The sequence below is a fragment of the Enterobacter sp. RIT418 genome (assembly GCF_003057745.1).
Taxonomy (GTDB): domain Bacteria; phylum Pseudomonadota; class Gammaproteobacteria; order Enterobacterales; family Enterobacteriaceae; genus Enterobacter.
The window spans coordinates 171,929-216,062 of the sequence record NZ_QBJD02000009.1; the positions used below are offsets into that span (position 1 = coordinate 171,929).

Consider the following 44,134-nt stretch of genomic DNA (forward strand, 5'->3'; position numbering starts at 1 on the left):
CATTAACCTGCAGTCCGGTAACGACGCCTGCGTGGCGATGGCGGACTTTGCGGCCGGCAGTCAGGATGCTTTCGTGGGCCTGATGAACAGCTATGTTTCTGCGCTGGGGCTGAAAAACAGCCACTTCCAGACCGTTCACGGCCTGGACGCCGAAGGGCAGTACAGCTCTGCGCGCGATATGGCGCTGATCGGCCAGGCGCTGATCCGCGACGTGCCAAACGAGTACTCCATCTATAAAGAAAAAGAGTTCACCTTCAACGGCATCCGCCAGACCAACCGTAACGGCCTGCTCTGGGACAACAGCCTGAACGTTGACGGCATTAAAACCGGTCATACCGATAAAGCAGGCTATAACCTGGTGGCTTCGGCAACCGAAGGTCAAATGCGTCTGATCTCTGCGGTGATGGGCGGTCGTACCTTCAAGGGCCGTGAGACGGAAAGCAAAAAACTCCTGACCTGGGGCTTCCGCTTCTTCGAAACCGTGAACCCGCTGAAAGCAGGTAAAGAATTTGCGTCTGAACCCGTGTGGTTCGGCGACAACGATCGCGCGTCGCTCGGCGTAGATAAAGACCTTTATCTGACTATCCCGCGCGGCCGTATGAAAGACCTGAAGGCCAGCTATGTGCTGAACACCACCGAACTGCATGCACCGCTGCAGAAAAATCAGGTTGTCGGCACCATCAACTTCCAGCTGGACGGCAAAACCATCGATCAGCGTCCGCTCGTCGTGCTGGATGAAATTCCAGAGGGCAATTTCTTCGGTAAAATCATTGATTACATTAAATTGATGTTCCATCACTGGTTTGGCTAAAAATTGAACACTTGAAAGTGTGATTTTGATCCCCATATACTAAGTATCCTGATAACTCCCACCCGACGTGGGAGTTATTATTTTTTGACGTTACGCCGGAGCTGACATGAAAACCAAACTTAACGAACTGCTTGAATTCCCTACCTCATTTACCTACAAAGTAATGGGTCTGGCGAAACCTGAGCTGGTTGATCAGGTGGTTGAAGTGGTTCAGCGCCATGCGCCGGGCGACTACTCTCCGTCGGTGAAACCAAGCAGCAAAGGCAATTATCACTCTGTCTCTATCACCATTAATGCAACGCACATTGAGCAGGTTGAAACGCTGTACGAAGAGCTCGGCAATATCGAAATTGTTCGTATGGTGCTGTAGTCCCTTTTGGGTTGCCCGGTTAGCCGGGTAACCCACTTCCCCGCTGTGATATACTCCCCACTCCCATTTGTCCCTCGTCTTCGGAGACGTTGTTTTGTATCAGGATAAAATTCTTGTCCGCCACCTCGGGCTACAGCCCTATGAGCCTGTCTCACAGGCTATGCACGACTTCACCGATTCACGCGACGACGCCACGCCAGATGAAATTTGGCTGGTAGAGCATCTGCCGGTCTTTACCCAGGGCCAGGCCGGAAAAGCGGAACATTTGCTGATGACGGGCGACATTCCCGTGATTCAAAGCGATCGCGGTGGACAAGTGACCTACCACGGCCCGGGCCAGCAGGTCGTGTATGTCCTGCTGAACCTGAAGCGCAGGAAGCTTGGCGTGCGTGAACTGGTGACCTTACTGGAAAACACCGTCGTTAATACGCTGGCAGAATACGGCATTGACGCCCATCCACGCGCCGATGCGCCGGGGGTCTACGTGGGTGAGAAGAAGATCTGTTCGCTTGGGCTGCGCATCCGCAAAGGCTGTTCGTTCCACGGGCTGGCGCTCAATATTAATATGGATCTGACGCCCTTCCAGCGAATTAATCCCTGTGGCTATGCGGGCATGGAAATGACGCAAATGCGCCAGTGGGTAGAAGACGCCACCCCCGATAATATTCGACCAGCGCTATTAAACAATCTTTTAGCGCTACTTAACAATCCTCCCCACGAATATATCACCGCTTAATACACCATACATCATGGTCCGATTATTCTCCGGACCGTGACTTATTTACTGCTTTTATACTTTACAAAAATCAGTAGATTCTATATTTTCGATGCTCCCGCATATTAGCATCACATATTCTCTTGCCCCGCCCGTGCAGGCTGCGGGGCATATGCAACATGCGTGATAATCACCCAACTGTTCGTTTTTGATAAGCCAGTGAAATACGTCAATTATTTTACGAATCTCTACAAGCATAATAAATAAATTCAACTATCATTCATACTGTGAATGAATACGGAGTGAAAGCGTGGAGTATAAGAATTTACCAACAAAGCGTATCAACGAAACCGTTGGAGATGATAAACCACAAATTTTTCGGACTTTACGTAATATTGATCTCAATTTATTGACTATTTTTGAGGCGGTATATGTCCACAAGGGTATCGTTAACGCGGCTAAAATTCTTAACCTCACGCCTTCCGCAATTAGCCAGTCTATTCAAAAGCTGCGCGCCATATTTCCCGATCCGTTATTTATTCGCAAAGGCCAGGGCGTCACGCCAACTGCTTACGCAACCCATTTGCATGAGTACATTAGCCAGGGGCTTGAATCGATTCTCGGCGCGCTTGATTTAACCGGCAGCTACGATAAGCAGAGAACCATTACCATCGGCACATCCCCTTCCCTTGGCGTTCTGGTTATGCCCGCCATCTACCAGGCCGTCAAGCAGCATGCACCGCAGCTACTCCTGCGCAACGTGCCGGTTCACGAACCCGAAACCCAACTGGCACAGTTCCAGACCGATCTGGTTATTGACGTCAGCAGTTCTAGCGCACGGGCGTTAGGGCAGCACGTACTTTACGCCGACAGCCTGGTTCTCGTTTGCCGCCAGCATCACCCGGCATTGGGCCAGCCGCCAACGCTCGACAATCTTCGCCATTATGAGCATTCATCGTTTATGGCTGAAGGCCATGCGCAAAACCCGCAGCGTCAGCGCATTAACGATCTCTTCCCGGAACGGCAGGTCAGCGTCAGCAGTTACAATATGTTTACTATTGCCTCCCTGATTGCCAGCAGCGATATGCTGTGCGTGATGCCGCTGCGCCTCTTTCACCTGCTCAAGAAATGCTGGCCGCTTGAGCGCATCCCGCTGAGCCACCTCAGTACGGAATCTGTCGAAATTTCACTTCATTACAACAAGCTCAGCCTGCGCGATCCGGTACTCGACAACGTGATCAACATTATCCGTCAGACCTTCTGATTGAGAAGCGCATCAAGCGTCCGCGCCATGGGCGGGACAAAAGGCACTAAACAACAACTATTTTACAAATTGGCGACACGGCAGGCTGCTTTATCGCCCCTTTAAATGATATACTGCCTGTCGTTCGTTCAAAAATAGTTGATAAATACAACATTCCCTTGAACTAAAACGCTTTCCTTCGATATTCGCAACTGGAACACGCACGCTATGAGTAAACCCATTGTGATGGAACGCGGTGTAAAATACCGCGATGCCGATAAAATGGCCCTTATCCCGGTTAAAAACGTGGCTACAGAGCGCGAAGCGCTGTTAAGAAAACCGGAATGGATGAAAATCAAACTTCCGGCAGACTCTTCGCGTATCCAGGGGATCAAAGCGGCGATGCGCAAAAATGGCCTTCACTCCGTTTGTGAAGAAGCTTCTTGCCCTAACCTTGCTGAATGTTTTAACCACGGTACGGCGACCTTCATGATTCTGGGTGCCATCTGTACCCGCCGCTGTCCGTTTTGCGACGTTGCGCACGGTCGTCCCGTCGCGCCTGACGCTAACGAACCGCAAAAGCTGGCGCAGACCATCGCCGACATGGGGCTGCGTTATGTGGTGATCACCTCCGTTGACCGCGACGATCTGCGCGACGGTGGTGCCCAGCACTTTGCGGACTGCATTACGGCGATTCGCGAAAAAAATCCAACCATTAAAATCGAGACGCTGGTTCCCGATTTCCGCGGCCGTATGGATCGCGCGCTGGATATTCTCACCGCGACGCCGCCGGACGTGTTTAACCACAACCTTGAGAACGTGCCGCGCATCTATCGTCAGGTACGTCCAGGGGCCGACTATAACTGGTCCCTGAAGCTGCTGGAGCGTTTCAAAGAAGCACACCCGCACATTCCAACCAAGTCTGGCCTGATGGTTGGCCTTGGCGAAACCAATGCCGAAATCATTGAAGTGATGCGCGATCTGCGTCGCCACGGCGTGACCATGCTGACGCTGGGCCAGTACCTGCAGCCGAGCCGTCATCACCTGCCGGTACAGCGCTACGTGAGCCCGGACGAGTTTGACGAAATGAAAGCCGAAGCGATGGCTATGGGCTTCACCCACGCTGCCTGCGGGCCTTTCGTTCGCTCTTCCTACCACGCCGACATGCAGGCGAAAGGCGAAGAGGTGAAGTAAGACGGTAATATTTATTTACCGTTAAGCGAAAAAAAACCGGCCTAAGCGCCGGTTTTTTCTTTTGCATGCGCGAAAGCCATGCGGTTACTCTTTGTGAGAAAGCTTCTCTGCAGGGACGTCATCCTCGGCACTTTTCTTCGCAGCCGCGTCATCATCATTCATCGCTTTCTTAAAGCCTTTAATGGCGGTACCCAGGTCTCCACCCAGCGTACGTAACTTCTTGGTACCAAACAGCAGGACGACCAGTGCGGCAACCACCAGCAGTTTGGTAATACTAATCTCACCCATAGATACCTTCTTTACATAAAACAGGCTGCATTCAGCGCCAATAAAACCCGATCGTATTAACGGTCATTTGGCGCGCGCACACAATAGCAATCTGTAACAAGGTGAATCAAGCATTGTTGAAAAAAACATCACAATAATTGCGGTGGCGCAAAACGACGGTTGCGAAGAACGGGTAATTGCTCGCGTGCAAGCGTTATTCGCGCTGAAATTATCTCGGTAAACAGCATCGCGGGCGCTTCCGCTGCCGCCGCAATCGTCACTCCCAGCGGATCGACCACTCTGCTCTGCCCAATGTTTTTGTTACCACACTCGCCCGCGGCGACGACATAACATGTGGTATCCAGCGCGCGGGCAGCCAGCAGCGTCGCCCAGTGGTGTTCTTTTGCTGGGCCTTTCACCCACGCTGCGGGTAACACCAGCACTTCGGCCCCCTGCTGCGCGAGGCTTAACGCCAGCTCGGGAAAGCGAAGGTCGTAACAGGTCATTAAGCCGATTTTCATCCCGTCAACCTCTACCAGAGGAGGCACGCAATCTCCCGGATCGACCAGCCGTGACTCCTGAACGCTGAACGCGTCATAAAGGTGAAGCTTTGCATAACGCGCAATGATGGCCCCCCCGCGGATCGCCACCAGCGTATTGATAGCCCGTCCGGGCGTTGAAGGCACATGGATCGTGAATAGGGTCGTCATTTGATTGCCGACGCTCTCGCCCAGCAGCCGTTGTAAAAAAGGGCCATCCAGCGGCTGCGCCGATTTCACCGACAGATCGGGATCGCCGTCGGCACGCGCCAGCAGTGCCTCTGGAAGCACGAGCAGCGCCGCGCCCTTTTCTCGAGCCTGCGCCATAAGAGAAACACACTTCTGCGCATTCTCTTTCCAGTCCGGCGTGACTGCAAACTGCCCAACCGCAACATGCATATTTGTCCCCTCGTCCACATCAGCGTTACACTTAACGCTCTTACACATCAAATAGCAGGTATGTACGGTGTTTCAACTACTTTTAGCCGTTTTTATTGGTGGGGGTACCGGTAGCGTCGCGCGATGGCTGGTGAGTATGCGATTTAATCCACTGCATCAGGCCATTCCCATGGGCACGCTGGCAGCGAACCTGATTGGCGCATTCATCATTGGCATGGGGCTAGCCTGGTTTAACCGCATGACGAATATCGACCCGATGTGGAAAGTTCTGGTGACCACGGGCTTCTGCGGCGGCTTAACCACGTTCTCAACGTTTTCGGCCGAGGTGGTTTTCCTGTTTCAGGAAGGTCGCGTTGGATGGGCTCTGACCAATATTGCCGTCAACATGCTTGGATCGTTTGCGATGACCGCGCTCGCATTTTGGCTATTTTCGTCTGCCAGCGCACACTAATCATGCTCACATTAATGTTGGCTTAATTTTTCTCTGTCACTCTTGCCTAAACATTGAACGAGGGCGGCAGAATGAAAGAGAACGTGATAAGTGCGGGAATGGTGTTGCTGAGCGTAGCGATCGTCGCCATTTTCCTGAAAATGTATTTTTTAGGCTAACGCATAACGAAAAAAACCCGCTCAATGAGCGGGTTTTGAAATTCTTGCTGACGCGTCTGAATTACAGAGCGATTACGTTAGCAGCAGAAGGACCTTTGGCACCGTTAGTGATTTCGAACTCAACGCGCTGGCCTTCAGCCAGGGTTTTGAAACCATTAGACTGGATTGCAGAGAAGTGTACGAACACATCTTTGCTGCCATCTTCAGGAGTAATGAAACCGAATCCTTTGGACTCATTAAACCACTTAACGTTACCTTTAATCTTAGACATCAAAATTACCTTTACATTAAAAAACGACACAAATGCTGTGTCGAGTATCAGTACAACAATTGTTAGACGTTTTGTCCAGCGCTTCTTTGTTAAAAAGTGACAAAAGTCGCGTTAATTTTTGCCGTTGAATTTTTATGCTATACAATTCAACGGCAGCACATTTTTTCACCAGAATGTAAAGGTTTGACGGTTAAAACTCAAAGCGCATCCAGGCAAAGTAAACGTTACCGTTGTTGTACGTTCCTGGTATGTAGGTCATCTGGAACGTGGCCGGACCATAGCCGATGGAGGCCAGCGGAAGGATGACCGGAATCGGTATGTATTTCCAGTTATCGCGCGCGGTCACCCCAGCGGTATAGCCCAGACCGAGGTGAAAATTATCGTCCGCCAGCGGACGCCAGGTTTTCTCCCAGCCGTATCCCCCAATCGGCTCCCACTTGTTAAAAGAGTCTTTGAAGGCCATCAGGTAGATGCCGTGCCAGTTCCCCTTTTCATCCCAGCGAGACTGGCCAAAGCCCGCCCCCCACGGACGCTCGTTGTACTTGTCCGTTTTCTCTTTGTCATAGGCGAAACGCGCATGCCACGTGATAGCCGGAATATAGAGATCGTAGTGCTCCGGCGCTGTCCAGGTTTGAGCGACATTATCCGTAAAAGTGGAAAACCAGCCTTTGCCCGTCGCGTTATCTTCTGCCCGTGCAGCGGATGAAAACGTTAACTGACCAAAAATAAAGAATAAAATCAGTAAAAAATTATTACGTACGCTCACAATACCATTACCATTCTTGCTATTAAGGGCAAATTCTAACACAGAATAGTTGAATAAAACCTTAACGGAACCGCCGCAGTTCCTAATTACGGATGATGATATTGAGAATATTCTTATCAGAAGACGCCTGCACGCTAAAATATTCGCATGCAGGCGCCAGGCCTAGCGCTGATGGATAAGCTTATAGAGCGCGGGAATAACCAGCATTGACAATAGCGGTGCCGTGACCATGCCGCCAATCATCGGCGCGGCGATACGCTGCATCACCTCTGAACCGCTTCCTCCGCCCCACATTACGGGCAGCAGGCCCGCCATGATGGTGGCCACCGTCATCACCTTCGGGCGAACGCGCAGCACCGCGCCTTCGTGGATCGCGCGCATCAATAGGCTATTTCCGCCTTCAGATCCGCTCCGCCAATATTTATCCAATGCCTGGTTTAAATAAAGCACCATAATGACGCCAAATTCCGCGGCCACGCCTGACAGCGCGATAAACCCAACGGCCCCGGCCACGGAGAGATTATACCCAAGCAGCCAAAGCAGCCACACGCCCCCAATAAGCGCGAACGGCAATGTCCCCATTATTATCAGGACATCTGAAACGCGTTTAAACGTCAGCCAAAGCAGAATAAATATAATCATTAGCGTTACCGGCAGGACTAATTTGAGCTTTGCCGTCGCCCGCTCAAGATATTCAAACTGCCCGGACCAGGAGAGCGAAACGCCCTGCGGCAATGCCACCCGTTCAGCCACGCGCTGCCGCATGTCATCCACGGCTGATTTCAGGTCGCGCCCGCGCAAATCAACGTAAATCCAGTTGGATAAACGGGCGTTCTCGCTTTTCAGCATCGGCGGGCCTTCGCTCACCGAAACTGTCGCCAGCTCGCCAAGCGCCACCTGGCTACCGTTTGCGGTGACGACCGGCAGCGCGCGAAGCTTGTCAACATTGTCGCGAAGACCGCGCGGATAGCGCAGATTAACAGGATAACGCTCGCGCCCCTGTATGACTTCGCCGATATTGTCGCCGCCGACCAGGGTGGAAACCATGCCCTGCAGCTCGTCAACCGAGACGCCGTAGCGCGCGGCCTTGAGCCGGTCAATCTGAATATCCACATAGCGTCCGCCGGCCAGCCGTTCAGCCAGCGCGGAGGTAACGCCGGGCACCTGCTTCACCACGCGCTCAATCTGCTGCGCCACGCGCTCGATATCCGCAATATTATTGCCGTTCACCTTAATGCCGACCGGGCTTTTTATCCCCGTAGCCAGCATGTCCAGCCGGTTGCGGATAGGCGGAACCCAGACGTTTGCGATCCCCGGCAGCGATACCGTTTTGTCGAGCTCTTCGACCAGCTTTTGCGGCGTCATCCCGGGCCGCCACAGCTCGCGCGGCTTAAAGCGGATGGTCGTTTCGAGCATGGTTAACGGCGCGGGATCGGTGGCCGACTCCGCCCGCCCGGCTTTACCGAATACGCTTTCAACCTCCGGCACGCTTTTAATTAGCCTGTCAGTTTGCTGCAGCAATTTTGCGGCTTCCTGCGCGGATATTCCCGGCAGCGTTGAAGGCATATAGAGCAGGTCTCCCTCATCCAGCGGAGGCATAAACTCGCTGCCCAGGCGGCTTAGCGGCCATAGCGTGGCGAGCAATAGCGCAAACGCCAGCACCAGCGTCGTTTTGGGAAAGGTGAGAACTTTATCCAGAAGTGGCTCGTATAACCGAATCAACGCGCGGTTGATCGGGTTCGCCTTTTCATCCGGGATCTTACCGCGAATAAAATACCCCATCAGCACGGGCACCAGCGTGATCCCAAGCCCGGCCGCTACGGCCATTGACCACGTCTTGGTGAACGCCAGCGGCGAGAACATTTTCCCCTCCTGCGCTTCCAGCGAGAAGACGGGAATAAACGACAGGGTAATGATCAGCAGGCTGCAAAACAGCGCGGGCCCTACCTCAATAGCCGCGCGCTCCGCCAGCTGCCAATACTCTGCGGATGAAGGCTGCCGGCCCGGGTTATCATGCCGCCACCGCTCGAGCACCTTATGCATATTCTCGATCATCACGATCGCCGCATCCACCATTGCGCCGATGGCAATGGCAATCCCGCCGAGGGACATAATATTGGCGTTAATGCCCTGATAATGCATAACGACGAACGCGCCCAAAATCCCCAGCGGCAGGGAGACGATCGCCACCAGCGCCGAGCGGAAATGAAACAGGAACAGCGCGCACACCAGCACAACCACCGCAAACTCTTCCAGCAGCTTGTGGGTTAAGGTTTTGACCGAGTCCTCAATCAGCGTCGAGCGGTCGTACACCGGCACAATTGCAACGCCCTGCGGCAGCGTTTTCTGCAGTTCAGCCAGCTTCGCCTTCACCGCGCGAATGGTCTCCAGCGCGTTCTGCCCGTAGCGCATCACCACCACGCCACCGGCAACCTCTCCCTCTCCATTCAGCTCGGCCACGCCGCGGCGGATCTCCGGACCAAAGCCGATCGTCGCCACGTCCTTGAGCATAACCGGCACGCCGTCGCGGCTGGTTATTACCACGTTGCGAAAATCCTCCAGCGTACGCAGGTAGCCCGTGGTGCGCACCATATACTCCGCCTCGCCCATTTCCAGCAGCGCGCCGCCGCTCTCCTGATTGGCGGCCTGCACGGCGCTGGAAAGCTGGCCGTGGGTAATATTGAGCGCGCGCATTTTTGCCGGATCGGCGACGATTTGATACTGGCGCACCATCCCGCCGATGCTCGCCACCTCCGATACGTTCGGCACGGACTTAAGCTCAAACTTCAGCGTCCAGTCCTGGATGGCGCGCAAATCCGCCAGGCTATGCTTTCCGCTGCGGTCAATCAGCGCATATTCATAGATCCAGCCGACGCCCGTTGCGTCCGGCCCCAGAGAGACTTTCACTCCCGCCGGAAGCTGCGCCTGCGCCTGGCTTAAATACTCCAGCACTCTGGAGCGCGCCCAGTAGAGATCGGTCCCCTCTTCAAACAGAACGTAGACGTAAGCATCGCCAAACATTGAAAACCCACGGACCGTTTTCGCCCCCGGAACGGACAGCATGGAGGTGGTCAACGGCCATGTGACCTGATCCTCAATCACCTGCGGCGCTTTGCCGGGATAGCTTGCCTTAACGATAACCTGCACGTCAGAAAGATCGGGCAGCGCGTCCAGCGGCGCGCGCTGCACCGCCCAAATGCCCCACCCCGCCATTGCCAGCGCGGCAAGGATCACCAGCAGTCGGTTACGCAATGAAGCGCGAATGATGGCCGCAATCATGGCGTCACCTCCGGCATGACGCTGCGAAGGCTGGCTTCTGAATCAATCAGGAACTGGCCGGACGTCACCACGGTTTCGCCCTCCTTCAGCCCCGCGCGAATTTCCGTCCACCCCTGCGCCGTGATGCCCGGCGTGACGTTCACCGGCCTGAAGTAGCCGTCCCCCGTCGCGATCAGCACCCGCGAGGCGTCACCGCTGTTGATGACCGCCTCCTCAGGCACGGCCAATACCGGCGGGCGCTCTGGGGTTTGCGCGCGGCGAACCGTGAGATACATTCCGGGCCTCAGCTTCTGCCCGGCATTCCTTAGGGCAACGCGGGCTTTTAGGGTTCGGGTCGCGGCGTCCATTTGCGGCAGCAGTTCGCTGACCGCACCGTGAAACTCCTCGCCGGGCCAGCTCTCCGACGTGGCGACCATTTCACTGCCCACCGTCAGGGACTGCGCCTGAGCCTGCGGGTAATCAACAATCAGCCAGACGGGGTCAAGGCTTGCGATTTCGAAAAGCGGCGCGGTTGCCGTGATTTGCGCCCCCTCCCGCACGTCCAGCTTCACGACGTATCCCGCCCGTTCGGCCCGCAGCGTCAGCGTGGCCTGCGGCCTGCCGCTGCGCTCCACCGCGCGAATCACCTCTTCCGGCATAAACTGCAGCGCCAGCCGCTCCCGCGCGGCGCGGGTTAATCCTCCGTCACCCAGCTGGCGAACGGCCAAATACTCCTGCTGCGCGGCCGTCCACTGCGGCATCCACAGCTGTGCCAGCGGCTCTCCGGCCTTGACCTGCTGCTGCTGCGCGTTCACAAACAGCTTTGAGACCACGCCGTTCGCGGGCGCAGGGACCACCGACACGCTGCGCTCATCGGCAGACACCGTGGCAAACGCCGAGAACGGAGAGACCATCTGGCGCATCTGCGCTTTTGCCGTCTTCATGCCGAGATTCTGCTGCTGCCGGGTGCTAATCCCCACCCCGCTCGCCGCGTTCTCTTCATCGGCATAGCGTGGAACCAGCGCCATATCCATAAACGGGGATTTACCCGGCCTGTCAAAGCGCTGTCCGGGCACCATCGGATCGTACCAGTACAGCACGGTACGCTCTGGCGCCGGAGCCGCCGTGGGGTGATGGGCCGTTTTCTGTCCCAGCAGGTAGCCGCCGCCGGCTGCGGCGAGGATCGCAAGGGCGAAGGTAGTTAAGGTCAGTTTTTTCATTGCGCCAGCTCCTGCGGGATCAGCCAGTTTACGGCGGACCAGGTGCGCGCCATCTCGCGCTCGGCCTGGTTTACCGCCAGTTCCGTATCCAGCACGCTTCGGCGTGCCTCCAGCAGCGCGGGAAGATCCGATTGTCCCGAGCGATACTGGGCCGTCATGACGTTTAGCCTCTGGCGCTGCAGCGGTAACACGTCGTCCCGCTGACGCTGCCACAGGGCCTGCGCCGCCTGATACTGCGCCACCAGCGTTTGGATCTGCGCCATATGTTCACGTTTGATAAGCGTGAGCTGGTCCACCGCCTGCATGGAGCGGGAAACGTCGGCGGCATACGCTTTGTCCTGCCTTTTGGACTGAAACAGCGGAAGATCGACGCTAAACATTACGCCCGCCATGTCGTCATAGCCTTCAGCGCGATGGGCGTAATACACCTCTACGTCAACGTCGGGAATGGCCGCCACCGCGGATTGCGCCGAACGGGCCTTTGCCGTTTCCGCTTCGCGTCGGGCGGCTTCCACCTCAGGATGCTGCAGCACGCCCGCCTCCAGGGTAGTGATATCCGCAGGCAGGCGCTGGTAGCGCGGGAGCGGCCCGCTCGCGTCGGTGATGGTCTGCCCCGTCAGCTGGAGCAGCCTGCTTTGGGCAAGCCTGACGTCGCGACGCGCCAGCGTCTCTTTGTCGCGCATCGCGCTCAGGGTGACCTGCAATGCCAGCACGCTGTCCGGGGCGGAACCGCCGGCTCCGACGCTCGCCTTTTGTACGCCGCGCTGGCGTTCCGTTTCGCCGACCAGCGCGCTGGCGGTTTTCAACGCCTGCTGCGCAAGCGCCAAATCCAGCCACGCCTGCGCGGTATCGCGCTGAAGCGCCGCGCGGATCGCCTCAGACTTTGCCAGCACGCCCCGTGCCTGCGCCTGGAACGTCTGCGCCTTGCGCTCGCGCTTCTCGGTGCTGACGTAGCTTTGCATGATGCCAATTTTCTGCATGGTCATGCCTTCCCGCGTCATTCGCCGGTCGTTGCTGCCCTGTACGGGCACGTTTTCAATGCCAAACTTCAGCTTCGGGTCGGGTAATTGCGTGGCGGAATCGGCCATCGCATCCAGCGCCTGCGCCTCGTTGCGGCTGGCGGAAAGTTCGGCTGAATAGCGTTGGGCTTCGGCGAGGGTCTGTTCAAGCGTCCACGGCTCCGCCTGTACGGCGGAGCTCAAGAGGCCGAACAGCACCCCACCGAGCCACAGGCCCAGTGTGTGTTGTTTCATGGTGTCCTCGCCTAGCGCTGCGGCGTCAGCGAGACAATCTGGAAACCCTCGCCCGCGCGTTCGAGGATGAAGGTCACCTTGTCACCCGGCTTCGCGCCGTTCAGCACGGCACCGGAAGATAAGGTAAAGGGCATGGTCATGGCTGGCCATTTCAGTTCGGGTATGGCGTCATGCTGGAGCATGACCGATTGCGCAGAGAATGACTGGACAACCCCGCGGCCCTGCCAGCGCTGCGCCGAAGGGGCGACAGCCTCGTTGGCCTGAGCGGCATAAGGGGCGAAAGAAAGCGATGCGCCAAGCAGCGCGGAGAAAAATAAAGCACGCATGATAAAGCTCCTGTTAAACGTAAATTAAAATCAACGAATTAACAGGTTTTTATTCTCTAAACCGGCAATAGCGAATCGTTGCCGGTGGCCCCACGGCGGGCGGGTTAACGGACCATGCAGAATAGCCAGCAGAGCGGCATTCCGGCACGTTCAGGGCGATCGTCATTGCTGACGGGAGCGCGACGAGCTGCGGCTGGGCCGGTTCTTTCTGAACCTGATCCGGCACGCAGTGCTTCTCGCACAGCGGCGATGCGTCGGACGCGTCCTGCGGCGCGGCGTTGCCCATCATCTCCATGTGCTGGATAGCGGCAACCTCTCCGCGAAGATCGATGGAGCAATCGTGAGACGCAACCGCAACCTGACTCTGGATCAGCAGCCAGCCAAAGGCCATCAAAAACATCAACAGATGCTTTTTGAGAAAGCGCAGGCGGTAGGTCCAGCTGGCGTGCATAGCGGCGTCATCGGGTGATGAAAAGTGGGCCGAGTATAAGCGGGAAAAGAAAACATTGAACAGCGCGTTTAAAGAGATTTACGTTTTTTATCCGGTATCTGTTAATTATCCTCAGCACGCTAACAATTTAGTAGCAGATTAATGACATATAATACGCATTCAGGCGGTCAATAAAGTCATGACATAAATGTTGTACCGATGGCAAAATAATGCCGATATCTTCTTTAGTCATCCATTTATTGATTTTAATCAGCTATGGATGATGGTTAATTCGGCACATTTCATCCTTCTTTTTTATTGATTTTTTTACTCTTGGGCTGCAAGGATACAGGGGAAACCATGCTAACGTTTATCGAACTCCTTATTGGAGTCGTCGTCATTGTCGGCGTTGCGCGCTACATCATCAAAGGCTATTCCGCGACGGGCGTACTGTTTGTTGGCGGCCTGACGCTGCTAATTATCAGCGCGCTCATGGGCCACCAGGTTCTGCCTGCCAGCGAAACCAGCACCGGCTATACGGCCACCGACATCGTTGAATACATAAAGATTCTGCTCATGAGCCGCGGCGGCGATCTGGGCATGATGATCATGATGCTGTGCGGTTTCGCCGCCTATATGACCCACATCGGCGCGAACGACATGGTGGTGAAGCTGGCGTCCAAGCCGCTCAAGTTTATTAACTCCCCGTACCTGCTGATGATCGCCGCCTATTTCGTTGCCTGCCTGATGTCCCTCGCCGTCTCCTCGGCGACCGGCCTCGGCGTGTTATTAATGGCGACCCTGTTCCCGGTGATGGTAAACGTGGGCATTAGCCGCGGCGCGGCGGCGGCCATTTGCGCCTCCCCTGCGGCGATTATTCTTTCCCCAACGTCCGGCGACGTGGTGCTGGCGGCCAAAGCCGCTGAAATGTCGCTGATCGACTTTGCCTTTAAAACCACGCTGCCTATTTCTATTGCCGCCATTATCGGCATGGCCATTGCGCACTTCTTCTGGCAGCGCTATCTCGATAAAAAAGAGAACATACATCACGAGATGCTGGACGTGAGTGAGATCACCACCACCGCGCCCGCCTTTTACGCCATTCTGCCGTTCACCCCGATTATTGGCGTGCTGATTTTTGACGGTAAATGGGGTCCGCAGCTGCACATTATTACCATTCTGGTGATCTGCATGCTGCTGGCGGCGGTGCTGGAATTTGTTCGCGGCTTCAATACGCAAAAAGTCTTTGCGGGCCTGGAAGTGGCCTATCGCGGCATGGCCGATGCCTTTGCCAGCGTGGTGATGCTTTTGGTGGCCGCGGGCGTGTTTGCCCAGGGCCTGAGCACCATCGGCTTTATTCAGAGCCTGATCTCCATCGCCACCTCGTTCGGTTCGGCCAGCATTATCCTGATGCTGGTGCTGGTGGTGTTAACCATGCTGGCGGCGATGACCACCGGTTCCGGTAACGCCCCGTTCTATGCTTTCGTTGAGATGATCCCGAAGCTGGCCCATTCATCCGGCATTAACCCGGCCTATCTGTCGATTCCTATGCTGCAGGCATCAAACCTCGGACGCACCATTTCCCCGGTCTCCGGCGTCGTGGTCGCCGTTGCCGGTATGGCGAAAATCTCTCCGTTTGAAGTGGTAAAACGCACCTCGGTCCCCGTCGTCGTGGGCCTGATCATCGTAATAATCGCCACGGAAATTATGGTCCCCGGCTCTGCCATAAGCTAAATTTCCTGACCATCAAAAAGCGCCTCCCGGCGCTTTTTGTGCTTTAATAATCCTCAGAAATAAATCACACCCATCTATCAGGAAATTAAATGTTCAGGAAGGATGTCGTTATCCCCTCTGGCGCCATCGCGCTTGCACTCTGCATATTCTCCGCGCAGGCAGAACCGCTTAAGGCGACGCAGTACGGCGACTTCGATCGCTACGTTCTGGCGCTCTCCTGGCAAACGGGTTTCTGCCAGAGCATGGTCGAACGCAATCGAAACGAGCCGCCCGAGTGCCGCATGCAAAAAGAGAGCGACCGCAAAACCGATTTTCTGACCGTTCACGGGCTCTGGCCCGGCCTGCCTAAGTCGGTCGCCGCGCGGGGCGTGGACGAACGCCGCTGGATGCGCTTTGGCTGCGCCACCCGGCCCGTGCCTAACTCGCCGGAAGCTCGCGCCAGCCGTAAATGTGCGGCCGCCGAAACAGGCTTATCCCTCTCTGCCGCCGCGAAGCTGAACAGCGTCATGCCCGCTGCGGGAGGAAATTCCTGCCTTGAGCGCTACGAATATGCCAAGCATGGCGTCTGCTTTGGCTTCGATCCGGACGCCTATTTCGGCACCATGGTGCGGATGAATCAGGAAGTTAAGGAGAGCGCGGTGGGGAATTTTCTGGCGCAGAATTACGGAAAAACCGTAAGCCGCCGCGATTTTGACGCTGCCGTGGCGAAAGGCTGGGGCAAAGAGAACGTGAAAGCGTTCAAGCTCACCTGCAACGGCAGCCCGGCGTATCTGACGGAAATGCAGATCTCGCTAAAGGCCAGCACCATTAATAATCCGCTCTCGGCAGGTTCATTTGCTCCGCAGCCGCATCCGGGCAACTGCGGCAAGCAGTTCGTGATTGATAAAGTTGGCTACTGACCCGCACCGGGGCGAACCAGATCGAAGCGATGTTCATCGCTGATGCCATAGTAGGCCGTCGGCCCGCCCGCGCGCAGGATGGGCTGCGCCCTGGCGGTCTGGTAAATGCCCTCTTCCAGAAGCGTTTCGGCGATATGAATTCCGACCACCTCACCCAGCACCAGCCAGGTGTCAATCAGCGTACCGTCGGCGCCCGTAAGCTGAATACGCTGTGAAAGCCGGCACTCGAAGTTAACCGGGCTTTCCGCTACGCGCGGCGCGCGCACCAGCCTGCTGGCTGCGGGCGTAAGGCCGGCAAAGTTAAATTCATCCTCACCGTGCGGGAGCATCGCGGAGGTCTGATTCATCGCCTCTGCCAGATCGCGCGTCGCCAGGTTCCAGACAAACTCCCCGGTTTCGGTAATATTGCGCACGCTGTCCTTCCAGCCGTTGCTGGAAAAACCGATAATCGGCGGGCGGTAGTTAAAGCAGTTAAAGAAGCTATACGGCGCGAGGTTTAGCCGTCCGTCGCTATCGCAGGATGAGATCCAGCCAATCGGGCGCGGGCCGATAATGGCGTTCAGCGGGTCATGCGGCAGGCCGTGCCCCTGAGACGGTTGGTAAAAGTACATAGTGCTCTCTTTAAGATGGGCATACGAATTGCGCTTCGCTCATGGCCCTGGTTCAGGACGATCAGCGTAGCGCAATCCGCGAGATATTATGACTGAATAAATTTCAGCAAATCTTCATTGATCTGATGCTTATGGGTGGTGCAGATACCGTGCGAGCCCCCCTCGTAGACTTTAAGCTCGGCGTTCGGCAGGATTTCCGCCGCCACGCGACCGCAGGTCTCGATCGGGACGATCTGATCGTCATCGCCGTGGATCACCAGCGTAGGAATGGTCATCTTTTTCAGATCTTCGCGCAGGTCCGTTTCCGAGAACGCTTTTACACAGTCGTAAAGCGCCTTGATCGAGCCCTGAAGCCCCTGCTCAACGAAGCTTTCCCGCACCGCTTTGGACTCTTTGGCCCCAGGACGGTTGTAGCCGAAGAACGCGCTGGTTAGCTCATAGAAGAACGCGGCGCGGTCGTTAACCACCCCTTCCCGAATACCATCAAACACCTCTTTCGGCACCCCGTTCGGGTTGAAATCGGTTTTGATCATAATCGGCGTTACCGCCCCAATCAGCGCCGCTTTGGCGACACGATCCGTGCCGTGGCGACCAATATAGCGCGCCACTTCCCCGCCGCCCGTCGAATGCCCCACGTGAACGGCATCCTTTAGATTGAGATGCGCGGTCAGCTCGGCGAGATCGTCAGCATACTGATCCATGTTGTGGCCGTCCCACGGCTGCGCCGAGCGGCCATGCCCGCGGCGATCGTGCGCAATGACGCGAAATCCTTTCGACCCCAGATATAACATTTGATCTTCAAAGGCATCTGCCGTTAGCGGCCAGCCGTGGCTAAACACGATGGGCTGCCCACTTCCCCAGTCCTTAAAGTACAAATAGCTGCCGTCTTTCAAGGTAAGTTTGTCGTAATCGCTCATGAGATCTCCTGGAAGAAACGCGGGATGCGGATAGGCGCCGACAAAGGGCGCTTAAAAAGAATAATGCAAATTTGAGAGGCTTCACCTTTTTCGCTAAAAATTCATCTGGCGCATGAATGTGACCCGCATCACTTCAAACTTGCGCATTCAGCAAGTATCATCAGGAGAGTTAAACCCTCGCTGCCAGACGGCGAGGGTTTTCTTTTGGATTGGTTTCTGCGTGACGCGCAGCATTAACGACATGGAGTAAAAATGTCCAGACCTACAATCATCATTAACGAACTTGACGCAGAACGTATCGACCGACTCCTGGAAAAACCGGAGTTCGCCTCGCTCCCGGTTGCCGACGCCCTGAACGAGGAGCTTGACCGTGCGCAAATGTGCACGCCCGAGTCGATGCCGCACGACGTGGTGACGATGAACAGCCAGGTGAAGTTCCGCAACCTGACGACCGGCGAGGAGCTGACCCGCACCCTGGTCTATCCGGCGAATATGACCGACAGCAGCGCGCAGCTTTCCGTGCTGGCGCCCGTGGGCGCTGCGCTGCTCGGTTTGCGCACCGGTGACACCATTCACTGGGAGCTGCCCGGCGGTGCCTCTGCCCATCTTGAAGTGCTTGAGTTGCTCTACCAGCCGGAAGCCGCGGGCGAATACCTGCGTTAATCCCCCCCTGCACATGCGCCCTGCGCGCAGACCGGAGGATGCCATGCATCCTCTTTGTGCAATTTCACCCAATCCTCCTATTTCCCGCAAAACGGCCTTAATCCACGCTTAATCTGTTTTGGTGCCGCGGGGACGGTCATGGGTGAGGCGCTGGTTATTACGCTGGTATTTCTTATTATGTTGGCGGTCATCGTCATTGCCGTGCTCTATCTTGAGCGACATGAGTAAGCGCTCAATGTCACACGACCCCGCCAGGAAACGCGTTAACCAGACCTTTGACCTTCTGCTCCGCCGCTTCCGCGGACGCCGCGCCGGGCACCAAAATCACCTTGCGGCACTCTTCTTCCCGCTTTTCGAAAATTTTGTAGGCGCGCTCCGCATCCGCCAGCGGCAGATAATGCGTCACGATCTCCTCCGGCGTCAGCAGGCCTTTTTCGATTAACGGCAGCAGCTCTCCGAGCCACGCATGAACGTGGGTTTGTCCCATCTTAAAGCTCAATCCTTTGTCAAAGGCGTCGCCAAACAGGAAGCCGTGAATAAACCCGGCATACACTCCCGGCACGCTGACCACCCCGCCGCGCCGCACGGCGGCAATGCACTGGCGCAGCGCTTTGCCGCTGCTGCCTTCAAGTTTGAGGTTGCTGAGGATCGTTTCCGTGGTGCTACCTTTAGCCTCAAAGCCCACCGCGTCAATAACCGCATCCACGCCTCGCTGGCCGGCCGTTTGCTCAATAATTTTTTCGGCGGCATCGCTGTCCTCGTCGAAGTTGATGGAGATAGCGCCGTAGCGTTCCTGAGCAAAACGCAGCCGATAGGCATGATGATCGACGATGAAAATCTGTTCTGCGCCCAGCAGCCGCGCGCACGCGATGGTCAGCAGCCCGACGGGACCCGCCCCAAAGATGGCCACGCTTGAGCCTTTCTCAATCTGGGCGTTCTTGGCGGCCTGCCAGGCCGTCGGCAGGATATCCGAGAGGAACAGGGCTTTGTCATCTGACAGCAGCTGGGGCACTTTGAACGGCCCCACGTTGCCTTTCGGCACGCGAACGTACTCCGCCTGGCCGCCCGGCACGCCGCCGTAGAGGTGGCTGTAGCCAAAGAGCGCTGCCGGTGCGGGGATCTGTTTCTTGTTCAGCGCGGCGCCCTGCCCGGCGTTGGTTTTTTCACAGGCCGCAAACTGATTGATGCGGCAGAAGAAGCAGTCCCCGCAGGCTATCACGAAGGGAATAACGACCCGCTCGCCCTTTTGCAGCCCCTTCACGTCGCGGCCGCACTCGACGATTTCCCCCATAAACTCGTGCCCAAAGATATCGCCGTGCTCCACCTTCGGGATCTTGCCTCGATAGAGATGAAGATCAGAGCCGCAGATGGCCGTCGCCGTTACGCGGAGAATAATGTCATCAGGCTGTTCAATGATGGGATCGGGGACATTTTCTACCTTCACATGGTGTGGACCGTGGTAAGTGAGTGCTTTCATTCGACCTCCAGAGATGCGGGTAAGCTTCTAAAAGGGTAGCTACCCCAGGCGATCCGCCCTGGAAATATCGGTATTTAAGATTTGTCCTGGCAAAGCAAAAAAGTGCCAGACGGCTAGCAGAAACCCGTATTATTTTGTGGTTGAATGCTTTTAGCGTTTTTAAACAAGGAGAAACGGGTATGTATCAGACAATCATAATGCCGGTTGATGTTTTTGAAATGGAGCTGAGCGACAAGGCCGTACGCCACGCGGAGTTCCTGGCGCAGCAGGATGGGATCATTCATCTTTTACACGTTCTGCCGGGTTCCGCCAGCCTCAGCCTGCACCGCTTCGCCGCCGACGTGCGCCGCTTTGAGGAACATCTTCAGCACGAAGCGGAAACGCGCCTGCAAACCATGGTCGGGCACTTCAGCATCGATCCTTCACGTATTAAAACCCACGTCAGGTTTGGCAGCGTGCGCGACGTTGTGAACGAACTGGCGGAAGAGCTGAAGGCCGACGTCGTCGTCATCGGTTCGCGCAATCCGTCGATCACCACGCATCTTTTAGGCTCCAACGCCTCCAGCGTGATCCGCCATACCCATATTCCGGTGATGGTGGTCAGATAGCGCGCATAAAAAACCCCGCTTCAGCGGGGTTTTTGCTCTCAGTACAAGTGACCAATATTGACGATGGTGCTCACCGTGTCGCCGAAGAACGTCAGTCGGCTTAATACCAGGCCCACCAGCAGGATGGCGAAAACGGCCTTCTGCATCGGCTGACGCATCATCGTCAGCGCGCAGCCTACCGCACAGCAGGCGAGGCTTCCCAGATAAAGCGGCGAGCTGAGCCACGCGTGGGCAGTCATCTTCATGATGGTTCCCCCGCTCAGCCACATCACCGGCGCGGCAATCATTAGCGCCATCAGCACCAGCACGCCATTGCGCAGGGCGCAGCCAGAGGCGTTCAGCCGCAGCAGCGGCGCGGCGGCGCAGCCCATCACCCAGACGGTGGCGAAGAACAGCATCATGGTGATGCCGTTGGCAATCGCCTGCATCGCAGGGGCAGCGTAGGTCATGCCCTGGACAACAACCAGCAGAATGCCGAACAGGGACGCCAGCAGTGCCGCGCCCTTGTTGCCTTTGGTCAGGAACGCCAGGCCAATCGTGCCGCCGTAAAGCGTTGCGCCCAGAATTTCGCGGCTCAGCCAGGCGTGCTTGAGGTTAATCAGCGCGTTATAGGCGTGCTCCGGGTGCGCCAGGTGCAGGATCGCGGCGATGGACGCCACGCCGAGGATCAGACCCGTTATCAGCCAGTGAATGCGGTTGCCCTCAAGCTCTCCGCGCAGCGTGCGCCAGGTCAGCAGCAGCGTCATGCCAACGGACATCTGGCTCAGCACGGTGAAAATCACCAGCGGCAGTTCGTACTTTTCCATTATTTATCCCCCGGCTGTTTAGGCTGACGAGCGAGAATAAAGCGCGTTCCCGGATTGAGCTGCGGCATGCGCGGGAAGCCCGGCGGGTACTGCACCGCGTTGTTTGGCAGCGGATCGGCGTCCAGATCGATAAGCGTCAGCGCGCCCACCGGGCAGGCGTTCACGCAGGCCGGGTTCATGCCGATATCCAGACGCTCGTAGCACATGCTGCACTTCTCGGCTTTCTGCGTCTCTTCGTTAAAGCGCGGCGCGCCGTAAGGGCAGTTGCGGATGCAGTTTTTACAGCCGATGCAGCGCTCAGGGTTATGCACCACCACGCCGTCGTCGCGTTTGGTGTACGCCTCAACCGGGCAGGCCGCCAGGCAGGCCGGGTTTTCGCAGTGGTTGCAGGCCAGCGAGAAAAAGGCGCGCTCCTCGTGCGGATAAATTTCTTTATCCAGCGGGTAGACGTTGCGCCAGAAGCGTTCCGGCTCAAGCTGGTTAAAGCTTTTGCAGGCCATTGCGCATCCGCGGCAGCCAATACACTTATCACTGTTCACTAAAAATGCGCGTCTCATGCCTCTACTCCTTCATTCGCGATGAGGACAATGTCTACAAACTGGTCGTGGATCGCCGCGCCCGGCGCGCCGGTGGCCATCAGGCCCATATCGGCCGGGGTATCTTTCACCACGTTTTGCACGTTATAGCTGAGCTTGTTGAACCAGGACTCATACATCACCAGGAAATCTTCCGGCACGTTGGTGGTCACTTTGGCACGCAGCTCCACTTCACCGATCTCGTTGAATACCCGAACTTTCGCCAGGTCGCGGATGCCTTTTTTCTCCGCCGCTACCGGGTGGATATAGACGAACGGCTCCGGCCAGAAGACCTGCATCCAGTCGAGGTTAACGAACTGGGAGTGCAGCCCGTACTGCAGGTGCGGCGTAAAGAGGTGGAACGGCAGCTTGCCTTCGGCAGCCGGCAGGTATTCCGGCAGCGCCTTATGGCCGTTTTTCGCACAGCGTTCGGATAAAAATTCATATTTACCCGACGGCGTTTTGAACTTGCGATCGTGCCAGGCGGCGCTGCTCGGCATTTTGGCCTTCACCGGCCCGTCCAGCAGATCGTCCCAGGAGCTGATGCCAAACTGCTTCGCCAGCCCGTCGTTGAACTCGAGATCCAGCCATTTTTTCTGATCGACATCCTGAGGGAAGGTACACGAACCCGGCTCCATTTTGTTGATGGTTCGGGAGAGCAGCACGGCAATGTCCAGGTCGCTCTTGCATTCGTACATGGGCTTGATGGCCGGCTCGTTGACCGTCAGCCAGTAGTGCCAGTAGGAAGACGAGGCGCTCCAGTGCTCGAACGTGGTGGTGACGGGCAGAACAATGTCCGCGTGCTGTACCGTCTCGTTAAAGAACTGGTCAACGCAGACGACCATCTCCAGCTTCTCGAACGCTTTTTCCATCTTGTTGCGGTCAAAGTCCTGCGCGAACGGGTTCTTACAGGCTACCCACAGCATGCGAATCGGCGGATCGTTGGCGTCCAGAATGCTCTGCGCGGTCTGGTTAAGGTTAAGCGCGCGGTCGGCGTATTTGCTCTTTTCGCCGCTGTCGCTGACGAATTCCCCGACCGGGCCTGAGGCACCTTCCATGCCGACCGATCCGACCGGCGGCTTTTGCGTCATGGCATGGTAGTTATAGCCCCAGGTTTGCAGATGGCCGTAGCGCGCGCCGCCGCCTTCTACGCCGATGTTGCCGGTCATCGCCACAAACGCATCGATCGCGCGTACGTTCGCGCCGCCGTTGACGTGGCGCTGCATGCCGTAGCCAATCCAGACGGTGGACGGCTTCACGGCGGTGAACTCTTCGGCAAGCTGACGAATGACGTCCGGGGCCAGGCCACAGATTTCAGAAGCCCACTCGACCGTCACGTTATTGAGCAGGTACTGCTCAAACTCCGGATAGCCGTGGGCATAGTTGTTCACAAAATCCTGGTCCACGCGGCCGATGTCGACCAGGTGGCGGGCCATGCCGAGCGCCAGCGCGCCGTCGGAGCCCGAGCGCACGCGCAGGTAGAGGTCGGCTTTTGCGGCGGTTTGCGAGAACAGCGGATCGATCACGACCACCTTCGCCCCTTTCTCGCGCGCCTCGTAGATGTACTTCATGGAGTGCATGGAGCACCACGCCGGGTTCGCGCCCCAAAGGATGATGTACTTGGCTTTCACCATATCTTCCGGGTCGTTACACCACATGTCGCCCATGTCGTAATGCTGCGCGTCAATGCCCGCAGGCCAGCACGGCGTGCCCGCAAAGCGGGTGGTGTAGCCCAGAGAGGACATCATCCCCTCGACGGCATAGCTCATCACGCCGAGGTTGCCGGAGTATTTCGTCAGCGCCAGCCCCAGCAGGGAGCCGTCTTTCTTTTTGATCTCCAGCATTTTGCTGGCAATACGCTGCATCGCTTCATCCCAGGAGATGCGGCGCCATTTACCGCTGCCGCGCCCGTCCTGAATCATCGGATATTTAATGCGGTCCGGAGAGTAAACGCGGCGAGGATAGGTCAGCCCCTTCACGCACGGCGAGCCGTGGGTAAAGGTCGATTCGCCCGCGCCTTCAACGAAGGTGATGACATCATCCTTCACCCAGGTTTTTAAGCTACAGGTGTCATAGCAGTTGCGCGGGCAGGCGTTGCGGAAAATTTTGTAGGTCTTCGGATTAAACGGAATCGGCGGCTGCGCCATCGCGCAGCGGGAGGATAATAATCCGCCGGGTAACGCGGCGACCGTGCCTAATGCAATGAGCCCCTTTAAAAAGGAGCGCCTGTTCAGTTGCCCTGTATCAATGCTCATAATATTACTCTCGCTTTTAATTCATCTAACCAATTAGTCATACGATTCGCGACCGATTTGATTGCGGAAGTTTTTGCTTTGTTATTTATTCTTTCAATAAATGTCGGCAGCCATAATTCGACATGTCCCGTTGTGAAACGGGTTAATGCGTCATGATATTGCGGTGACTGCCTGGCATGAGCGGATAACATCACGATTAATTCCAGCTCAAAGCTAACGTGGTCATCCGGCACGCCGTTTTCATCATTAACAAACAGACCAATGCTGTGTAAAAACTCGCGTACCCCAAGGGTCGTCGGGCCCATCACCATCGGCTCATCATCGATATACACCGAGGCGTAAGGCGCAGCCAGCGGGGCCATAGGGCCGACGAAGAGCGCATTGAAATCATATTCAATATCCAGCCAGATATCGTCATGCCACTCTGCGCTTTCGGGAAGAAGCTGTCGCAAGGCCTTATTTCGGGAGGTCATTTCCGCGGCGTTAAAAAAATCACGCAGCGCCAGACCTGTAGACTCAAATAATGACAGCGCGTCATATATTGAATTGGTGAATATGTTTTTATCATTCATACGAAATGCAAATAATTATCCGCTAAAAATCTCGCAGATATTAGCAATACATTAAATATTTTCTTTGATCAAAGCGGGCAACTCGATTCTTGAAGGAAAAAATCGGAAGGAAAATCGGTAAAAAAAATAGAACTAAAAAAAAGCCGCCTCGTGGAGAGGCGGCTGTGCAGGTGTCGTCTTACTTTCTTTTATTATGCGGTTTTGGTGCGGATCAGGTAGTCGAAAGCGCTCAGCGATGCCTTCGCGCCTTCGCCAGTCGCGATGATGATCTGCTTGTACGGGACGGTTGTGCAGTCGCCGGCGGCAAACACGCCCTTCACGCTGGTTTCGCATTTAGCGTCGATGATGATCTCGCCCATGCGGTTGCGCTCAATCGCGCCTTCCAGCCAGGTGGTGTTGGGCAGCAGGCCAATCTGAACAAAGATCCCCGAAAGCTGAACGCTGTGGACGTCTCCGCTTACGCGGTCGCGGTATTCCAGACCGGTCACCTTGCTGCCGTCGCCCTTCACTTCTGTCGTCTGCGCGTTCAGCACGATGTCGACGTTTTTCAGGCTGCGCACTTTGTCCTGCAGCACCTGGTCCGCCTTCATCTCTGGAGCAAACTCCAGCAGCGTCACGTGTTCAACGATCCCCGCCAGGTCGATAGCCGCCTCAACGCCGGAGTTACCGCCGCCGATCACCGCCACGCGCTTGCCTTTAAACAGCGGGCCGTCGCAGTGCGGGCAATAGGTGACGCCTTTGGTGCGATACTGATCTTCACCCGGCACGTTCATGTTGCGCCATTTTGCACCGGTGGCAATGATGATGCTCCGCGCTTTCAATACCGCGCCAGAGGCCGTTTCAATCTGGTGCAGACCTCCTTCAACCGCCGCCGGAACCAGCCTGCTGGCGCTCTGGCTGTCGATCACATCTACGTCGTAGTCGCTAACGTGCGCCTTCAGGGCGCCTGCCAGCTTCTGACCTTCGGTCTTCGGCACGGAAATGTAGTTTTCGATGTCAACGGTGTCCAGCACCTGGCCGCCGAAACGCTCGCCCATCAGGCCGGTACGAATGCCTTTACGCGCGGAGTACACCGCCGCCGCCGCGCCCGCCGGGCCGGACCCCACGATCAGGACGTCGTAAGCATCGCGTTTGTTCAGCGCTTCCGCCGCGCGTCTTTCCGCGCCGGAATCCACTTTGGCAACGATTTCGCTCAGCGTCATGCGGCCCTGGCCAAACTCCTTGCCGTTCAAATAGACGGCCGGAACGCCCATCACGTTGCGTTCGGTGATTTCATTCTGGTACGTGCCGCCGTCAATCGCCGTGTGCTTGATGCGCGGGTTGAGCACCGACATCAGGTTCAGCGCCTGCACCACGTCCGGGCAGTTGTGGCAGGAGAGCGAGTAATAGGTTTCAAACTCAAAGTCACCGTCGATATCGCGGATCTGCTCCAGCAGCGCCTGCGCCTCTTTTGACGGATGACCGCCGGTCCACAGCAGCGCCAGCACCAGCGAGGTAAATTCGTGCCCCAGAGGAGACCCCGCGAAACGCGGCCCCTGGTCGGAGCCCGGGTTGGCGATCAGGAAAGAAGGCTTGCGCACGGCCAGTGAGTTATCTTCCCTGAACGTCACCTTCGGCGACAGCTCGGCGATCTCAGCCAGCAGTTCTTTGATCTCTGCCGATTTCGCGCTGTCGTCCAGCGTGGCAATCAGCTCAACGGGTTTAGTCAGTTTCTCAAGGTAGGCCTTGAGCTGGGTTTTCATGTTTGTGTCGAGCATTGTTCTTCCCTCTCTTAAAACGTCATCATGCAAGCTGCCTTATGCGGGCGGCCTGAATGCAACTTGCATCATGGTGCTGAAATAAAATGGGCGCGGGCGCGCCCATAGCTGAAACCATTTCCGGGTATTTCGCGTCAGAGCCAGGCGGCTAGCCTGTGTATCCCCGGAAGCTTACAGAAGTAAGTGACCGGGGTAAGCAGGCGACGCCATGGCAGCCATGGCGTGAAAGACGACGGAAATTTAGATCTTGCCGACCAGGTCCAGAGATGGAGCCAGCGTTGCTTCGCCTTCTTTCCATTTCGCCGGGCACACTTCGCCTGGGTGAGACGCCACGTACTGAGCGGCTTTCACTTTACGCAGCAGGTCAGACGCATCGCGGCCGATACCTTCAGCGGTAACTTCGATAGCCTGGATAATGCCCTGCGGGTCAACGACGAAGGTCGCGCGGTCTGCCAGGCCTTCATCTTCACGCATGTTGTCGAAGTTACGGGTCAGGGCGCCGGTTGGGTCGCCGATCATCGCGTATTTGATTTTCGCGATGGTTTCAGAGCTGCTGTGCCACGCTTTGTGGGTGAAGTGGGTATCGGTAGAAACAGAGTAAACGTCTACGCCCAGCTTCTGCAGCTCTTCATAGTGGTCTGCCACGTCGCCCAGTTCGGTCGGGCAAACGAAGGTGAAGTCAGCCGGATAGAAGAAGAAAACGCTCCAGCGGCCTTCGGTATCTTTCTCGGTCACTTCGATGAATTCACCGTTTTTGAACGCCTGGTTTTTAAAAGGTTTAATTTTGGTGTTAATCAAAGACATCTGTACTTCCTCCGTGTTTTCGTTGAGAGATAAGGTAACCAACTTTGTTCATCGGGGCTAATGCGTATGCTTTATCAAATCAATCAGCCAAACCTAACAACGCGATAAATGCAGGTGAAAACCCTAAACGTAAAAAGGCCGCCTCAGCGGGCGGCCCTGATACCTGAACTTCCCGCAGGTTATTCAGTGCCAGCCTAAGCTGGCGTTGCGTTGCGCTCTACATACCTTTATATCAAGGCCGTAACAGCGCGTTAATTACATCACCCAGGTGAATAATGGGCAATCCGCAACAGTAGCAATCTTGTCTATGATTACGATAGGTTTTACCGAACATGCCGCGCACAGTCCGCCCTTCGGGAACATTATTAATGAGAATTAATTACAATAGCGGATAAAAAGGGTAAAACCGACAAGCGGGAATAATAGGATGAGGAGGAAGTATAACGACGGATTATCTCTAAAAAAAAAATCCTCACATTTTACGAGTAAAAATATCTTCAACTTAATTAAAGTTCTATTTCAATAATCGAGCAACGTGATATATTTAGTAAATATTCAAATAGTTTTAAGTTAGCCAATCACAAGGATTGTAAATGGTTAACCTCGAACTATAGTTACCGATTATGTACTAGAACCCGCAACGTCAGCTCACTCAGGATGAACTATGGCCAACCTTTACGACCTTAAAAAATTCGACCTCAACCTTTTAGTCATTTTTGAGTGTATTTACCAAAACCTCAGCATCAGTAAAGCGGCGGAGACGCTCTACATTACCCCTTCGGCCGTGAGCCAGTCGCTTCAACGCCTGCGCACGCAGCTGAACGATCCTTTATTCATTCGTGCCGGAAAGGGCATTACCCCCACGACGGTCGGCGTCAATCTGCATCATCATCTTGAGCAAAACCTCAACCAGATTGAGCAGACCATCAACATAATGAATGAGTCAGAGCTGAAGAAGAATTTTGTGATTTATTGTCCGCAAATTGTCGCTAAAGGACGGCTCACCGACTTTTTACGACAGCTGCTTCAGGAGGAGAATTATGAAGTTGATCAATACGATATGGTCCTTTCCCCTGAAACGGCAGAAGATCTGTTGGCCTACCGCAAAGCCGATCTGGTTTTCACCTTCGCACCGGTAAATAACCGCTCCGTGATCTGTACTCATTTTCTGCAGTTTCCGATGGTGTTAGTTGGGCGCAGCGACCATCCTCGATTCAGAGAAAACATGACGCACGAAGAGCTGCTGCAGGAGAAATTCACCCAGCTCAGAAGCCAGGAGTCCGGCATCAGAGAGTTCCAAATGCAGGTTGAAAAGCTTTTTCCGGAACGGAGTATTGCGTTTCGCAGCGACTCGTATATATCGATACTGAACGTTATTAGCACGACCGACCTATTAGGCTATGTACCCACACCTATATTTGAACAATATAAAGATAGCTTGCATTTAAAAACCGTAGATATATGTTTCAAATTACCAAAGCCGGACGTCTATATGCAATATAACCGCTCTGCATTAAACAACCGAATCTTCGCGCAGTTCATCGAAAAAATAAAAAACTAGCCGCCATAATTGTTTCACAATTGTTAATCATCACATTGTGAAACAGTTCTGCACGCCATTATTCTAAAATTCACCTTGCCGTAGAGGGTTTGTTATTACATATTGACTCGGGTAACTATCTGATTTTGGACATTCATACTCAGGAAGAGATTGAATATGTCACTCTATAAATACCCGCTCGTTCAAAACGTACTTGAAGCCTCGCAGGAGCGCATTGAGTGGTCCCTTGAAAATTTCCCCCGGGTTTGCGTCTCTTTTTCCGGGGGGAAAGATTCTACCGTTATGCTGCACCTGACGGCGCAATTAGCCCGTAAACGAAATAAAAAAATTAGCGTCCTCTTCATCGACTGGGAAGCACAATTCTCCTGCACCATCGAGCATGTTATGAACATGCGAGAAGCGTACCGGGACGTGATTGATAACTTCTACTGGGTCGCGCTCCCGCTTACCACCCAAAACGCCCTTTCCCAGTACCAGCCTGAATGGCAGTGCTGGGAACCGGGGGCAAAATGGGTGCGCCAACCTCCGGCGGAGGCCATTACCTCCCCTGACTATTTCGATTTCTATCAACCGGGAATGACCTTCGAGGAGTTTGTCCGTTCATTTTCCGACTGGTTTGCCAGCAATCGCCCTGCTGCCGTCATGATCGGCATTCGCGCGGACGAGTCCTATAACCGCTTTTTGACCATCGCCAACGCGCGCAAGCAGCGGTTTGCCGACGATAAGCCCTGGACGACCGTCGCACCCGGCGGGCACGCATGGTATCTCTATCCCATTTACGACTGGAAAACGGCCGATCTGTGGACCTGGTTCGCCAAAACCGGCAATAGCTATAACCCGCTGTATGACCTGATGTTTCAGGCGGGCGTCCCTCCGCGCTACATGCGCATCTGTGAACCGTTTGGCCCAGAGCAGCGCCAGGGGCTGTGGCTTTATCACGTCATTGAACCCGATCGCTGGGCCGCCATGTGCGAGCGCGTCAGCGGCGCACGAAGCGGCGGCATCTATGCAGGCCAGGATAACCATTTCTACGGGCACCGCAAAATCCTCAAGCCCGAGAGCCTCAGCTGGAAAGAATATGCCCTGCTGCTGCTCGACAGCATGCCGCAAAATACGGCGGAACATTACCGCAATAAAATCGCCGTTTATTTGCACTGGTACATCAATAAAGGCATGCCCGATATTCCAGATACGCAGGACGGCGATATCGGTTCAAAAGACATTCCCTCCTGGCGACGTATTTGCAAGGTCCTTCTCAATAACGACTACTGGTGCCGGGCATTATCCTTTAGCCCCAACAAGCCAAAACACTACAAGCGCTACAGCGACCGGATTAAATTGAAACGTAAGGAATGGAATATATTATGCAGCAGCGACTGATCGACGAAATGAAAATATATCTTCAGTCACTTCCTGAAACGCAGCGAATTGACGCCATCAACGCCTTTCGTCAGGCGATACATGAAACCAGCCCTTTTCGCGAGCAGCCCGTTGACTGCGTGCTGTGGATCAAACAGGACGATATAACCGCCAATGACTACAACCCGAATAACGTCGCGCCGCCGGAAAAGCGATTATTGAGCAAATCCCTCGAGCTGGACGGCTTCACCCAGCCGATTGTCGTCACGGAAAGCGAAGCGCAGCATTATGAAATTATCGACGGCTTTCATCGCCACGAAATTGGCAAAAACAGAGCCACGCTAAAACGGCAGCTAAAGGGGTATTTACCCGTTACCTGCCTGCGAAAAGACCGTCAGGATAAATACAACCGCATGGCGGCGACGATTCGCCACAACCGCGCCCGAGGACGGCACCAGATCCACGCGATGTCGGAGATTGTGCGCGAACTTGTGCAGCTCGGCTGGGACGATGTGAGGGTGGGAAAAGAGCTGGGCATGGACAGCGACGAAGTGCTGCGCCTGAAGCAGATTAACGGCCTGCTGGAGCTGTTTGCAGACCGTCGTTACTCACAGGCCTGGACGGTAAAATAGTCAGAGCGTATTCAGGCGCTCTGCCGCCGCGAGAAGCGTCGATTCCTGCTTCGCGAAGCACAGGCGAATCAGCCTGTGCGGGAAGGGATCGGCGCAGAATACCGACAGCGGGATCGCCGCAACCCCAACCTCTTTCGTCAGCCACTGGCAAAAGCTCACGTCGTCCAGATCGGAAATGGCGCTGTAGTCGGCCAGCAGGAAGTAGGTGCCTTCGCACGGCAAAATCTCAAGGCGGCTCTGGCTTAATGCACTAACGAAGCGATCCCTGCGCGCGCGGTAAAAATCCGGCAGCTCGCGATAATGCTCCGGCTGCGCGCGCAGCATATCCGCCAGCGCCAGCTGCGCCGGCGTGTTCACCGCAAAGGTTAAATACTGATGCACCTTTCGCAGCTCCGCGCTGATGGCCGAAGGTGCAACGCAGTAGCCCACCTTCCAGCCGGTCATGTGGTAGGTTTTGCCAAAGGATGAGACGGCGACGGCGCGCTCGCGAAGCTGCGGATGCGCCAGCACGCTGGCATGCCCTTCCTTTGCAAAACAGATGTGCTCATACACCTCATCGCTCAGGACATAGATCTCGCGCTCGGCAATCGCCTGCCATAGCGCGGCGAAGTCCGCTTTCTGCCACACCGTGGCGGACGGGTTGTGCGGCGTGTTCAGAATGACAAGACGGGTTTTGTCGCTCAGCTGCGCGGCAAACGCCTGCCAGTCCGGGCGGAAATGCGGCGGCTGAAGCGCGATGCGTTTCACTACGCCGCCGGAAAGTTCTACCGCAGGCGCGTAGCTGTCATAGCTCGGGTCAAAGCAAATGACCTCATCACCGCTTCGCACCAGCGCGGTAATCGCGGCATACAGCGCTTCTGTTGCCCCCGCCGTCACCGTGATGTCGCTGTTTGCATCCGGCCTGTGGCCGTAAAGTTCCGCGGTTTTATCGGCAATCGCTTCCCGCAGCGCCTGCACGCCGGTCATCGGCGCATACTGGTTTGCGCCCTGCGCCACGTGATGCGCCAGGCGCTCCTGCAGATAGGATGGACCATCAAAATCCGGGAACCCCTGCGAAAGATTGATGGCGTTATGCTGCTGAGCCAGCGCGCTCATCCGGGTAAAGATGGTTGTGCCTAAATCAGGAAGCTTACTTTTTGGAATCAATGGGTTGTTGCTCATTGTGCTGCGCCTGTTTGTAATACTTATGTTGCTGCCACTATAACACGATGTTACTCTTTGGCAATCAAGACGCTTAGACGTCTAAACGATATGAATATTCCTGGCCGGGAGGGTAAAGGAAAATGACGGACAACCTGCAGTTTGCACATCTGGTCGACGCCTGCCGCTGGATCGGCGCCAAAGGCTGGGCGCCCGCCACGGGCGGAAATATGTCGATACGTCAGGACGCGCGCCTGTGCTGGCTTAGCGAATCCGGCAAGGACAAGGGCAGCCTGACGACCGACGATTTTCTCCAGGTCGAGATCGCCACCAACCGCGCGCCCTCCGGCCGCAGGCCGTCGGCAGAAACCGGGCTGCATACCCTGATCTATCGCCTGTTCCCGGAGGCCAACGCCGTGCTGCACGTTCACACGGTTAACGCCACGGTGCTCTCCAGGCTGGTGAAAGAGGATGAACTCCACCTCAGCGGCTTTGAGATGCAAAAATCCCTCGCCGGGCAGACCACGCATCGGGATACGGTGGCTATCCCGGTCTTTGACAACGACCAGGACATCGACGCCCTCGCCGCCCGAATCGCCCGCTCCGCGCAGGCGCGCCCGCTTAATTATGGTTTTCTTCTGCGCGGCCATGGCTTAACCTGCTGGGGGCGCGACGTGGCTGAAGCCCGCCGTCACCTGGAAGGATTAGAGTTTTTATTCGAATGCGAGATGCGTTTACGACAACTGGAGAGAGTATGATTCGCGCGATTGTGACGGATATTGAAGGGACCACCAGCGATATTCGTTTTGTCCATAACGTTTTGTTCCCCTACGCGCGCGCGCGTCTGGCGGCGTTTGTCACCGCCCAGCAGTACGCCGAGCCGGTCAAATCAATTCTGGACAACCTGCGCGATGAAATCAGCAATCCGCACTCCTCCACGGGTGAGCTTATCGACGCGCTGTTTGCGTTTATGGATGAAGACCGAAAATCCACGGCGCTGAAGGCGCTGCAGGGCATCATCTGGCACGACGGCTACGTCAACGGCGACTTTACCGGCCACCTCTACCCGGACGTCCTGCCCGCGCTGGAAAAATGGAAGTCGCAGGGTATTGATCTCTATGTTTATTCCTCCGGTTCCGTTGCCGCGCAGAAACTGTTATTTGGCTACAGCGACGAAGGTGATATTACTCATCTGTTTAGCGGCTATTTTGATACGCGCATCGGCGCCAAGCGCGAGGTGCAGTCCTATCAGAACATCGCGGCGCAAACGGGCATTGCCCCGTCGCAGATCCTGTTCTTGTCCGACATTCACCAGGAGCTGGACGCCGCCGAGCAGGCCGGCTTTCGCACCCTGCAGCTGATTCGCGGTAACGACGACGGCGCAAGCCATCATCACCAGGTCCACCAGTTTGACGAGATTAATCCGGAGCAGATCCCTTCATGAGCGCATTGACCCTCTATTCCGACAAAGACGCCAGCCAGCCCCAGTGGCACAGCACCGACGCCGATGAAATCGCCCAAAAGCTTAACGCCAGAGGCGTGCGCTTCGAGCGCTGGGCGGCGGATCGTGATTTAGGCCGCGATCCCGCGCCGGAGAAGGTGATCGACGCCTATCAGCACGCGATCGACAGGCTAGTCGCGGAGAAAGGCTATCAAAGCTGGGACGTCATTAGCCTGCGCGCCGATAACCCGCAGAAAGAGGCGCTGCGCGCGAAGTTCCTGAACGAACACACCCACGGCGAAGACGAAGTGCGTTTCTTCGTGGAAGGCGCGGGGCTGTTCTGCCTGCACATTGGCGATGAGGTGTACCAGGTTCTGTGCGAGAAAAACGACCTGATATCGGTGCCCGCCGGCACGCCGCACTGGTTTGATATGGGTTCCGAGCCGAACTTTACGGCGATTCGTATTTTCGATAACCCCGAAGGATGGATCGCGCAGTTTACCGGTGATGCGATCGCGGATGCGTATCCAAAGCTGGCATAGGTAAAAGCAAAACGGCAGCTATAGCTGCCGTTTTTAGTGTTTGCTCCCTCTCCCTGTGGGAGAGGGTCGGGGTGAGGGCATCAGGCCGCTGGAGCTTCAACGCTCCAGCCCCTTCACATACCCCACCAGCTGATCCAGCACAATCCCCCACCCTTCGTGGAAGCCCATCTGCTCGTGCTGCTCGCGGATTTCCTTCGTCGCATGGCGCGCAATCGCCGTGTAGCGCGTTTTCCCCTCCCCGACGTCTTGCAGCAGCAGGATCGCGGTCATAAACGGTTTTTCGGCAGGCTTCCAGCCTTCGGTATAGCCGTCGGTGAATACCAGCTTTTTACCCGGGTCAATCTCCAGAAATACGCCCCGGTTGTCCATCCGCTGGCCGTCCACTTCAAATACGGTGTTGAATCGCCCGCCGACGCGCAGGTCGAGATCGCATTCGGTCACCTTATGGGGAGCGGGAATAAAGAAGTTTTTGATGTGCTCCGGCGTAGTCCAGCAGAGCCACAGCAGGTCGCGCGGGGCGTCCACCACGCGCTCCAGTTTTAAGTCTGTTTCAGGATCGAGCGTCACGATACTGTCCTCGAAAAGGAACCCTCTGAAAGGATAGCCCGGGTCAGGCAAATTTTCCCGACGCCACCTCTTCAGGCGTGACCACGCCCGTATCAAGGACCCATCCGCTTATCAGCGCCGCTGGCGTCACGTCGAACGCCGGGTTGTAAACCCGCGCGTTTTCCGGCGCCCACTGCACCGCACCGAAGCTTCCGGCCACGCCCGTCACCTCACCGGCGGCGCGCTGCTCAATCGGGATCGCCTCGCCGTTCGGGCAGCCAGGGTCAAGCGTGGTCTGCGGCGCGGCAACGTAGAACGGAATGCCGTGGAATTTCGCCAGCACCGCCAGGGAATAGGTGCCAATTTTGTTCGCCACGTCGCCGTTGGCGGCGATGCGATCCGCCCCGACCCACACGGCGTCTACCTGCCCTTTTGCCATCAGGCTGGCGGCCATAGAATCGGTGATCAACTGATAAGGAACGCCCAGCTCGCCCAGCTCCCACGCGGTCAGCCTGCCGCCCTGCAAGAGTGGACGGGTTTCATCCACCCAGACGTTGCTAACGTTACCCTCATGATGCGCGCGAGCAATCACGCCCAGCGCCGTTCCGACGCCCGCGGTCGCCAGCCCGCCGGTATTACAGTGGGTCAACAGGCGGCTGCCGGGCTTCACCAGCGCGCTACCCGCTTTCGCAATCGCGTCGCAAAGCTGTCTGTCTTCCTCAATCAGGCGCAGCGCTTCGGCCACCAGGGCCGGAACATACTCTTCCTGCCACAGCGCCTGCTTCATGCGGTCGAGGTTGTTCATCAGGTTCACCGCCGTCGGGCGCGAGGCGCGCAGCGTTTCCAACGCCGCCGCCAGCGCGTCGCGGCTATTGCCGTTTTCCGCCATCAGCGCCAGCAGCAGGCTTGCGGAGAGGCCAATCAGCGGCGCGCCGCGCACCCGCAGGGCGTGAATATGGCCCACCAGCGCCTCGACGCTGGAGGCGTCCAGCCAGCGTTTCTCCTGCGGAAGCGCCTGCTGGTCGAGAATAAAGAGCTGATTATCCGCCACCCGCAGGCTGGTCGTCTGTAATGTCTGCATGTCGTTAATTCTCTGTTGCGTTGTTGTAGCACATTGTGTCAGGATGAAATCCAGATGTATAGACGTCTAAATGTCTTTAATTAGCAAAACGCGCGAGGAGCAGGCCATGTCGCAATACCGTACCTTTACCGCCCAGGACGCCGTGGAGTATGCCAGGCAGTTCGGCGGCGTTGATAACCCATCATCGCTGGTGGAGGCGCAGGAGGTGGGCGACGGCAACCTCAATCTGGTGTTCAAAATCTTCGACAGCGCAGGCGTGAGCCGCATCGTCGTTAAGCAGGCGCTGCCCTACGTGCGCTGCGTCGGCGAGTCGTGGCCGCTGACGCTGGACCGCGCGCGGCTTGAGGCGCAAACGCTGGTCGAGCACTATCGGCACAGTCCGCAGCACACGGTGAAAATCCACCACTTTGACCCGGACCTGGCGGCGATGGTGATGGAAGATCTCTCCAGCCACCGCATCTGGCGCGGCGAGCTGATTAAGAATGTCTATTACCCGCAGGCCGCTCGCCAGCTGGGTGAATATCTTGCCCACGCGCTGTTCCACACCAGCGACTTTTATCTGCACCCGCACGAGAAAAAGGCGCAGGTGGCGCAGTTCATCAACCCGGAGATGTGCGAGATCACCGAGGATCTGTTCTTCAACGATCCGTATCAGATCCACGCGCGCAACAGCTACCCGGCCGAGCTGGAAAACGACGTGGCCGCCCTGCGCGACGACGCGCAGCTGAAGGTTGCGGTAGCCTCCCTGAAGCATCGCTTCTTCTCGCAGGCCGAAGCGCTGCTGCACGGCGATATTCACAGCGGGTCGATCTTCGTGGCGGAAGACAGCCTGAAGGCCATCGACGCCGAGTTCGGCTACTTCGGTCCGATTGGCTTTGATATCGGCACCGCCATCGGCAACCTGCTGCTGAACTTCTGCGGCCTGCCGGGACACCTCGGCATCCGCGATGCCGCCGCCGCCCGCGAGCAGCGCCTGACCGACATCCAGGAGCTTTGGCACGCTTTTGCCGAACGCTTCCAGGCGCTGGCAAGCGAAAAAACGCGCGACGCCGCGCTCGCCGCGCCGGGCTATGCCTCCGCGTTTCTGAAAAAAGCGTGGACGGACGCCGTTGGCTTTTGCGGTACCGAGCTGATCCGCCGCAGCGTCGGGCTATCGCACGTGGCCGACATCGACACCATTCAGGACGAAGCAATGCGCCATGAGTGCCTGCGCCACGCCGTTACGCTCGGCAGAGCGCTGATTATGATTGCCGAGCGCATCGATAGCGTAGAAGAGCTGGTGGCGCGGGTGCGGCAGTACAGCTGAGTGCTTTACTCCCTCAGCCCCCTGGGAGAGGGGTTCAGGCAGCACTCCCCCCCAACGTCCTGCGCGCCGCGTTTGAGAAAGTGGAATCCTTCCCCCGTTAATCGCGCCGACCGTCTATACCTAATGATGATTCTCCCCCTTCCCAACACGAGGTCATCATGCAGATCGATTTAACAGGTAAGAAAGCGCTGGTTACCGGTGCCAGCCGCGGGCTGGGCCGCGCCATTGCCCTTTCGCTGGCAAAGGCCGGGGCCGACGTGGTCATTACGTATGAAAAATCTGCCGATAAGGCGCAGGCGGTCGCCGAAGAAATAAAAGCGCTGGGGCGGCACGGCGAGGCCATTCAGGCCGACAGCGCCAGCGCCCAAGCGATTCAGGATGCCGTAACCCATGCGGCGCGCTCCCTCGGCGGGCTGGACATTCTGGTCAACAACGCCGGGATCGCGCGCGGCGGCCCGCTGGAGACCATGACGCTGGCTGACATCGACGCGCTGATCAACGTCAACATCCGCGGCGTGGTGATCGCCACCCAGGCGGCGCTCGTTCACCTTTCGGACGGCGGGCGAATCATCAACATCGGCAGCTGTCTGGCAAACCGCGTGGCGATGCCGGGTATTGCCGTCTATTCGATGACCAAATCGGCGCTCAACTCCCTCACCCGCGGGCTGGCGCGAGACCTCGGGCCGCGCGGCATCACGGTCAATCTCGTGCATCCCGGCCCGACGAACAGCGATATGAACCCGGAAGACGGTGAACAGGCCGACGCGCAGCGCCAGATGATTGCCGTCGGCCATTACGGCCAGCCGGAAGACATCGCGGCGGCAGTCACGTTTCTTGCCAGCCCGGCCGCCGGGCAGATCTCCGGCACGGGGCTGGACGTGGACGGCGGTTTGAACGCCTGATCGCATATTTTCTGCACGCCTCTGCCGCCCGGCAGAGGCGTTTTCGAGCCGCCTCGACGGTTTGCGTTTTGCCGCTTTCTCCCGCGCGCTGCCCGCCCTACAGTGAACATAAGAAATTCGGAATTTATCTAATAGTCTTATTATTTCCTTATATTTTATGTGGGCGTACAGTGGAGGTACGGATGAAGATTATCTGGTCTAATGGTGCAAAAAAGGCTTTTTCCAAAATTGACGAGCGGTATCAGCGCCGCATTGAGGTAAAGCTCGCCGAGCTGGATGACCGCTCGGCTCCCCGGCCCGATATCAAAAAAATATCGACGACAGAAAATCATTTCCGGTTACGCGTAGGCGATTACCGAATCGTCTATACGCTTCGGGACGATCCCGATGACCATTGTTATGTTCTGGCCGTCAAGCGCAGAACATCAACAACTTACCTGCACGAGGAGAAAGCCACCTATGGCTGTTCAGCTAATTAAGGACGATAACGGAAAAACGCAGTACGTGGTTATTCCTTATCACGAATACTTCCGCATGTGCTTGCAGATGGCTGAGATCGACGACGAAACCGACGACGATCTGGAGGATATTGAGGTCGAACACGATAGTCTGGATGACGTTGAATTGCCAGGTGAGGTGTGCAGCATTATGACCTGGCAGAACGTCAGCCTGCAGGCCGCGTGGCGTATCCATTGCGGGTTATCACAGCAGGAGGTCGCGGAGAAACTCGGCATCACCCAGTCCGCCGTGTCGCAGCTTGAAGCCCTCGACTCCCGCCCGCAAAAGCGCACCCGCGAAAAGCTGGCGGCCATTTACGGCTGTAAGCAGGAGCAAATCAGCCTCTATTTACCGAAAGAGGGTTAACAGCACTTCGCGCCGCCCTTGCCGCCGTAGCGCGCCTCCTGGCGTTCGCGGAAAAATTCTTCGTAGGTCATCGGCGTCTGGTCCGGGTGGGTAACGCGCATATGCTCGACGTAGTTGTCGTAGTCCGGCACGCCGATCATCATTTTGGCGGCCTGGCCCAGGTACTTACCTGCTTTGGAAAGGGTGTCGAACATAGGTCGTTTCTCGTTTGTGTCCCCCTAACCCTACCCCTCTCCCCAAAGGGGAGAGGGAACTTATAACACTGGGATGAGGGGTTTGGTTATGTTAATGCGCCCCTTTGGCCTGGGTCACAATCTCGTTCAGGTTTTCCGGCATCGGCTCATACGGCGTCTCTTTCGCCGTCGGTTTGTCGACTTTCAACGCCGCCAGCGCGGTCTTCAGAGAATACAACGCCAGCACCACAACCACCACCATAAAGAAGATGGTTAACCCGGCATCCAGTCGGTTGTTGAACACCAGCTGCGACAGCTGGGATTCTGTGTACTGCGCCGGGATCTTGCCGCTGTCGATCATCGCCTGGAACTTGTTGGCAATTGCCAGGAAGCCGACCTTATTATCCGGGCTAAACGCCTTTTGCCAGCCCGCAGTCAGGGTACAGATCAGCAGCCACGCGGTTGGCACCAGCGCCACCCACGCGTAGCGCTGGCGCTTCATCTTGAACAGCACCACCGCGCAGAGCATCAGCGCCATGCCCGCCAGCATCTGGTTGGCGATGCCGAACAGCGGCCACAGGGTGTTGATGCCGCCCAGCGGGTCGACAACGCCCTGATGCAGGAAGTAACCCCACGCCAGCACGCACAGCGCCGTCGCCAGCAGGTTCGCCGGGAGCGAATCGGTGCGCTTCAGGTTGGGCGAAATTACCCCCAGCAGATCCTGGAGCATAAAGCGCGCCGCGCGCGTGCCCGCGTCCACCGCCGTCAGGATGAACAGCGCTTCAAACAGGATGGCGAAGTGATACCAGAACGACACGTCCATCAGCCCGCCGAGCGCGCCGTGCAGAATGTAGGCCATCCCCACCGCCAGCGTCGGCGCGCCGCCCGCGCGGGAGATGATCGACTGCTCGCCCACTTCGTTCGCAATGTGCGTTAGCGTTTCAGGGGTAATGGCAAAGCCCCAGCCGCTCACCACCTGCGCGGCAGATGCCACCACGTCAACGGTTCCGGCAGGCGCCAGCACCGCCATCGGGCTGTTCATCGCGAAGTAGACGCCCGGGTCGATAATGCAGGCGGAGACCAGCGCCATAATCGCCACGAAGGACTCCATCAGCATGCCGCCGTAGCCGATCAGGCAGGCCTGATTTTCATTCGCCAGCATCTTCGGCGTGGTGCCCGAGGCAATCAGCGCGTGGAAGCCGGAGACCGCCCCGCAGGCAATGGTGATAAACAGGAACGGGAACAGGTTGCCGGTCCAGACCGGGCCGGTGCCGTCAATGAACTTGGTCAGCGCGGGCATGGTCAGCGTCGGGCGCATAATCAGAATGCCGATCGCCAGCCCGACGATAGTGCCGATTTTCAGGAAGGTCGAGAGGTAGTCACGCGGGGCCAGGAGCAGCCACACGGGCAGTACGGCGGCGACGAAGCCGTAGCCCACCAGCATCCACGTCAGCTGTACGCCGGTAAAGTCAAACCACGGCGCCCAGGTCGGACTTTCCGCTACCCAGCCACCGGAGATGATCGCGAACACCAGGAAGACCAGGCCGATGACGGACACTTCGCCAATGCGGCCCGGGCGCAGATAGCGAATGTAGATCCCCATAAACAGCGCCAGCGGAATGGTAAAGGCCACGGTGTAGGTACCCCACGGGCTGTGGGTCAGCGCTTTCACGACGATCATCGCCAGCACCGCGAGGATGATCACCATGATCATAAAGGTCGCCACCAGCGCGATCACGCCCGCGGTCGCCCCCATCTCCTCTTTCACCAGCTCGCCGAGAGAACGCCCGTCGCGGCGGGTGGAGACGAACAGCACCATAAAGTCCTGCACCGCCCCCGCCAGCACCACGCCCGCCAGGATCCAGATCATCCCCGGCAGATACCCCATCTGCGCCGCCAGCACCGGTCCCACCAGCGGGCCCGCGCCGGCGATGGCCGCAAAATGGTGACCGAACAGCACTTTTTTATCCGTCGGCACGTAGTCCAGCCCGTCGTTATGGCGCACGGCAGGCGTCATGCGCGTCGCGTCAACGCCCAGGACGTTCTTCGCGATATAGCGGCCGTAAAAACGATACGCGATCAGATATATACAGACCGAGGCGACTACAATCCACAGCGCGTTAATCTGTTCGCCCCGGTTAAGGGCGATATAGCCCAGGGCAAAGGCTCCCACAACGGAGAGCCCTGCCCATAAAAGGTATTTCCCTGAGTTGTTCATAGTTGTTGTCCGTTGTAGTGGAACAGTGAGATGTTACATTTTGTTTCTAGAACAACCGCTAAAATTTAACAACCTTGAAACGCAATAATGCGTGGTCAAACCAGACATTTACACCACAGTGTTAAGCCGATCACTTTCGCTCTTCCCCCGCGCCGTCGCCGGTCACATTTTTGTCTTTTTCATCCCGTGACGCCGTTACGAAATGATTTGCATCATCTTTTTTGGGCAAAACATCGCCAGAATGAGCCTGCGCACCCGCGCATTTACAAGGAAAAGGATATGAAAAGTTCAGAACCTCAGGAGTATAAGGTCGGGCCCGGCGCGTACTTTGCGCTGGCTTTCGCAGCCGTTTTCTTCTCCGGCCTGCTGGGCGGAAAAGAGTGGTACGGCGTGTTTGATTTCACCACCCTCAACGGCGCGTTCGGCAAGGTGGTCAGCAAGGCCAGCCTCGACGACGGCGCGTTAACCACCGCAACCAGCGCCTTTCGCGGCGCGGGCGGCAGCGGCGCAATGGACGGATTTCTGTTCGCGCTCGGGCTGATCCCGGCGGTTATGTTTGCGCTCGGCATGATCAACGTGCTGGAGCACTACGGCGCGCTGCGTGCGGCGCGCAAGCTATTAACCCCGCTGCTGCGCCCGCTGCTGGGCATTCCCGGCACCGCCGGCCTGGCGCTGATCGGCAGCCTGCAAAGCACCGACGTTGGCGCGTCGCTCACGCGCAGCCTGGCCGACGAAGGGCAGATTAGCGAAACGGAAAAAGACGTCTTCGCCATGTTCCAGTTTTCGGCTGGCGCAATGATCACCAACTTCTTCTCGTCGGGGGCGATCCTCTTTACCCTCGTCGCCGCTGACGGCACCGCGGCGGTTCCGGCCTCAATAGGCGGCTGCATCGCCGTGATGTTTATTATGAAAATCGTTGGCGCAAACCTGCTGCGCCTGATCCTGACGTTTACTGGAAAATCCGCCGCCGTGAAGCAAGGAGAAGCCGCATGAGTGCGCCACAATCGAACCCCGTTATTACCGATGTCTTCGTTGAGGGCGCACGCAAGGGCTGGGGCATCGCCACCAGCAGCACCCTGCCCAACGTGGTGATGGCGTTTATCATCATCAAGGCGCTGGAAATCACCGGCGCGCTGAAAGGGCTCGGCATGATCTTCGCGCCGCTGATGGGGCTGTTTGGCCTGCCGGGCGAAGCGGCCGCCGTGCTGATTGGCGGCTGGATGTCGATGGGCGGCGGCATCGGCGTGGCGATTGGCCTGTTTGATAAAGGCATTCTGACCGGGGAACACTTAGCCATTCTCGCCCCGGCGATCTATCTGATGGGCTCGCAGGTGCAGTACCTGGGCCGTATCCTCGGCGTGATCGGCACCCGCGCCAAACGCATTCCGCTGATGATCGCCCTTTCGGTCATCAACGCCTTCCTTGCCATGCTGCTGATGCGCATCATTCTCTGAACAGGACGTAACCATGAATCTTGACCACTATATTGAAGAGCTTAAAACCCTGGTGAACGTGGACTGCGGCACCCAGACCATCGACGGCGTCGCCACCGTGGCGGGCATCATGCAGGCGCTCTGGCAGCGCGAGGGCTGGCACGCCGAGCAGATCGATTTTGGCGAGAAGGTTGGCCCCGGCGTGTTCGTCAGCAACAGGCCAAAGGCCGAGCGGTTCGACGTGCTGCTGGTTGGCCATCTTGATACCGTATTTGCCCCGGGCACCGTGGCCGAACGGCCAATGAGCGAAGACGATACCCGCCTGTACGGCCCCGGCGTGTCCGATATGAAAAGCGGGCTGCTGAACATCCTGTGGGCGATGCGCGAGCTGGACGCCGCCGATAAGGATCGGCTGGCGATTGCGGTCGCGATGAACCCGGACGAAGAGACCGGATCGGTTTACTCCCACGCGTGGATCGGCGAGCTGGCTAAGCGCTCGCGCCGCGTGCTGGTGTGCGAAGCGGCGCGCGCCGACGGCTCGCTGGTCAAAGCGCGTAAAGGCATGGCGGGCTACCACCTCACCTTCAGCGGCGTGGCGGCGCACGCGGGCAACGATCCGGAAAAAGGCCGCTCGGCGATTACCGCGCTGGCGCACGCCGTGACCGCCATTAACGCGCTGACCGACTGGGATCGCGGCACCACGCTGAACGTCGGGGTCATCCGCGGCGGCAGCGCGGCCAACGTGGTGGCGGACAGCGCCTTTGCCGAGCTCGACGTGCGCTTCTGGGAGAACGACGAATACGAGCGGGTGAATCAGGCGCTGGGCGCGCTGTGCGAAAAAGGCTTTTTAGAGGGCGTAACCACCTCGCTGAAGCGCGTCAACCACAAGCCGGCAATGGCGGCGAGTGAAGCCACGCAGCAGCTGATGCAGCTCGTCGAGCAGGCGGGTAAAGAAGAAGGGATCGCCATCACCTGGCAGGCGGTCGGCGGCGGCAGCGACGCTAACCACACCGCCGCGCTCGGCATTCCGACCCTCGACGGCCTGGGGCCGATTGGCGCGGGCTTCCACAGCCCGGCGGAGTGGCTGGATAAGGCGTCGATTGAACCGCGGATTCGGTTGCTAAAACGGATTGTGTCGATGCTGTAATAAATATCACCGGGCCTTAACATGGCCCGGTGATCATTTAATAAACAACGGTAAATACTTTACATGTTAAATTATTACTCTTCCCCTACAAAAATACCGGCATAAGGTAAAGATATTGAGGGACAATGTACTTATACATAGCTATAATTTCTTATACTCACGGCTAATGAGTGTTTTCTTCTCATCAAAGTTTAAAATCAGCATTAAAGAATTGTTATAACTTACAGGAACAACAGCATAAATCGCCATCCCCTTTGTTTTTGAAAAATATAGCCATCGATTTTCATCATTATAATTTATTGGGGCAGTAGGGGCTCCAAGAATTAATAAGACATCCTTTTTCGTGGTTTTCCCAGGGACTAATTTTTTAAGTAATTCCTCTTTAGAGTACTTACTAACATTTCCTTCTTGAGTACGATCGATATTACCAACACATCCAT

The 44,134-nt window shown here is 56.7% G+C and carries 48 protein-coding genes (1 of these 48 only partly in view); 24 read left to right on the forward strand and 24 right to left on the reverse strand.

What is annotated here, in order from left to right:
* The 5 genes from dacA to lipA all read left to right on the forward strand — a co-directional run.
* Positions 1-811, forward strand: partial view of a D-alanyl-D-alanine carboxypeptidase DacA gene (dacA, locus tag DBY73_RS12915; RefSeq protein WP_112011520.1) — the 3' portion only. It extends 401 nt beyond the left edge of the window; 811 of the gene's 1,212 nt are visible here — the last part of the coding sequence; its start codon lies off the left edge, out of view; the stop codon is at positions 809-811.
* A gap of 106 nt (positions 812-917) precedes the next feature.
* Positions 918-1,181: a DUF493 family protein YbeD gene (ybeD, locus tag DBY73_RS12920; protein ID WP_112011521.1), complete on the forward strand. Its 264-nt coding sequence runs from the start codon at positions 918-920 to the stop codon at positions 1,179-1,181.
* Positions 1,182-1,275: 94 nt separating this feature from the next.
* Positions 1,276-1,917 (forward strand): lipoyl(octanoyl) transferase LipB, encoded by a 642-nt coding sequence (gene lipB, locus DBY73_RS12925; protein WP_112011522.1) that lies wholly within the window; start codon positions 1,276-1,278, stop codon positions 1,915-1,917.
* 289 nt (positions 1,918-2,206) lie between these two features.
* Positions 2,207-3,160, forward strand: a complete 954-nt coding sequence (locus DBY73_RS12930; RefSeq protein ID WP_112011523.1) for a YbeF family transcriptional regulator — start codon at positions 2,207-2,209, stop codon at positions 3,158-3,160.
* A gap of 207 nt (positions 3,161-3,367) precedes the next feature.
* Entirely contained in the window at positions 3,368-4,333 is a 966-nt protein-coding gene (gene lipA, locus DBY73_RS12935) for a lipoyl synthase (protein WP_112011524.1), read from the forward strand.
* Between the two features lie 84 nt (positions 4,334-4,417).
* Here the strand turns inward: lipA and tatE are convergent, their stop codons facing one another.
* Together tatE and DBY73_RS12945 are read right to left on the reverse strand one after the other, a co-directional pair.
* Positions 4,418-4,621 carry a twin-arginine translocase subunit TatE gene (gene tatE / locus DBY73_RS12940; RefSeq protein WP_112011525.1) on the reverse strand — a complete coding sequence of 68 codons (204 nt, stop codon included), beginning with the start codon at positions 4,619-4,621 and terminating at the stop codon, positions 4,418-4,420.
* A 128-nt stretch (positions 4,622-4,749) separates the two neighbouring features.
* Positions 4,750-5,538: a deaminated glutathione amidase gene (locus DBY73_RS12945; protein WP_112011526.1), complete on the reverse strand. Its 789-nt coding sequence runs from the start codon at positions 5,536-5,538 to the stop codon at positions 4,750-4,752.
* A gap of 67 nt (positions 5,539-5,605) precedes the next feature.
* On the opposite strand from DBY73_RS12945, the gene crcB reads away from it, so the two are divergent.
* On the forward strand, positions 5,606-5,989 hold the full coding sequence (gene crcB / locus DBY73_RS12950) for a fluoride efflux transporter CrcB (RefSeq protein ID WP_112011527.1): 384 nt from the start codon (positions 5,606-5,608) through the stop codon (positions 5,987-5,989).
* A 219-nt stretch (positions 5,990-6,208) separates the two neighbouring features.
* Here crcB and cspE read toward each other — a convergent pair whose 3' ends face one another.
* From cspE to DBY73_RS12985, 7 genes are all read right to left on the reverse strand, one after another.
* Positions 6,209-6,418: a transcription antiterminator/RNA stability regulator CspE gene (cspE, locus tag DBY73_RS12955; RefSeq protein WP_002439184.1), complete on the reverse strand. Its 210-nt coding sequence runs from the start codon at positions 6,416-6,418 to the stop codon at positions 6,209-6,211.
* A 190-nt stretch (positions 6,419-6,608) separates the two neighbouring features.
* Positions 6,609-7,184 carry a lipid IV(A) palmitoyltransferase PagP gene (gene pagP, locus DBY73_RS12960; protein WP_112011528.1) on the reverse strand — a complete coding sequence of 192 codons (576 nt, stop codon included), beginning with the start codon at positions 7,182-7,184 and terminating at the stop codon, positions 6,609-6,611.
* A 162-nt stretch (positions 7,185-7,346) separates the two neighbouring features.
* Positions 7,347-10,463, reverse strand: coding sequence for an efflux RND transporter permease subunit (locus tag DBY73_RS12965; protein ID WP_112011529.1), 3,117 nt, complete (start codon positions 10,461-10,463; stop codon positions 7,347-7,349).
* Complete coding sequence (locus DBY73_RS12970) at positions 10,460-11,662, reverse strand: efflux RND transporter periplasmic adaptor subunit (RefSeq protein WP_112011530.1); 1,203 nt, start codon at positions 11,660-11,662, stop codon at positions 10,460-10,462. Before DBY73_RS12970 ends, DBY73_RS12965 begins: the two co-directional genes overlap by 4 nt.
* Positions 11,659-12,915 (reverse strand): TolC family protein, encoded by a 1,257-nt coding sequence (locus DBY73_RS12975; RefSeq protein WP_112011531.1) that lies wholly within the window; start codon positions 12,913-12,915, stop codon positions 11,659-11,661. The genes DBY73_RS12970 and DBY73_RS12975 overlap by 4 nt, the downstream gene beginning before the upstream one ends.
* Before the next feature lie 11 nt (positions 12,916-12,926).
* Complete coding sequence (locus tag DBY73_RS12980; protein WP_112011532.1) at positions 12,927-13,241, reverse strand: copper-binding protein; 315 nt, start codon at positions 13,239-13,241, stop codon at positions 12,927-12,929.
* Positions 13,242-13,290: 49 nt separating this feature from the next.
* Positions 13,291-13,692, reverse strand: coding sequence for a hypothetical protein (locus DBY73_RS12985; RefSeq protein WP_112011533.1), 402 nt, complete (start codon positions 13,690-13,692; stop codon positions 13,291-13,293).
* 339 nt (positions 13,693-14,031) lie between these two features.
* Between DBY73_RS12985 and dcuC the strand changes: the two genes are divergently transcribed.
* Entirely contained in the window at positions 14,032-15,405 is a 1,374-nt protein-coding gene (gene dcuC, locus DBY73_RS12990) for an anaerobic C4-dicarboxylate transporter DcuC (RefSeq protein WP_112011534.1), read from the forward strand.
* A gap of 89 nt (positions 15,406-15,494) precedes the next feature.
* Complete coding sequence (gene rna / locus DBY73_RS12995; RefSeq protein ID WP_112011535.1) at positions 15,495-16,304, forward strand: ribonuclease I; 810 nt, start codon at positions 15,495-15,497, stop codon at positions 16,302-16,304.
* Here the strand turns inward: rna and DBY73_RS13000 are convergent.
* Together DBY73_RS13000 and DBY73_RS13005 are read right to left on the reverse strand one after the other, a co-directional pair.
* Positions 16,298-16,915, reverse strand: a complete 618-nt coding sequence (locus tag DBY73_RS13000) for a flavin reductase family protein (RefSeq protein ID WP_112011536.1) — start codon at positions 16,913-16,915, stop codon at positions 16,298-16,300. The genes rna and DBY73_RS13000 overlap by 7 nt on opposite strands.
* A gap of 86 nt (positions 16,916-17,001) precedes the next feature.
* On the reverse strand, positions 17,002-17,832 hold the full coding sequence (locus DBY73_RS13005; protein ID WP_112011537.1) for an alpha/beta hydrolase: 831 nt from the start codon (positions 17,830-17,832) through the stop codon (positions 17,002-17,004).
* A gap of 252 nt (positions 17,833-18,084) precedes the next feature.
* Here DBY73_RS13005 and rnk point away from each other — a divergent pair, with 252 nt between their 5' ends.
* Both rnk and yldA read left to right on the forward strand, forming a co-directional pair.
* Entirely contained in the window at positions 18,085-18,495 is a 411-nt protein-coding gene (gene rnk / locus DBY73_RS13010) for a nucleoside diphosphate kinase regulator (RefSeq protein ID WP_112011538.1), read from the forward strand.
* A 138-nt stretch (positions 18,496-18,633) separates the two neighbouring features.
* A complete protein-coding gene (yldA, locus tag DBY73_RS22400) occupies positions 18,634-18,723 on the forward strand; it encodes a small membrane protein YldA (RefSeq protein WP_297119297.1) in 90 nt (29 codons plus the stop codon).
* Positions 18,724-18,733: 10 nt separating this feature from the next.
* On the opposite strand, the gene DBY73_RS13015 is transcribed toward yldA, so the two are convergent.
* The gene (locus DBY73_RS13015) at positions 18,734-19,972 is read right to left on the reverse strand and encodes a zinc-dependent alcohol dehydrogenase (RefSeq protein ID WP_112011539.1); all 1,239 of its coding nucleotides are present in this window, start codon (positions 19,970-19,972) and stop codon (positions 18,734-18,736) included.
* 179 nt (positions 19,973-20,151) lie between these two features.
* On the opposite strand from DBY73_RS13015, the gene uspG reads away from it, so the two are divergent.
* Positions 20,152-20,580 (forward strand): universal stress protein UspG, encoded by a 429-nt coding sequence (uspG, locus tag DBY73_RS13020; protein WP_112011540.1) that lies wholly within the window; start codon positions 20,152-20,154, stop codon positions 20,578-20,580.
* Positions 20,581-20,618: 38 nt separating this feature from the next.
* On the opposite strand, the gene DBY73_RS13025 is transcribed toward uspG, so the two are convergent.
* The 6 genes from DBY73_RS13025 to ahpC form a co-directional block, all read right to left on the reverse strand.
* Positions 20,619-21,386 (reverse strand): DmsC/YnfH family molybdoenzyme membrane anchor subunit, encoded by a 768-nt coding sequence (locus tag DBY73_RS13025; RefSeq protein WP_112011541.1) that lies wholly within the window; start codon positions 21,384-21,386, stop codon positions 20,619-20,621.
* Entirely contained in the window at positions 21,386-21,943 is a 558-nt protein-coding gene (locus DBY73_RS13030) for a 4Fe-4S dicluster domain-containing protein (RefSeq protein WP_112011542.1), read from the reverse strand. The genes DBY73_RS13025 and DBY73_RS13030 overlap by 1 nt, the downstream gene beginning before the upstream one ends.
* On the reverse strand, positions 21,940-24,216 hold the full coding sequence (locus DBY73_RS13035; RefSeq protein WP_112011543.1) for a molybdopterin-dependent oxidoreductase: 2,277 nt from the start codon (positions 24,214-24,216) through the stop codon (positions 21,940-21,942). The genes DBY73_RS13030 and DBY73_RS13035 overlap by 4 nt, the downstream gene beginning before the upstream one ends.
* Positions 24,213-24,788 (reverse strand): molecular chaperone TorD family protein, encoded by a 576-nt coding sequence (locus DBY73_RS13040; RefSeq protein ID WP_112011544.1) that lies wholly within the window; start codon positions 24,786-24,788, stop codon positions 24,213-24,215. Before DBY73_RS13040 ends, DBY73_RS13035 begins: the two co-directional genes overlap by 4 nt.
* Before the next feature lie 191 nt (positions 24,789-24,979).
* Entirely contained in the window at positions 24,980-26,545 is a 1,566-nt protein-coding gene (gene ahpF / locus DBY73_RS13045; RefSeq protein ID WP_112011545.1) for an alkyl hydroperoxide reductase subunit F, read from the reverse strand.
* Positions 26,546-26,785: 240 nt separating this feature from the next.
* Positions 26,786-27,349, reverse strand: coding sequence for an alkyl hydroperoxide reductase subunit C (ahpC, locus tag DBY73_RS13050; RefSeq protein ID WP_014882974.1), 564 nt, complete (start codon positions 27,347-27,349; stop codon positions 26,786-26,788).
* A gap of 664 nt (positions 27,350-28,013) precedes the next feature.
* Between ahpC and DBY73_RS13055 the strand changes: the two genes are divergently transcribed.
* From DBY73_RS13055 to DBY73_RS13065, 3 genes are all read left to right on the forward strand, one after another.
* Entirely contained in the window at positions 28,014-28,910 is an 897-nt protein-coding gene (locus tag DBY73_RS13055; protein ID WP_112011546.1) for a LysR family transcriptional regulator, read from the forward strand.
* Between the two features lie 156 nt (positions 28,911-29,066).
* Positions 29,067-30,290 (forward strand): phosphoadenosine phosphosulfate reductase, encoded by a 1,224-nt coding sequence (locus DBY73_RS13060; RefSeq protein ID WP_112011547.1) that lies wholly within the window; start codon positions 29,067-29,069, stop codon positions 30,288-30,290.
* Positions 30,275-30,901, forward strand: coding sequence for a ParB/RepB/Spo0J family partition protein (locus DBY73_RS13065; protein WP_112011548.1), 627 nt, complete (start codon positions 30,275-30,277; stop codon positions 30,899-30,901). Before DBY73_RS13060 ends, DBY73_RS13065 begins: the two co-directional genes overlap by 16 nt.
* Here the strand turns inward: DBY73_RS13065 and DBY73_RS13070 are convergent, their stop codons facing one another.
* Positions 30,902-32,062, reverse strand: coding sequence for a pyridoxal phosphate-dependent aminotransferase (locus DBY73_RS13070; RefSeq protein ID WP_112011549.1), 1,161 nt, complete (start codon positions 32,060-32,062; stop codon positions 30,902-30,904).
* 122 nt (positions 32,063-32,184) lie between these two features.
* On the opposite strand from DBY73_RS13070, the gene DBY73_RS13075 reads away from it, so the two are divergent.
* From DBY73_RS13075 to DBY73_RS13085, 3 genes are read left to right on the forward strand one after another with little or no spacing between them, the layout of a single operon-like run.
* Positions 32,185-32,799 (forward strand): methylthioribulose 1-phosphate dehydratase, encoded by a 615-nt coding sequence (locus tag DBY73_RS13075; RefSeq protein ID WP_112011550.1) that lies wholly within the window; start codon positions 32,185-32,187, stop codon positions 32,797-32,799.
* Positions 32,796-33,485 (forward strand): acireductone synthase, encoded by a 690-nt coding sequence (gene mtnC, locus DBY73_RS13080; protein ID WP_112011551.1) that lies wholly within the window; start codon positions 32,796-32,798, stop codon positions 33,483-33,485. The genes DBY73_RS13075 and mtnC overlap by 4 nt, the downstream gene beginning before the upstream one ends.
* Positions 33,482-34,024, forward strand: a complete 543-nt coding sequence (locus DBY73_RS13085) for an acireductone dioxygenase (RefSeq protein ID WP_112011552.1) — start codon at positions 33,482-33,484, stop codon at positions 34,022-34,024. Before mtnC ends, DBY73_RS13085 begins: the two co-directional genes overlap by 4 nt.
* A 96-nt stretch (positions 34,025-34,120) precedes the next feature.
* Here the strand turns inward: DBY73_RS13085 and DBY73_RS13090 are convergent, their stop codons facing one another.
* On the reverse strand, positions 34,121-34,591 hold the full coding sequence (locus tag DBY73_RS13090; protein ID WP_112011553.1) for an SRPBCC family protein: 471 nt from the start codon (positions 34,589-34,591) through the stop codon (positions 34,121-34,123).
* A 43-nt stretch (positions 34,592-34,634) separates the two neighbouring features.
* On the reverse strand, positions 34,635-35,651 hold the full coding sequence (mtnA, locus tag DBY73_RS13095) for an S-methyl-5-thioribose-1-phosphate isomerase (RefSeq protein WP_112011554.1): 1,017 nt from the start codon (positions 35,649-35,651) through the stop codon (positions 34,635-34,637).
* Positions 35,652-35,757: 106 nt separating this feature from the next.
* Here mtnA and mtnK point away from each other — a divergent pair, with 106 nt between their 5' ends.
* From mtnK to DBY73_RS13115, 4 genes are all read left to right on the forward strand, one after another.
* A complete protein-coding gene (gene mtnK, locus DBY73_RS13100; protein WP_112011567.1) occupies positions 35,758-36,957 on the forward strand; it encodes an S-methyl-5-thioribose kinase in 1,200 nt (399 codons plus the stop codon).
* A 158-nt stretch (positions 36,958-37,115) separates the two neighbouring features.
* On the forward strand, positions 37,116-37,859 hold the full coding sequence (locus tag DBY73_RS13105; RefSeq protein WP_112011555.1) for a 3-oxoacyl-ACP reductase family protein: 744 nt from the start codon (positions 37,116-37,118) through the stop codon (positions 37,857-37,859).
* Between the two features lie 182 nt (positions 37,860-38,041).
* The gene (locus DBY73_RS13110; RefSeq protein ID WP_112011556.1) at positions 38,042-38,338 is read left to right on the forward strand and encodes a type II toxin-antitoxin system RelE/ParE family toxin; all 297 of its coding nucleotides are present in this window, start codon (positions 38,042-38,044) and stop codon (positions 38,336-38,338) included.
* On the forward strand, positions 38,319-38,723 hold the full coding sequence (locus DBY73_RS13115; protein WP_112011568.1) for a helix-turn-helix transcriptional regulator: 405 nt from the start codon (positions 38,319-38,321) through the stop codon (positions 38,721-38,723). Before DBY73_RS13110 ends, DBY73_RS13115 begins: the two co-directional genes overlap by 20 nt.
* Here the strand turns inward: DBY73_RS13115 and DBY73_RS13120 are convergent.
* Together DBY73_RS13120 and cstA are read right to left on the reverse strand one after the other, a co-directional pair.
* Positions 38,720-38,917 (reverse strand): YbdD/YjiX family protein, encoded by a 198-nt coding sequence (locus DBY73_RS13120; protein ID WP_112011557.1) that lies wholly within the window; start codon positions 38,915-38,917, stop codon positions 38,720-38,722. The genes DBY73_RS13115 and DBY73_RS13120 overlap by 4 nt on opposite strands.
* 91 nt (positions 38,918-39,008) lie before the next feature.
* Positions 39,009-41,114 carry a pyruvate/proton symporter CstA gene (gene cstA, locus DBY73_RS13125; RefSeq protein ID WP_112011558.1) on the reverse strand — a complete coding sequence of 702 codons (2,106 nt, stop codon included), beginning with the start codon at positions 41,112-41,114 and terminating at the stop codon, positions 39,009-39,011.
* Between the two features lie 279 nt (positions 41,115-41,393).
* Here cstA and DBY73_RS13135 point away from each other — a divergent pair, with 279 nt between their 5' ends.
* The 3 genes from DBY73_RS13135 to DBY73_RS13145 are packed head-to-tail and all read left to right on the forward strand — an operon-like array spanning position 41,394 to position 43,694.
* On the forward strand, positions 41,394-42,107 hold the full coding sequence (locus tag DBY73_RS13135) for a nucleoside recognition domain-containing protein (RefSeq protein WP_112011559.1): 714 nt from the start codon (positions 41,394-41,396) through the stop codon (positions 42,105-42,107).
* Positions 42,104-42,568, forward strand: a complete 465-nt coding sequence (locus tag DBY73_RS13140; protein WP_032638769.1) for a YjiG family protein — start codon at positions 42,104-42,106, stop codon at positions 42,566-42,568. The genes DBY73_RS13135 and DBY73_RS13140 overlap by 4 nt, the downstream gene beginning before the upstream one ends.
* A gap of 13 nt (positions 42,569-42,581) precedes the next feature.
* Positions 42,582-43,694: a M20 family metallopeptidase gene (locus DBY73_RS13145; RefSeq protein WP_112011560.1), complete on the forward strand. Its 1,113-nt coding sequence runs from the start codon at positions 42,582-42,584 to the stop codon at positions 43,692-43,694.
* A gap of 141 nt (positions 43,695-43,835) precedes the next feature.
* On the opposite strand, the gene bamE is transcribed toward DBY73_RS13145, so the two are convergent.
* Positions 43,836-44,134: outer membrane protein assembly factor BamE (gene bamE / locus DBY73_RS13150; protein WP_146745768.1), on the reverse strand; the 299-nt coding region annotated here is incomplete at its 5' end.

Bases quoted from the DNA above. Each gene is read 5' to 3' on its own strand.
- ybeD (WP_112011521.1), top strand. From the start codon at position 918: ATGAAAACCAAACTTAACGAACTGCTTGAATTCCCTACCTCATTTACC.
- lipA (WP_112011524.1), top strand. From the start codon at position 3,368: ATGAGTAAACCCATTGTGATGGAACGCGGTGTAAAATACCGCGATGCC.
- tatE (WP_112011525.1), bottom strand. From the start codon at position 4,621: ATGGGTGAGATTAGTATTACCAAACTGCTGGTGGTTGCCGCACTGGTC.
- DBY73_RS12945 (WP_112011526.1), bottom strand. From the start codon at position 5,538: ATGCATGTTGCGGTTGGGCAGTTTGCAGTCACGCCGGACTGGAAAGAG.
- cspE (WP_002439184.1), bottom strand. From the start codon at position 6,418: ATGTCTAAGATTAAAGGTAACGTTAAGTGGTTTAATGAGTCCAAAGGA.
- DBY73_RS12965 (WP_112011529.1), bottom strand. From the start codon at position 10,463: ATGATTGCGGCCATCATTCGCGCTTCATTGCGTAACCGACTGCTGGTG.
- DBY73_RS12970 (WP_112011530.1), bottom strand. From the start codon at position 11,662: ATGAAAAAACTGACCTTAACTACCTTCGCCCTTGCGATCCTCGCCGCA.
- DBY73_RS12975 (WP_112011531.1), bottom strand. From the start codon at position 12,915: ATGAAACAACACACACTGGGCCTGTGGCTCGGTGGGGTGCTGTTCGGC.
- DBY73_RS12980 (WP_112011532.1), bottom strand. From the start codon at position 13,241: ATGCGTGCTTTATTTTTCTCCGCGCTGCTTGGCGCATCGCTTTCTTTC.
- DBY73_RS12985 (WP_112011533.1), bottom strand. From the start codon at position 13,692: ATGCACGCCAGCTGGACCTACCGCCTGCGCTTTCTCAAAAAGCATCTG.
- dcuC (WP_112011534.1), top strand. From the start codon at position 14,032: ATGCTAACGTTTATCGAACTCCTTATTGGAGTCGTCGTCATTGTCGGC.
- rna (WP_112011535.1), top strand. From the start codon at position 15,495: ATGTTCAGGAAGGATGTCGTTATCCCCTCTGGCGCCATCGCGCTTGCA.
- DBY73_RS13000 (WP_112011536.1), bottom strand. From the start codon at position 16,915: ATGTACTTTTACCAACCGTCTCAGGGGCACGGCCTGCCGCATGACCCG.
- DBY73_RS13005 (WP_112011537.1), bottom strand. From the start codon at position 17,832: ATGAGCGATTACGACAAACTTACCTTGAAAGACGGCAGCTATTTGTAC.
- rnk (WP_112011538.1), top strand. From the start codon at position 18,085: ATGTCCAGACCTACAATCATCATTAACGAACTTGACGCAGAACGTATC.
- yldA (WP_297119297.1), top strand. From the start codon at position 18,634: ATGGGTGAGGCGCTGGTTATTACGCTGGTATTTCTTATTATGTTGGCG.
- DBY73_RS13015 (WP_112011539.1), bottom strand. From the start codon at position 19,972: ATGAAAGCACTCACTTACCACGGTCCACACCATGTGAAGGTAGAAAAT.
- uspG (WP_112011540.1), top strand. From the start codon at position 20,152: ATGTATCAGACAATCATAATGCCGGTTGATGTTTTTGAAATGGAGCTG.
- DBY73_RS13025 (WP_112011541.1), bottom strand. From the start codon at position 21,386: ATGGAAAAGTACGAACTGCCGCTGGTGATTTTCACCGTGCTGAGCCAG.
- DBY73_RS13030 (WP_112011542.1), bottom strand. From the start codon at position 21,943: ATGAGACGCGCATTTTTAGTGAACAGTGATAAGTGTATTGGCTGCCGC.
- DBY73_RS13035 (WP_112011543.1), bottom strand. From the start codon at position 24,216: ATGAGCATTGATACAGGGCAACTGAACAGGCGCTCCTTTTTAAAGGGG.
- DBY73_RS13040 (WP_112011544.1), bottom strand. From the start codon at position 24,788: ATGAATGATAAAAACATATTCACCAATTCAATATATGACGCGCTGTCA.
- ahpF (WP_112011545.1), bottom strand. From the start codon at position 26,545: ATGCTCGACACAAACATGAAAACCCAGCTCAAGGCCTACCTTGAGAAA.
- ahpC (WP_014882974.1), bottom strand. From the start codon at position 27,349: ATGTCTTTGATTAACACCAAAATTAAACCTTTTAAAAACCAGGCGTTC.
- DBY73_RS13055 (WP_112011546.1), top strand. From the start codon at position 28,014: ATGGCCAACCTTTACGACCTTAAAAAATTCGACCTCAACCTTTTAGTC.
- DBY73_RS13060 (WP_112011547.1), top strand. From the start codon at position 29,067: ATGTCACTCTATAAATACCCGCTCGTTCAAAACGTACTTGAAGCCTCG.
- DBY73_RS13065 (WP_112011548.1), top strand. From the start codon at position 30,275: ATGCAGCAGCGACTGATCGACGAAATGAAAATATATCTTCAGTCACTT.
- DBY73_RS13070 (WP_112011549.1), bottom strand. From the start codon at position 32,062: ATGAGCAACAACCCATTGATTCCAAAAAGTAAGCTTCCTGATTTAGGC.
- DBY73_RS13075 (WP_112011550.1), top strand. From the start codon at position 32,185: ATGACGGACAACCTGCAGTTTGCACATCTGGTCGACGCCTGCCGCTGG.
- mtnC (WP_112011551.1), top strand. From the start codon at position 32,796: ATGATTCGCGCGATTGTGACGGATATTGAAGGGACCACCAGCGATATT.
- DBY73_RS13085 (WP_112011552.1), top strand. From the start codon at position 33,482: ATGAGCGCATTGACCCTCTATTCCGACAAAGACGCCAGCCAGCCCCAG.
- mtnA (WP_112011554.1), bottom strand. From the start codon at position 35,651: ATGCAGACATTACAGACGACCAGCCTGCGGGTGGCGGATAATCAGCTC.
- mtnK (WP_112011567.1), top strand. From the start codon at position 35,758: ATGTCGCAATACCGTACCTTTACCGCCCAGGACGCCGTGGAGTATGCC.
- DBY73_RS13105 (WP_112011555.1), top strand. From the start codon at position 37,116: ATGCAGATCGATTTAACAGGTAAGAAAGCGCTGGTTACCGGTGCCAGC.
- DBY73_RS13110 (WP_112011556.1), top strand. From the start codon at position 38,042: ATGAAGATTATCTGGTCTAATGGTGCAAAAAAGGCTTTTTCCAAAATT.
- DBY73_RS13115 (WP_112011568.1), top strand. From the start codon at position 38,319: ATGGCTGTTCAGCTAATTAAGGACGATAACGGAAAAACGCAGTACGTG.
- DBY73_RS13120 (WP_112011557.1), bottom strand. From the start codon at position 38,917: ATGTTCGACACCCTTTCCAAAGCAGGTAAGTACCTGGGCCAGGCCGCC.
- cstA (WP_112011558.1), bottom strand. From the start codon at position 41,114: ATGAACAACTCAGGGAAATACCTTTTATGGGCAGGGCTCTCCGTTGTG.
- DBY73_RS13135 (WP_112011559.1), top strand. From the start codon at position 41,394: ATGAAAAGTTCAGAACCTCAGGAGTATAAGGTCGGGCCCGGCGCGTAC.
- DBY73_RS13140 (WP_032638769.1), top strand. From the start codon at position 42,104: ATGAGTGCGCCACAATCGAACCCCGTTATTACCGATGTCTTCGTTGAG.
- DBY73_RS13145 (WP_112011560.1), top strand. From the start codon at position 42,582: ATGAATCTTGACCACTATATTGAAGAGCTTAAAACCCTGGTGAACGTG.